Here is a 57671-nt window from a genome sequence, read left to right as displayed (position 1 = left end):
GACAGCGCGTCGATCGCGGTCGCGTTTGGAACGTAAGTATAGTTGCCGTGGGAGTCGACCGTCAGCGAGCCATAGAGGCCCCTCACCGTCCCATCGCTATTCGCATTCAACACGGAATAGGTCAGCGTGTCACCGGTATCGACATCATTGCCGACCAGGTGCCCCGTGAGATTTGAGAAGCTGTTCGCGGCCGCCGTATCCACAAGCTTGCCGATGTTGACATCGGCGAACGTCGGCGTGTCGTTGGCTCCGGTCAAGTCGACTGTATATGTCGCCGTGGTTACGGCGCCGTGCGCGTCCGAAACCTGAACCGTGAAACTATCCGAGTAGGAGCCCGCCGGCAGCGCGTTGATCGAGGCCGCATCGGGAACGTAGGTATAGCTGCCGTCCGCATTGACCGTCAGCGATCCGTAGTCACCCACGACGGTGCCCGTCGCATCGTGATCGGCGTCCAGCACGGCATAGGTCAACGTGTCGCCCGAGTCGGCATCGGTCGCGGCCAGTTGGCCGGTGAGATCAGAGAAGTGATCCGCCAGGGCCGTGTCGGTGAGCTCTCCGAGGCTGCCGTTGGACAACACCGGCGCGTCGTTGGCGCCGGTGACGTTCACCGTGAACGACGCCGTGCCAGTCGCGCCGTGCACGTCCTTGGTCTGGACGGTGAAAATGTCCTGGTAATCGCCTGCCGCCAGAGCGTTGATCGCGGCCGCGTTGGGGGCATACCTGTAAGTGCCGTCATCGGTGACGGTCAGCGTACCGTAGTCGCCCGCCAGTGACGTCACTGCGGTCGTTCCATCGAGCACGGTATATTTCAGCGTCGCTTGCTCGCCGCTGTCGACGTCGGTCCCGGCCAGCGTTCCCATGATGTCCGAGAAACTGTCGTTCGTCGCCGTGTCCACCAGCCCGCCCTTGGTCACCGACGCCAGCGTCGGCGCATCGTTCTTGCCGGTGATCGTGATGGTGACGTCGGCAGTCGTGGTCTGGCCCTGGTGGTCGTCGAGCGTGATGGTCGACACCACCGTCGCGGTCTGGCCCTCGCCGAGGAAATCGAGCTCGCTGTCGACGATCGAATAGCTCCATCCGACCGTGCCGTTGTTCTTCCCGGTCCCGAGGATCGACAACGCCTGCTCGAGCGCCGAGGTCTGACCCGAGGTCAGATTGAATTCCGTGTTGTGGTCGGCAGCCAGCCATGTCGCGGCCTGGTGGGTGATCGTCGCGGTCGGTCGGTCGGTCAGGTCGATGTCAGTGAAGGCGATCGAGCCGGTTGCGGCGGGCACCGGGTCGGAATTGCCGGAGCCGGTGGTGCTTTCGAGCTCGGAGAAACTGGCGCTCAGCGTCGGGGCCGCCGTGTCGAACGCCGGCGCGTCGTCGGTCGCATGCATCGTGATCAGCGTGTGCCCGCCATCGTCGCTGCCCGCGAAATGGGCATCGCGATAGTCACCGACGAGGATCAGGTCGATGGTCTTGCCATCGTTGCCAGTGACCGTGAGCACGCCGCCGCTCGCAGGATCGGCGGCATTGGGCACGTAGACGGCGCTGGTGCCGGGGCCCCACTGGATCGTCGACAATTCGATCGTGTCGTTCACGGACAAGTCCGCGATCGAGCCGTCGAACGTGTCCGCATCGATCTGAAGGCCTGCGCCGTTGCCGGCGAGGTGGATCGTCTGCGCGACCGTACCCTCCAGCGTCAGCAGCGCGCCGACATCGACGGTCACGGAGCCCGTGCCGGTCAGCGAGCCGAACAGCGTCAACTCTCCGTCATGGACCTCGATGGTGCCGGTGTTGATGATAGCGCCGGTAATCGTCGCCGTGCCCCAGCTGTCGATGTGGTTGTGATTGACGAGGCCGGGCCCACTCAGGGAGATCGAGGCGCCGTTGAGGAGATCGATGACACCGTCATTGACGATCGTCGACGCATTGCCGAACACGCTCGTGCCGGCGACCGTCCAGGTGCCGCCGGACTCGTTGTTGAAGGTCGTGCTGGCGACGGAGATATTGCCGTTGATGTGGCCGGTGTTGTTGATCGTGATGCTGCCACCGATCTCGACAATCGCATCGGTCACGGAGGTCACGCTCGAGGCGGGGGCCGGCCCGATGGTGCCCGAATTGTCGATCACCGAACCAGTCGTGTCCTGCTGGACGTGGATCGCAGCATTGCCACCGGTGCCCACGATCGAGCCGGAATTGACGATGTGGATCGAACCGGTCGCGCCCGAAAACTCCAGCGTCGCGCCGACATCGACGATCACCTTGCCTGAACCGGCGATGCCGCCCGCAAGGTCGAGCGTGCCGCTCTGGACCTCGATGATGCCCGTATTGGTGACGCTGCCCGTGACCGTATCGACGCCGGCGCTGTAGAGATTGCCGGCATTGCTCAGGCTGCCACCGTTGATCGAGACGTCGGTCAGATAGAGCTTCGAGGTGCCGTCGACCGTGATCGACCCGGCACTGGTGTTGCTGACGGTGAGATTTGCCAGCTTCAGCGTGCCGTGGTTGACCGCCTCAAGAGCCGCGGTGTTGGCGATATCCTCACCGGAAACGCCGAGCACGCCGCCGTTCGCCTGAATGAGATTATGGTTGGTGATGGCGTGAAGCGTGGCGGGATCGATCGTCAACGTGCCGCTGGTGACGGTGATCGTGCCGGTGTTGGTGATGTCGGCGTTGTTGATCGCGCTCGTGCCGATCGATTCCAGCGTACCGGCAATCGTCACCGCACCGCCGTCGATGGTGGCGCCCTGGAGATCGAGTGTCGAGTTGGACTCGACCGAGACATTACCGCTGCCGGTATTGGTCACCGTCATCCCGATCAGCTTCAGCGTGCCGTTGTTGATGGCTGCAAGCGTGCCCGTGTTGGTGACGGCCTCTCCGCTGATGTCGAGTTCGGCGTGGCTGGCCCGGATCATGCCGCTGTTCGTGATGGTGGTAGCGGAAGTCGTCGCCACCAACGCCAGCAGGCCGTTGAGCGTCGACTCGAGCAGAGTGCCATTCGAGATATTGGCCTCGGTGATGGTCGTGGCGCCGGAGGAAGCAAGCGTACCGACGACGGTGAGCGTGCCGCCGGTCAGGGTCGCACCCGCCAGCGTTAGCTTCTTGGTTGCATCGACCTTGACAATGCCGCCGTTGGCGATCGCGCTGCCGGTCACCGTGGCGTCGTCGAGCGTCAGCGTGATGCCGTTTTCGACCGTGATGGCACCCTTGTTCAGCGCCGCGTTGCCATCGATCTTGCTGTCGCCGGCGACGTTGAGCGTGCCGCCGGACGCACCGTTGAAATTGTTGATGGTGCCGCCTGATATCTCGGTGCCGGCCAGCGTCAGCGTCTGTCCATCATCGATCGTGACGGTATGGCTGGTGTTGGTCAGGATGTCGTTGAGCAGCGTCGCCGCGCCGGCGATCTCCAACGTGCCGTTGTTGGTGATCGCCCCCTTGGACGCAGCTGAGGCCCCCTGGACCGTGGCGCCGTTCTTGAGCTTGACGGTGTTGTCGAGCTCGATGCCTGCATTGTCCGTGATCGTCGAGCCCGACACCGTGATGCCGTCCAGCGTCAGCTTGGCATTGGCGCTAACTGTGGCCGTGCTCAGCGTAGCGCCGCCATCGATCTTGCTGGCGTCGGCGACGTCGATGGTGCCGGGACCGTCGATCGTGCCGCCTGATATCTCAGTGCCGGACAGCGTCAGGGTCTTGCCGCCGTCGACATGAACGGTGTGGCCGGTGTTGGTGAGGACATCGTTGAGCAGTGTCGCCGCGCCGGCAATCTCCAGCCTGCCGGTGTTGGTGATCGGGCCGTCCTGGATCTTGGCGTTGCCAGCCAGTTGCACGGTGCCCTTCAGCACCACGCTGCCGCCGCCGCTGATCGTCGAGCCCGACACCGTCATGCCATCGAGCGTCAGCGCGATGCCGTTCCCGACAGTGACCGTGCTCGTGCTCAGCGTCGCGGCGCCATCGATCGTGCTGGCGCCAGCGACGTCGATGGTGCCGGGGCCGTCGATCGTGCCGCCTGTGATCTCAGTGCCGGACAGCGTCAGGGTCTTGCCGCCGTCGACATGAACGGTGTGGCCGGTGTTGGTGAGGACGTCATTGAGCAATGTCGCCGCGCCGGCGATCTCCAGCGTGCCGGTGTTGGTGATCGGGCCATTCTGGATCTTGGCGTTGCCTTCCAACAGCACGGTGCCCTTCAGCACCACGCTGCCACCGCCGCTGATCGTCGAGCCCGACACCGTCATACCATCGAGCGTCAGCGCGATGCCGTTCTCGACAGTGACCGTGCTCGTGCTCAGCGTCGCGCCGCCATCGATCGTGCTGGCGCCGGTAACGTCGATCGTGCCGAGACCGTTAATCGTGCCGCCGCTGATCGTGGCCCCGTTCACTGTCAGCTTGCCGGTGGCGTCGACCGTGACGTTGCCATTGTTGGTGACGCCGGAGCCCTGGTCGATGGTCAGCCAGCCATTCGCCAGCACCTTGATCGTGCCGCTGGAGGTGTTTGCGACGGTCTCGTGGGCGAACTCCGCCGTGCCCTTGACGTTGACCGCTCCTGAATTGTTCAGCGTGCCGTCCTTGAGGACGCTGGTGCCGTCGAGTTCCAGCGTGCCGGCGATGGTGACCGTGCCGCCGCTGATGGTGGCGGTGTCGACGATCAGCGTCGTGCCGGCATCGGCCTTCAGCGTGCCACCGGCATTGTCAATTCCGGCCAACGTCGTCAGCGTGCCGCCGAACAGCTCGATCGTGCCGGAATTGGTGATCGTGGTGCTCTTGGCGAAATCGCCGCCGCCCTTGAGCGTCAGGTAGCCGGCGTTGGTGAGGACGCTACTGTCCAGGAACTCAGCCTTGCCACCAACCGAGATCGTGCTGGCCGTGAAATTGGTGAGCTTCGAATCGGCCTTGAGGCTGACCTCGCCCGCAATCGTCAACGCACTCTTGTTGATGACTTCCGGTGCCGTGTGGCCGACCGTGGTGTCGTAGTCGTTCATCGTGATCGACTTGGCATAAGCAGCCGCGTCGATCGTCACCGGATAGGACGGCGTCAGCCCGTGCAATTGATCCGTGATGACGATGACGTCGTCATTGATGGTGGGGACCGTGCCGGTTTCCCAGTTCGCCGCGTCCTTCCAGAAGCCGCCGGAGGGAGCGCCGGCATGGTCGGTCGCGATCCACACCACGGCGGGAGCGTCGGTGCCGGTGATCGTGACGGTGATGGTCTGCTGCGAGGTGGCGCCTTGCGCGTCCTTGAGCGTCACGGTGTAGACCAGCGTCAGCACCTCACCCTTGGGGATGAAGTCGGCGAGGTAGACCGGCAGCTCGGCCAGCGACCAGTTGATGGTGCCGGTGCCGTCCCCGGTGCTATCGGCGCCCGCCGCGATCGCGACCGACATCGCGCTCTGGAACGCAGCAAGCGGGCCCGGCGGAACGGTACCATCAGGCAGGGTCGCGCTGGTCAGCTTGACAGCGACCGTGTGGGTGTCGGTGAGGTCGACATCATTGAAGGTCAGCGTGCCCGAAGTCGGCACCTCGCTGGTGAGCGGGCCACCCGGCACGCTGGTGCCGCCTTCGAAGACGATGACCGGAACGCTGGTGGTGATCACCGGCTTGTCGTTGGTGCCGGTGATCGTGATGGTGATGTCGATGGTCGACGCTTCGGCATTGACCGAGAAATTATTGTTGACGCGGACCTTGTAGGTCAGCGTCAGCGTCTCACCCGCCGCGAGAAAGTCGAAGACGTGGTCGGGAATCGTGTAGGTCCAGACCGCCGAGCCGTGGTTGGTGTTGCCGCCATTGGCGACCACGTCGATGTTGATCAGCGTCGCAGCAATGTCCTGCTTCTGGAGCGCGGTGAGCGATCCGGTGACATCGTGCAGCCCGGCGTCCTTGTAGACGTAGTTGGGCGCGTCGGCGACGCTCATGCTCACCGTCGGCCGGTCGCCCAGGTTCTGGTCGTCGAAGGTGATCAGGCCGGAGATCGTGTCGGAATGCGTCGTGTCGCCGGTCGTATCCGCGCGCTCAGTCAGCGCGAACGCCTTCTGCACATTGCCGTTGAGATCAAGACTGCGCGCAAGGGGCGGGCCGGGAATGCGGGTGCTGGTCGCCGGATCATGGCCGGGCCCCGGCGATGTCGGCTCAGTGAGATGCGTGAAGGTCGCGGTCGCGGTGGCACCGGTATCCGTCTTGATGAAGACAATGTTGCCGGTCTGCGTGATCGAGTCGGTGAAGTTCTGGGTCAGCTTGGTGTTGCTGTTGTTGTCCGTGAACTTCAGCGTGAACACGTCCGTGATCAGCTTCTGGATGTCCGGCGACATCAGGGCATTGGAGATCGAGACGTTGCCGCCGCTGATCTGGATCATCTGGCCGGCCTGGTTGACCGTCGCGATCGGCAGCAGCGTGACCTTGTCGAACAGGATGTAGGAGCCCGTCGTGCCGTTCGGCTCGACCAGCACCTGGAAGCTCGCCTGTGGCTGCGGATCGCCGCCGCCGGCGGGAACGACGAAGTTGATCTGGCTCAGCACCGCCGTGCCCCGGATGCCCATGGTGGCGACCGGCGTGTCGACCTTCATGTCGCCGTGCTTGGCGGTCTCGCCGGCGACGAAGGTGATGGTGCCCGCGACCAGACTGAGCAGCGAGGAATTGTTCGACCCGTTGGGGTCGTAGACCATCTCGTTCAGCACCATCCGCGCATTGGAGGACAGGCCGAACACCGTGCCGTCGATGAACGTGATGCCGAGCGTCGAGTCGCCGCCGGTCGAGACCACGTCGCCCTTCTCGACATTGTCGCCGTTGTTCAGGATGACGGAGACGCCGTTCCGGACGGCGGTCGCGCTGCCGGAGAGCTTGGTGACGTGGCCGATGACCTGCGCGGCGGCAATGCCGGAGGCGGCCTGCGCGTATTGCACATGGCCGGTGAGTGCGTTGACGACGTCGCCGGTGAGGTGCGCGCCGTCGGGCGAGGCGATCGCCGCGCGCTTGTCGCCCCTGAAATAATCGTGAACGACGAAATCGTGCCCATCATGGGACAGCACGAGGTCGAGACCGGCACGCTTGAAATCGCCATTGAAGATCAGATTCGGGTCGGGAACGACGAACGCGCCATCAGGCACGTGACCGTGCGCCTTGGCGGTAAAGGAATCGACATGGCCATCGGCGGGCGATCGGGAACCCAAGCCGTCCAAGGAAATCGCGGCGTCAAATTTGCCAGCGTAATTCAATCCAGGCACCAAAAAAGGGAGTTAAAATCTAAGTAAGTATCGCTCGCCTAAACTTGCATATCATTACCAAGTCCTTAGCGAAACCACCTATTGCTTGTGTGATTTGGCGTCACCAAGCGGTCGATGCTCTCAGGCGGCTGGGCGTCCGCAGAGAAGCCAAAGTAATTTTCGAAATACTCATAAGTAAAGTAGCGCTTATTTTCGCTCATTTCCAGTAACCCCATGTATTCTATTGTAGAAATACCACAATAGATACTTCTGTCATCTTTTGTTCGTGGATCCCCGCACCACCCTGCGGCAAATACGGGGCCAAATCTGTGATCCAACTAACAGAAGCCGTGAAATAGCGAGCCGTTAGCCATAAGGCGCAGAATCAGTTCCACGACAACTTGTGCCTGCAATTGGTCCTTCTTCGCGGCAACTGCCGTCCTCCTAGCCGGCGAATCGTAAAATTTTACGCAATTTGAGCAGGCCCGTTTCAGCCTGTTGCCCGGTTTTGGGACCCCAGCCGGGCGCGTTAAGCAGAACAAAACCGGCCGCCTCGCACTATCTCCGCGAAAGCAACAAAGCCCGGCACGTGCAGGTCGAGGGGGACCTGGCGAAGCCGGAAGGGGATGTCAGATGGAGACCGCTGCTCGCTCGCGCGCTTGGCGCGCAATCGTTGTGCTGTGCGGATTGATCCTGCTCGGATCGGCCGCCGAGCTTCGCGCTGGCACGCTACTGTCGCCGGGGGCCGGCGTCCTCGTGCGCAAATCTGCCGAGCCGTTCGGCGTGTTCGCCTTCGCTATCTCCGCCGGCAGCCTGCAACAGAAATGGCTCGCGCTGAGGTCCAGGCTCGACGATGACATGGTGCAGCTCGCGCTGTGCGACGGCGACCGGGACAATTGCGCGTCGCCTGCTGCGCTGAAACTGCTCGCCATCGTCGACCAGGCCCGCAGCCGTGACGGCCGCGCTCTGCTGGGCGAAACCAATCGCGCCATCAACCTCGCCATCCGTGCCGCCGATGACGGTTCTGAGGACGTCTGGAGCTCGCCGCTCGCGACTTTCGCGCGTGGCGCCGGGGATTGCGAGGACTATGCCATTGCCAAGCTCGCCGCCCTTAAGCTGGCGGGCGTCGCCGCCGAAGATCTACGCATCGTCGTCGTGCGCGACATCCGCGCCGGCGAACAGCATGCGGTTGCCGCTGCACGGCTCGACGGGCACTGGCTGATGCTCGACAACCGCCGCATGGCAATGGTCGAGGACGACGCCGCACGGAGCTACCAGCCGTTGTTCGTACTCTACCGGTCGGCCGTGATGAAATATGTCGACGAACCCGTGCGGTTCTCGATGGTCGCCGCCGAGGCGCGTTGATTTTCTTGTAGCCGGGATGGAGCCACCGGGTCCGCGCACAGCGCCGCCCGATGACGGGCTCCGCAAAATCCGCGGCCGCTGCCGCCTGTCGCACGAATCCCGGATTGCGCTGCGCTCCATCCGGGCTACCAGCACAAAGTGCGCTTACCCACAAACCCATTCCACAGTGCGATCCGGGACGCTAGCATGGCCGCGGCTATGCGGGGGCGACTGGAATGCGGTTCATCGTGCTGACTGTGCTTGCGCTGCTGTCCTTGCCGGCGGCTCCAGGCTTCGCGCAATCCAGCCCGTCCGACCGCGGCGTCGCCGACAGGCTGCCGCTGTTCGCCAGGAACAACTGCCAGCAGATCCGCGATCCCGGCAATCAATTGTTCTGCGGTGATGCCGAACTTGCCGCCGCCGCCGAGAAGCTGAGCACGGGAATCGAGGCGCGGCTTGCCCGCCTGCCCGATCGCCTGCCTGGAATCGAGGAGAACGCGATCTGGATTCGCCAGCGCAACCTCGGTTGCGGCATCGTCGGCCAGACCGCGATCCGCACCGACGATTTCGACCGGGTGAAGGCATGTCTTCTCAAGGTGACCGATGAGCGCGCAGCGATCGTGCGCGATCCGGATTTCGACTGTCTCGCGGCCAACACCGCCGCGGGCGCGCTGATCTGTGCGGACCCGTCGCTGGCGCTTGCCGAGACCGAGTTGAACAGCCAGGTTCTCGGCCTGATCGGCAAGCTCGATCCGACCGCGGCCCGCTTTGCCTTCGCCGAATATGGCCGGTGGACGCGGGAGCGCGATCGCAAATGCAATCTGGTCGGCAAGGAGAATGTGCCGCTCGGGGAGCTCGAGTCCGCGGAGGACTGTCTCGCCGGCTATCTGAAACACAAGGCCGACGAGATTGGCGGGGCGAAAGGCGATCCGAAGAAGGTGTTCGGCCGGCAGGTCGCAGCCCGCGCGCCCGACACTGATGCCGTCGATTTCTGCGCCGCGCGAATCCACGCGGCCAATTCCTGCGGCAACTTTCTCCGCATCAACCGCGTCTACGCGCTCGACAGCCAGGTGGGCGAGCAGGAGGCGCAGGTCACGGGCGAAATCGAGATGGCCGTACTGGCGCCCTTCGCCACCTGCAGCAAGATCGCCACGACGTGCACGGGCACCTGCTGGAACGCCACAACGGGTCGTCCGCAGCCTGGCGTCGGCAACAAGGAGCGCTCCGCAGACGCCTTCAACGTCACACGCCGCCTTCGAATCCAGCGCACGTTTGCGTTTGTCAAAGCCGCCGACGGCTGGCGCTGCCGGGAAGACGAGTTGGCCCCGGTGAATTCAGGCACCGCGGGTGGAGGATCGTAGGGCTGTGTCCTCTCCCTCGCCCCGTTCTTACGGGGTCGCGACGAGCTTCGCTCGCGCTGAGAGGGTTGAGGTGAGGGGCTGCTTCAGCGAATCGGGTGACAGTTAGACTCGCGGAGAGCCCCCTCACCCGGAATTTGCTGCGCAAATTCCGGCCTCTCCCCGCATGCGGGGAGAGGCGAAGAAATCAAAACATCAGGTTGTCCTTCACCAGAACCCAGCGGCCGCCCTTGACCTGCTGCACCTGGGTGATGGTGTTGGCGAGGTGGTCGGTCTTGGAGAATTTGGTCGGCGGCGAGTTGAAGATGTCGAGGAACTTGTCGCCCGATTCCAGCGCGTCCAGCATCTTCTGGCCGGTCAGATCCTTGCCCGCCTTGTTGGCGTAGAACGCAAACGTCGTCACCGCATTGTAGCCGATGATCGCCTGGGTGTTGGCATCGGTGTTGAACATCTTCTTGTAGTTGATGAGCCAGTCGTGGACCTTGCCCTTGGCGGTGTCCTCGTAGGGGATCTCGAAGCCGCTCGCCGCATAGAGGCCCTCGACGGCGTCCTTGCCGAGCGCCGGCACTTCCAGCACGTTGGTCGGCGTCGCCCCCAGGAAAGTAACGTCCCAGCCGAGCTTCTTCGCCTCCGTCATCGCGCCGATGGTCTCGCGGATCACGGTGCCGAGCACGACGAGATCGCAACCGTCGGACTTCATCTTGGCGATCTGCGCGCTGAAATCGGAGGCGCCGCGCTTGTAGCTCGTCACCGACGCCGGCTGCAGCTTCATGGCCGTCAATTGCTGGGTGAAGCCGTCGAGCACGTTCTTTCCATACTCGTCATCCTGATGCATGATGCAGGGCTTCTGGAAGTTCTTCCACTCCACCATGTATTTCAGCGCGGCGCGCGTGCTCTCGACATAGGGCAAGAGGTTGTTGAACTTCAGCCGCTCCTGCGGCTTGGCCGGGTCGAATTTGAAGGTGAACTCGGCGGCAGTCAGCGGGAAGAGCTGGAGCACGCCGGCATCGAACAGGATGTCCTGCGCGGCGAGCGTCGGCGCCGATCCCATCGAGCCGATCATTGCAAATATCTTGTCGCGCTCGACCATCTTCTGCGACGCCAGCACACCCTTCTTCGGATCGTAGCCGTTATCCTCGAGGATCATCCTGATTTTGCGGCCATTGATGCCGCCGGCCGCGTTGATTTCCTCGACAGCCATCTTCATGCCGTTCGAGACCGGCACGCCCCAGACCTTGATCGGCCCCGACAGATCCTGATGGGTGCCGATGACGATCTCGGAGGCCGAGATACCTTCATTGGTGACCTTGGTCTGCGCTGCGGCAGGCAAGCAGGTGAGCACCACCGCGCCTGCCGCAAAGCCGAACGTTCTCAACGATCTCGACATTGACGTCTCCTCTCCTTGGGGCCCTTATGATGCGAAGGGTGGGGCCATCACTCCTTCGCTGTTATTCAAACAGGATTGTTCAAGCCACCGCCCGCGTCGGATACATTGCGTCGATCTCGGCGGCATAGCGCTTGTTCACGAAGCCGCGCTTCAGCTTCATGGTCGGCGTCAGCTCCTCGTCCTCCGGAGTGAGTTGCCGTTCGATCAGATAGAATCTCTTGATGGTCTCGACGCGGGCAAAATTGGCATTGACCGCTTCGATCTCGCGCCAGATCAGGTCCTGGATCTCCGCCGCGCGGCACAGGCTGGCATAATTGGTGAAGGGGATGTCGTGGTCCTGCGCGAACTTCTCGACATTCTCCTGGTCGATCATCACGAGGCAGGTGAGGTATGGCCGCTTGTCGCCGATCACCACGGAATCCGAGATGTAGGGCGAGAATTTCAGCTGATTCTCGATCTCGGACGGCGTGATGTTCTTGCCGCCCGAGGTGATGATGATGTCCTTCATCCGGTCGGTGATGCGGACGAAGCCCTCATTGTCGATGGTGCCGACGTCGCCGGTATGCAGCCAGCCGCGATGGTCGATGGTCTCTGCTGTCCTCTCCGGCTGGTTCAGATAGCCCATGAACAGGAAGTCGCCCCGGATCAGGATCTCCCCGTCGGGCGACAGCGCCACTTCACCCCACGACACCGCCTTGCCGACCGAGCCGAGCTTGATCCGCTCCGCCGGCATCATGGTGGCGACCCCGCAATTCTCGGTCTGGCCGTAGAGTTCGTGGATATCGATGCCGAGCGCGAGATACCAGCGGATCAGCTCCGGTGCGATCGGCGCCGCGCCGGTGAAGGCGATGCGGCAACGGTCGAGCCCAATCATGCGCCGGATGTTGCGGAAGGCGAGCCGGTAAGCGATGCCGTTGGCGAGCCGCAACGACAGCGGCGGCGGCTTCCCTTCGATCCTGCAATCGACCATGCGATAACCGATATCGATGGCGCGGCGGTAGACCCATTGCTGCAGCGGCGTCGCGTCCTTTAGGGCGATAGTGATCGCGGAATAGAATTTCTCCCAGATCCGCGGCACCGCGAGGAAGATGGTCGGCTGCACCTCGCGCAGATTGTCCGGCACCGTCTCCGGACTCTCGGCAAAATTCATCACCGAGCCGAGCGCGACCGAGATGTAGTAGCCGCCGATCCGTTCGGCGACGTGGCAGAGCGGCAGGAAGATCAGCCGGTCCTCGTTCTCGCGCGCCGGAATGAAATCGTTGGCGTGCCGCATCTGGTGCGTGACGCTGCGGTTGGCGTGCATGGCGCCCTTCGGCGGGCCCGTGGTGCCGGATGTATAGACGAGGACCGCGAGATCGCTCGCGCTGCGACTGTCGATCATCTCCTGCCATAGCGCCTCACGGCCGGCCATGTGGTTGCGCCCGAGCGCACGGAATTCGTCGAGGGACATCACCATCTCATCGGAGAAGCCGCTGAGGCCCTCCATGTCGAACACGATGATCTTTCGCAGAGACGGACAGCGTGCGCGGCAGGCCAGGATCTTGTCGAGCTGCTCCTCGTCCTCGGCGAAGATCACTTTCGTCCGGGAATCGTTGACGAGATATTCGACCTGGGATGAGGCATCGGTCGGATAGATCCCGGAAGAGACGCCGCCGGCGCACAGAATGCCCATGTCGACATGGACCCATTCCGGCACGGCGTTGGCGATGATCGAAGCAACGTCGCCGGGCCTGAAGTCGATCGCGTGCAGCGCGTAGGCGATCTCCTTCGAGATCTCCAGCCATTCGCGCCAGCTGGTCGGCTGCCAGATCCCGAATTTCTTCTCGCGTATAGCCGGCCTGTCGCCCCGCGTTTCCGCAGCGCGCAAAAAGCTCTTCGCGATCGTGTCAGCGACCGTCAGCATCGCCGGTCGGGCCATTCACGTCTCCTCCTTGTCGCGTTCCCCTCCGCTGCCTGCCTTGCCGGCGGTCTATTGTTCCGGACGGGTCTCCCGATCTAACGCCAATTCTTCCTTCAATGCCAAGTCTTGCTTCAACGCCAAGTCTTCTTCTTTTTCCAGCGCCGCTCGCCTCGTGCGCCCGCTTCCTTGGCGCCGAGGTAGAATTCCTGGATGTCCTTCGAATGCATCAAGCGGTCGCAGCTGTCGTTCATCACGATCCGGCCGATCTCCAGCACATAGCCATAATGCGCCGTCTCCAGCGCCACCTTGGCGTTCTGCTCGACCAGCAGGATCGACATGCCCTGCTCCTCGTTGACGCGACGGATGATCGTGAAGATCTCCTTCACCAGCAGCGGCGACAGCCCGAGCGAGGGCTCGTCGAGCAGCAACAGCGTCGGCCGGTTCATCAGTGCGCGGCCGATTGCGAGCATCTGCTGCTCGCCGCCGGAGAGCTGTCCGGCCGGCTGGTTGATGCGCTCCTTCAGCCGCGGGAAGTAGCCGTAGACGCGCTCCAGATCGTCCGCAACGCCGTCACGATCCTTGCGCGGATAGGCACCCATCATCAGGTTCTCGCGCACGGAGAGGAACGGGAACACCTCGCGTCCCTCCGGCACATGGCTGAGGCCCAGCCGCACGATCCTGTCCGCCTCCATGCGCTGGATCGACTTGCCCATGAACTCGATGGCGCCCTTCTGCGGATCGAGAATGCCCGAGATCGTCTTCAGCACCGTGGTCTTGCCGGCGCCGTTGGCGCCGAGCAGCGTGACGATGCGGCCGCGCGGCACTTCGAGCGAGATGCCGCGGATCGCCATGATCGGCCCGTAATAGCTCTCGATGTTGGAGAGTTTCAGGATGATGTCTGGTGTCGCCACGGCATCCATCGCGTCAGGCGCCCAGATAGGCGGCGACGACATCGGGGTGCTGTTGCACTTCGGCAGGCGAGCCCATCGCCAGCACCCGGCCGTAGTTCAGCGCGATGACGCGGTCGGAGACGCGGTTGACCAGCGACATGTCGTGCTCGACCATGAGCACGGTGACGCCGAGCTCGCTCTTGAGGTCGCGGATCCAGAACGACATGTCGTCGGTCTCCTCCACGTTAAGGCCCGAGGACGGCTCGTCGAGCAGGATCAGCTTCGGCTCCGAGCACAGCGCGCGCGCCAGCTCGATCACCTTGCGCGCGCCGTAAGGCAGACCCGAGATCAGCTTGTCGCGGTAGGGTTCGAGATCGAGGAATTCGATGACCTGCTCCACCCTGCGGCGATGCACCTTCTCGTCGGCCCGTACGCCCGGCAGGAACAACAGTTCCTGCCAAAGCTGCGTGGTCGAATGCCGGTGGCGTCCGACCAGCAGGTTCGACAACACCGTCGCGTTCTCGAACAGCTCGATGTTCTGGAACGTGCGAGCGATGCCGAGCCTTGCGATGTCGTGGGGCGGCTGCTCCGTGATGTCCTGATCCTCGAAGAAGATGCGGCCGGAGGTCGGCCGGTAGATCCGCGAAATCAGGTTGAAAATCGAGCTCTTGCCGGCGCCGTTCGGCCCGATGATCGAGAGGATCTCGCCCCTCTCGACCGCGAACGACACCGCATCGACGGCCTTCAGCCCGCCGAAATGCAGCGACAAGCTCTCGGCGCGAAAATAGCTCATCGGTTGCGCTCCGACTTCACATAGATCTTCTGCCGCTTGAAGGTGGCGCGCTTGTAGAGCGGGAACAGCTGGAAGAAGAGTTTGATCTTGAGCCAGCGGCCGTAAAGCCCGAGCGGCTCGAACAGCACGAACAATACGATGATGATGCCGTAGATCGCGCCTTTCAGGCCGTTGAGCGAGGCAAAGGCCGCGACCTTGGACTGGACATTGGCCGCGGCTTGCGTGCCCGCTCCGAAGGTCGCGGCAATGCCGGCGATGATGCCGGGCATGTCGTCCTTGAGGTAGGTCAGGAACGGATCGATCATCACGATGAAGATCGCCCCCAGCACCGCGCCGTGCAGGCTGAAGGTGCCGCCGATCAGGATTACGATGATGAACTCGATCGAGAGTTGGAGCGTGAACATCTCCGGCGAGATGAAGGAGAGCTTGTGCGCGAACAGCACGCCGGCGAAGCCGGTGATTGCGGCGGAGATCGCAAAGGACTTCACCTTGTACAGCGCGACATTGACCCCCATGCTGCGCGCCGCGGTCTCACTGTCGCGGATCGCGACGAAGGCGCGCCCCGTGGGCGACCGCAGCAGATTGAGCGTACCGACGATGGTCAGCACCAGCACGGCGAGGCAGAGGAAATAGAAGGTGGGGCTGTCGCGCGAGACTGCGATCCCAAACAGCGACACCGCCTTGATCCGCATGCCCTCGTTGCCGTTGGTGACGCTCTCCCAGCGCGCCAGGATCTCCTCGACGATGAAGGCGAAGGAGATGGTGGCGATGACGAGATAGATGCCTTGCAGCCGCAGCGCGGGGAAGCCGACCAGCGCACCGATCAGCCCGGTCAGGAGCCCGGCGGCGAGAAAGTAGACCGGGAACGGCACACCATATTTCTGCAAATAGGCCGCCGTATACGCACCGATCGCGAGAAACGCCGCATGCCCGAGCGAGGCCTGCCCGGTGAAACCGGTCAAAATCAGCAGCGCCACGCCGACGGTCGCATAAATGCAGACGAAGACGAGCTGGCTCATCAGATAGCTGGAGAGCACATAGGGCGCGATCAGCAGCACGGCCAGCAGAAGACCGTATGAGACGTAATAGCCCGAATGCGGAAACAGCCTGATGTCGTCCTCGTAGTCGGTCTTGAACAGGAAGCGCATGCGCTCAGACCTTCTTGCGGACGTGAAGGCCGAACAGGCCTTCGGGCTTGAGCAAGAGCACGGCGAGCAGCACGATGTAGGGCGCGACGTCCTTCCAGCCCTCGGCCAGATAGAAGCCGGCCATGCTCTCAATGACGCCGATCAGGACGCCGCCGACGACGGCGCCGGGGATCGAGCCGAAGCCGCCGAGCACGGCGGCCGGAAACGCTTTCAGGCCCAGCACCAGACCGACATTGGAATGGATGAAGGTGATCGGCGCCAGCAGCACGCCGGCACAGGTCGCAACCGCCGCGCTGATCGCCCAGACGATCGACACCACGCGCTTGACCGGAATGCCCATGTAATAGGCGGCCAGCATGTTCTCGGAACTGGCGCGCATCGCGGTGCCGAGCGTGGTCTTGTTGAAGAACAGCCAGAGCAGCGCGCAGAGGATGACCGTCGCAGCGATCACCGAGAGCTTGTCATGGGCGAGCACCAGCGAACCGATCCGCAGCACGCCCTGGCTGAACGGCGTGTCGATCTTGAAATCGTCGGTGCCCCAGATCATGCCGGAGACCGAGCGCAGGAAATAGCCGAGCCCGATGGTGGCCATGATGATGGAGAATTGCGGATAGCCGAGGATCGGCCGCACCACCACGCGCTCGGCCAACATGCCGAACAGCGCCATTGCCGCCACCGCGCCGGCAAAGCCGACCCAGTAGTTCAGCCCCATCATGCCGATGAAGGTGAAGGCAAAGAAGCCGCCCAGCATCATCAGATCGCCCTGGGCGAAATTGACGACCTCGGTGGCCTTGTAGACAAGCACGAAGCCGAGCGCGATCAGGCCGTAGACGCAGCCGAGCGCAACACCGCTGACCAGCTGCTGAACGAAATCCAGCATCGTCGCGCATCCTCCCGATACAACCGGCGGTTCTTCCTGACCGCCTTGCCGCATCTTGTGTTCAGTCGCTACGCAGTCGTTTCGCTGCGTTCGCGCCATTCGTCCCGTCGCCAATTCAGCCTGAACCGCCAAGCGCTGTCAACAAACGGTGACTTGCCATTGGTCCAATCCGGATGACGGAATTTGCGGCAGCGCGATTCACGGTGCCGAAACATCTTCGGGGCATGGTCGCGAGCGATGCAAAACCGCAAGGTGTGGCCGTGATGAAGCGGGACGATTCGGCGCTCGAAGTCATGGGGTTAACGAAGCGTTTTGACCGTCTGGCGGTCGATAACCTCGATCTCACCATCCATGCCGGCGAATTCTATGCGCTGGTCGGCCCCAACGGCGCCGGCAAGACCACCACTTTGCGCATGGTTGCAGGCCTTTTGCGGCCCGATGCGGGCGCAGTCTCCATCTTCGGCATCGATGCGCTCCAGAACCCCGTCGCCGCCAAGCAGGTGATGGCGTGGGTCTCCGACGAGCCCATGATCTATGACAAGCTCACGCCGCTCGAATATCTCGAATTCGTAGCCGGTCTGTGGGGCATCGCACCATCGGCCTCGGAACCGGTCGCCGCGGGTCTTCTGAACTCGCTCGGGCTCGAGCCGCACCGGCACGAACGCTGCGAGGGTTTTTCCAAGGGCATGCGCCAGAAGGTCGCCCTCGCCGGCGCACTGGTGCACGATCCCCGCCTCATCATCCTCGACGAGCCGCTAACGGGACTGGATGCCGTCTCCGCCCGCCATGTCAAGGGACTCCTGAGCGAGCGCGTCCGTGCCGGCTGCACCGTCATCATGACCACGCATATCCTCGAGGTCGCCGAACGCATGGCCGACCGCATCGGCGTGATCGCAGCCGGGCGCCTGGTTGCCGAGGGCACGCTGACCGAGCTGCGCCAGCAAAACGGGCACGCCGATACTAGCCTGGAAGATCTCTTCATCGCGCTGGTGACGCTGCAGGAAGCCGCATGAGCTCGGCCACCGCGCTGTCCTGGTTCGCCCGCCACGAGCTCCGGCTCGCCTGGCGCGAATGGCTCGCCATGATGACCGGCGGGCGGCGCAAACGAACGCGCGCCGCGGTGATCGGACTGCTGTTCTTCGCGGCGCTGCTGCATGTGCCGGCCTGGGCGGTGATCGGCCGCTTCGCCGACCTGCAACTACCGCTCGACAAATCCTCCCTGATCGTGATTTCGGCAACGATTTTTCTCGCCTGGACGCTGATGCTGTCGCAGGCCATCGAATCGGTGACGCGGGTGTTCTACGCACGCGCCGATCTCGACCTCATCATGTCCTCACCCGCGACGCTGGCCAATCTGTTCTCGGTGCGCATCGCCGCGATCGCGCTCACCGTCACGGTGATGGCGATGCTGTTCTCGACGCCCTTTATCGACGTGCTGGTGTTCGGGGGCGGCGCGCGCTGGCTCGCGGCGTTCGGCGTCGTCGTCGCCATGGGCCTGTCGGCCGCAGCGATCGCGATCGCCGTCACCATCCTGCTGTTCCGCCTGATCGGTCCGGCACGGACACGGTTCGTCGCCCAGATCCTCGCCGCGATCATCGGCGCCGGCTTCGTGATCGCGCTCCAGGTCGCGGCGATCATGTCCTACGGCACGCTGTCGCGCTTCACCATCCTGACCTCGGATAGCCTGGCCGCTTACGCGCCCGATGCCGACAGCATCTGGTGGTGGCCGGCGCGGGCGGCGATGGGGGACGCCGAAGCGCTGCTGCTGCTCCTGGCACTCGGGCTCGTGCTGCTCGGAAGCGTCATGGCGATCTTCTCGGGCCGCTTTGCAGACACGGCGATCGATGCCGCCGCCTATGGCGCGTCCGGCCGTCGCAGCGCGAAGGAGCGCCCGTTCCGCGGCGGATCGCGGCAGCATGCCCTGCGGCGCAAGGAATTTTCGCTGCTCTGGCGCGATCCCTGGCTGATCTCGCAGACGCTGATGCAGCTGCTCTATCTGGTGCCACCGGCGCTGCTGCTCTGGCGCAACTTTGCCGACAGCTCCGCGGCACTCACGCTGATCACCCCCGTCATCGTCATGGCGGCCGGACAACTCGCCGGCGGGCTTGCCTGGCTGACGATCTCGGGCGAGGACGCGCCCGACCTGGTTGCGACCGCGCCATTGACGCCGTCCAGCGTCATCCGCGCCAAGATCGAGGTGGTGCTGATCGCGATCGGCGTCATCTTCTGTCCGCTGATCGCGGCGCTCGCTTTCGCCTCGGCGTTCCAGGCCGCGGTCAGCGCCGGTGCGGTCATCGTCAGCGCGGCCTCCGCCACCGCAATCCAGCTCTGGTTCCGGGTGCAGGCCCGGCGCAGCCAATTCCGCCGACGCCAGACCTCGTCGCGGCTTGCGACATTTGCCGAGGCGTTCTCCTCGATCGGCTGGGCTGCCAGCGCCGCGCTGGTGCTCACGCTGCCCATCGTCGGTCTCGTCAGCGGCCTGATCACCGCGGGCCTCGTCGCCATCACCTGGAAGTTCAGCCCAAGGCGGGAATGAAGGCTGCCTGCCTTGAAAGTAAGGATAAATTGCCTTACCTATCAAGGTCTCAGTATTGAGGGATCCCCATGAGCACGCTCACGGTCACGGCAAAGGGGCAGGTTACGCTACGGAAAGACCTCCTGGAGCACCTCGGTGTACATCCCGGCGACAAGATTTCGATAGAAAAGCTTCCTGGCGGGCGAGTTGAGGTGAGAGCAGTTCGGCCCACCGGAGAGATTTCGGATGCCTTCGGCTTTCTGAAGGGAAAGACGAACGGTCGATCGCTCTCGATCGAGGAGATGAATGCGGTCATTGCTGACGGCTGGGCCGGCAAGCGATGAAAATCACACCCGACACCAACGTCCTGGTACGGGTGCTGGTCGAAGATGATGCTCAACAGAGCAAGGTGGCCGAAGCCCTCCTCGAGAACGCGGACCTCATAGCCATCTCGATCCCCGCATTATGTGAGTTAACTTGGGTCCTCTCACGAGGCTACAAAACCTCTGCTGGAGATATCGCGGCTTCGATCCGGCAGTTGATCAATGCATCCAATGTCGTCGTCAACCGGCCCATAGCTGAGGCTGGATTAGCGCTCCTCGAGGCCGGGGGTGACTTTGCCGATGGCGTCATCGCCCACGAAGGCAACTGGCTTGGGGCCGATACTTTCGTGTCGTTCGACAAAGCGGCCGTGAAACTGATCAAAGCAAGCGGTGGAATGGCGCGGCTCGCCGGCACCACATGACGCGAGGATAATTCGTAGATACACTCATCAGATCGTCGATAAGCGCCGGACGGTTCCTGATGTCTCGATTATTGCTGACGGTCTGTGCGCTTCTCGGTTGGCTGGTAACATCTGCCCTCGCACAGCAATCGCCTCAGCGCAGCGAATGCCTGGCGATGGCGAATGCGGCGCCGCGCGTCATGTCGGTCGCCTTCAGGCAGGCGGCGACCGCAGCCGAGGTCGAGATCACCTATGCCGGCCATTCCACCTATTTCATCGACACGCCCGGCGGCTTGCGCATCGCCACCGACTATAGCGGGGCCTACCAAGTGGGACGGCTGCCCGATGTCGTCACCATGAACCGGGCCCACAGCACGCACTACTCTTTATATCCCGACAAGCGCATTCCTCGTGTGCTGCATGGCTGGGGCGAGGACGGCAAGCCGGCCATCGTGTCGGAGCGCATCGGCGACACCTTCATCCGCAACGTCACCACCGACATCCGCCGCTATTTCGGCGACGATTCCGGCTCCGACATGATCCGCGACGGCAACTCCATCTTCATCTTCGAGGTCGCAGGCCTCTGCATCGGCCATCTCGGCCATCTTCACCACAAGCTCGACGACAGCCACTTTGCCCAAATCGGACGGCTCGACATCGTGATGGTGCCGATCGACGGCACCTACACCATGTCGCTCGACGGCGTCTCGGAGATCACCAAGCGGCTGCGCGCCTCGGTCGTGCTGCCGATGCACCGCTTCGCCACCCCGCTCGACGATTTCATGCAACGCATCGGCCAGCAGTTCGAGATCGACCGGCGCATGGAACGAAGTTTCCGGATGTCTCGGGATGCGTTGCCGTCGAAGCCGACGGTGATCATCCTCGACGGGGTGTGACGCACCAAGCCGGAACGCATGAGCCTCCTCCGACTTGGTTGCTTCGAGATCAGTTACGATCGGAGCAATCATGAGCAGAAGGTTGCTGGTCATAGGCTCATTTGCGGCCATTTACCTGCTGTGGGGTTCCACCTACTTCGCCATCACTTTGGGCCTGAAATCGATTCCGCCATTTCTCCTGATGGCACTACGTTCGTTCTGTGGCGGCATCTTGTTGCTGGCCATGAGTGCCGGTGAGATCGCGAACGTATCCGCGCAGGCATGGATAAGGGCGAGCCTGTGCGGACTCCTGTTCTTTGTCGGTTGCCACGGCGTACTCGCCTTCGCGCAGCAATCGGTTCCTTCGGGCGTCGCGGCCATCGTGCTGGCCACGATCCCGTTCTGGATCCTGCTGATCGATGTCTTATTCCCCCGCGATCAGCGACCGAAGCCCCTTGCCCTGCTCGCTCTTGTGCCGGGCTTCTTCGGCGTCGGACTCGTGGCGTGGCAAAACGTCGAGCAGGCCGGCATCAGCATCCTTCCCGTCGTCTGGCTTCTGGCTGCGGCCTTGTCATGGTCGGCCGGGACTGTCTTGTCCCGGAGCATGTCGAGCCAGGTATCCGCTATCCTGCTTTCGGGCATCCAGCTTTCGATCGGCGGCACCGTGTTGTTCGCGATCAGTTGGCTGACAGGCGAGATCGGAAACTTCAGGCCGAGCGAGGTTTCGCTGACCTCGCTTGCAGCGGCGCTTTGGCTGATCATCGCTGGCAGCGTGATCGGATTCGTTGCCTACAACTGGCTTCTGGAAAACGTCTCGACCTCGTTGGTGTCGACCTACACTTTCGTCAACCCGGTGATCGCTGTGCTGCTCGGCACCGTCGTGCTGAACGAGCCATTTTCGCGCGTGATGCTGCTTGGTGCGGGTCTCGTCATAGTCTCCGTCATCGTCATTTGGCTCGCGGAACGCTCGACGAGCCGACCAACGAACGAAAAGCCTAATCCTGGCATAGGGCATCTGTCGCCCAACAAGACTTGACGGCGGCGACGCGCAATTTTCTCCAAGTCGGCTGCCGCCCGGTCGTGCTGATCTCCTCGCAACAGGAGATCGACATGACCGACTTTGCGAGATTATTGCACGCGGACGGACCGCACCCCGAGCACGCGGCGGCGCTCCAGCTTTACGGCCGCTTCGTCGGCGATTGGGACGCCGAGATCACCGCCCACGGAGCCGATGGAACGAAACACACCGCGCCCGGCGAAATCCATTTCGGCTGGGTGCTGGAGGGCCGCGCCGTGCAGGACGTCTGGATCATTCCGCGCCCGGCCGGCGGCCCGGCCTTGCCGATCGCCGGCAATTGGTACGGCACGACGCTGCGGGTCTACGATCCGACCATCCATGCCTGGCGGATTTCCTGGTTCGATCCCGGTCGCTGCATATTCCGCCAGCAGATCGGCCGTCCACGCGATGCCGACATCGTGCAGGAAGGCACGACCGAAGCCGGCGACCTGACGCGCTGGAGTTTTACGGAAATCACAGAGGATTTCTTCCATTGGCTCGGCGAGGTCAAGCCGGCCACCGCAACCGATTGGCGGCTGGTGGTCGATGTGAGGGCGAAGCGCCGCAACGGTTGACGACGGCGCTGCTGTGCCCGCGATGCCGGGTGCGGTTGCGCAACGCGCGCTGCTGCGTGCGATGACGAGGTGCTAGGCTCCCCGAACAAGAAGCCTTCATAAGGGGAGCGAACACCGATGGCCGCAAGCGGTCTGCCCGCCAACACGAGCGGGCTATTCGTCGAGCCGCGCGAGGACTGGCTTGCGCTGCATCAGGAGGAGATCATCGATCCCTTACGGCCGATCGTCGATCCCCATCACCATCTCTGGAATCGCGGGCACCGCTATCTGATCGAGGAGATGGCGGCCGATATCGCCTCCGGCCACAACGTCATCGCCACGGTCTATGTCGATTGCCGCTCGATGTATCGAGCGCACGGGCCCGAGGCGTTCCGGCCGGTGGGCGAAGTCGAGTTCGCCAATGGCGTCGCCGCGATGAGCGCCAGCGGCGGTTACGGCAAGGCCGCGATTTGCGCCGGCATCGTCAGCCACGTCAATTTGCTGCTCGGCGATGCCGCACAACCGGTGTTGGAGGCCGAGATCGCGGCGGGCAACGGTCGCTTCCGCGGCATCCGGCATTCCTCGGCCTGGGACCCGGATCCTGCTGTCGCCGGCATGTATGCGAACCGGCCACAGGGATTGCTGCAGGACCCGACCTTCCGCAAGGGCTTCGCCTGCCTCGCGCCGCTGAACCTGAGCTTCGATGCCTGGCTGTTCCATCCGCAGATCGGCGAGCTGACCGAGCTCGCCCGCGCATTTCCCGACACCAGGATAGTGCTCGACCATTGCGGCGGCCCAGCCGGAATCGGCCGCTTTGCCGGGCGACGCGAGGAGGTGTTTGCGCAATGGCGGGCGTCGATCCAGGAGATCGCCAAATGCGAGAACGTGGCGGTGAAGCTCGGTGGGCTCGCGATGTGCCTGCTCGGCTACGACTTCCATTTGCGCGAGAGACCGCCGTCATCCGAGGAGCTTGCCGCGGCGTGGCGGCCTTACGTCGAGGCCTGCATCGAGGCGTTTGGACCCGGGCGCGCAATGTTCGAGAGCAATTTCCCACCGGACAAGGGCCAGTGCAGCTACCAGGTGATCTTCAACGCGTTCAAGCGTATCGCCGCACCCTTGAGCGAGACAGAGAAGACGGCGTTATTCTCGCAGACCGCGAGCAATTTCTACCGGCTCGATTTGCCTTTAAAGGGATTGGCGCCATGACGAGAACAGGGGCCGGGATGTTGATCCCGGCCCCTGTTCCGTCGTGACCGCTGGGAAGCGTCCTTGAAACTGATTGAACTCTAACCGGCGCCCATCAGCGAGGCCGGGCGGCGCTCGCCGGTGGAGACAAGCATCTTCTTGAGCTTGTTGACGACGCGGATCAGGAAGCCGATCATCACGGGATTGGTCTTGCGGCAGAACGCGATCTTCTTGACGTGGCCTTCGACATGCCATTTGGCGTGCGCGCCGTTACGGAAGAAAATGACGTCGCCCGGGCCGTAGCGCTTCGGCGGCATGCCGTCGCTTTCGAGCACGATCGATCCTTCCATGATCATGATCGTCTCGTCGATATCGTAGTACCAGTTGAAGCGCCCTTCGGTGCAGGCCCAGATGATGGTCGAAGCGGTGCCGTCGGCGCTGGTGGACAGGATGTGCGAGCGCGACACCGGATTGCCTTCGATGATCCAGGAAGGCTCGATCGGCCGCAGCTCAAGCTCTACATTGCAACTACTGATTTCAATCAATGTGCGCGACATCTGTTCCCCCAGGGGATAAAATATGATCCGCCGGGTCTCGGCCCGGATTGTTCAAAGATGGCGGGAACGCTAGTAGCCGGTTTTTAATTCTTTCTTACGCAGGGCCCGACAATCAGCCGCAAGTTGCAGACGCGAAACGGTTAACGTCCCAATTTCCCTGCAATTTCGCGCACATGAACCCCTCTTTCCCGGGGTGCGACAAAGTGCGCGGAGCTATCTGAAAGGAGCCATACCGATGCCCCTCACCCCGGAGGTTCTCGCAGCTCAAGGCGAGGTCGTCGCCTGGCTCGGCAGCCTTGATGTCTCCTTCGCAACCGACGAGGAGCCCTGGTTCACCGTCGACGGAATCGAAAGCCCCTGGCAGATCGGCAGTGACGGCTCCGGCGGCGCGTTCGTGCTGCTGCCGTCTCAGAACGTGCTCTACGTCTCATCGGAAGGCCGCGCGGGAATCATCGCGGAGAGCTTCGAGGCTTTCGTCCAGCTCGTCGTGGCGCGCCCCTATTGGCTCGACATCCTCAAATTTTCCGCCGGCGGTGACCTCCATGAGATGCGGCGGGCGGCCGACGCGCTGGAGGCGACACTCGAGGACGAGGACGACGTCAACGAGGCCCGCGAGCAAATCCGCGGGGGTCTCGACCTTCCTGAGGCGAATGATCCGGTCGGTGCGCTCTACGACGCGGTGGCGGCCTCCGACGCCATCGTGCGGGCTACCGACGGCAGCCCGTTCACGACGCTGTTCAACCGCTTCAGCATCGACAACAGCCCGATGCTGCGCAACGCGGCGGCATGAATGGAAGTCTTACGCTTGCCCCCGCCTTCGGGATCGTACGCGCTTACTTCGCCCATTCGCCCTTGCGAAACACCGGCACTTTGCTGCCATCGGCGAGAATGCCGTCGATGTCGGTCTCGGCCGAGCCGATCATCCAGTCGATATGGATCAGGCTCTGGTTGCCGCCTTGCGCCGCGATCTGCTGCGGCGTGAGCTGGGCGCCGTTGACGAAGCACTTCGAGTAGCATTGGCCGAGCGCGATGTGCGAGGCCGCGTTCTCGTCGAACAGCGTGTTGTAGAACAATAATCCACTCTGCGAGATCGGAGAGGAATGCGGCACCAGGGCCACCTCGCCGAGACGGCGCGCGCCCTCGTCGGTGTCGAGCACCTTGTTCAGTACCTCCTCGCCGCGCGAAGCCTTGGCGTCGACGATCCTGCCGTCCTCGAAGCGCACCGCGATGTTGTCGATCAGCGTGCCCTGGTACGACAGCGGCTTCGAGCTCACGACATGGCCGTAGACGCGCCGGCAATGCGGCGTGGTGAAGACTTCTTCGGTAGGAATGTTGGCGTTGCAGCTGATGCCGTTCTTGGAGAGCGAGGCGCCGCCCTCCCATTCATGGCCGTCGGCGAGCCCGATGGTGAGGTCGGTGCCCGGTCCCGAGTACTGGAGCGCGCGGAAACGCTGGCCGTTGAGCCAGTTGGTGCGCTCGCGCAGCACCGCGTTGTGGCTCGCCCAATTGGCCGGCGCGTCCTCGCGATCGACGCGGGACGCCGCGAAGATCGCGTCTGCGAGCTTGCCGATCGCGACCTCTTCAGGATCGTTCGGAAAGACCTGCTTCGCCCAGGACGGGCTCGGATAGGCAATGATGTTCCAGTTGGTGTCGAAATTGACAATCTTCTCCAGCGCCGGCTGATAGGCCATGGAATTGGCCTTGCTGGCGCGCGCGACCTTGGATGCATCTTCGCCCGACAGCAGCATCGGATTGTCGCCGACGATGGCGAGACGCGCGGTGTTGTTCGAGAACGCCTTGGCCATGCCCTCGTAGAGCCAGTTGGCGGCGCGATCGAAGCTGTCGTCGTGGCCGTGGCGGTAGCGCGCCAGCGTCATCTCTTCGTCGGAGAGAATGGGCGTCACGATGCCGGCGCCCGCCTTGTAGGCATGCACGGCGATCCGCCGCACCAGCGGCAACGCGATCGCAGGCGCCGTCAAGAGCAGATCCTGGCCGGGCCGCAAGCCCAGGCCCACCTTCACCGCCACCTCGGCCAGCCGGTCGAGCTTCACGGGATCGATGGGAGTGGAGGTGATGCGTTGATCAGTCATGCCGAATCCTCTGCCGAACGTCTCTCGCTCAATCTAAGTCTAGCATCGCTAGACACAAGTGCGCGAGTGCCTTGCGACACCCCAAAGATACGCAGTTTCGCGCATTTTGGTTTTCAACGCGTTGCCGATTTCAGCACCCGGTCGACCATGGCGGGAGCAAGGCCGAGGTAATTTTTCGGTGATGTCAGCCCCTCGATCGTGGCACGATCGATTCTGGCAGAGACACGGGAATCGGACGACAGTGCGTCCGCCAATGTCAGACCTTTCTCATTGGCGAGCCGGCAGGCGTCATAGACCACGTCATGGGCCTCCTGCCGCCCGATCTGCGGCGCGAGCCCCATCATGACGGCTTCAGCCACGATCAGACCGCGGCTGACGGCGAGATTCTCGTTCATCTTGCTTTCGTCCACGATGAGGCCGGCGAGCGCGAACTTCGCCTGGTGCAACGCGCCGGCGGTCAGCACGAAGCTCTCGGGGATCGCCATCCATTCGGCGTGCCAGGGCCCGGTGGCGCGCTCGAAATCCTGCACCATGGCATCCAGCATGAGGCCGGCGTGCTGGCGCACCGCCTTGGATGCCGCAAGCATCAGTTCCGAGGAGATCGGGTTGCGCTTCTGAGGCATGGTCGAGGAAGCTCCACGTCCCTTGACGAAGGGCTCGTAGACCTCGGCGAATTCGGTCGAGGCCATGATCATGACGTCGAGCGCGATCTTGCCGAGCGAGCCGGTGACGAGCGCCAGGAAATTCACCGCCTCGGCAAAACCGTCGCGTGCGACGTGCCAGGTCGAGGCGGGAACGCCGAGCTTCAGTTCGGCGCAGAGCGCTTCCTGCACCTCGAACCCCTTGTCGCCGAGTGAGGCCAGCGTGCCGGCGGCGCCGGCGAACTGGCCGACCAGAACGCGCGGCTTCAATTCACTGAGGCGCTCGGCGTGGCGGTCGAACATCGCGAGCCAGATCGCGGTCTTGTAGCCGAAGGTGACCGGCAGCGCCTGCTGGAGATGGGTGCGGCCCGCCATCGGCGTGTCGCGGTAGCGCTTCGAGAGGTCGGCGAGGATTGTGCGCAGCGCGGCGATGTCCTGTTCGACGATCTCGAGGCCTGCGCGCAGTTGCAGCACCACGGCGGTGTCCATGATGTCCTGCGTGGTCGCGCCCCAATGCACATAGCGGCCGGCATCGCCGCATTGCTTCACCATCTGATGCACGAGCGGCAGGATCGGATAGCCGACGACATCGGTCTCCTGCCGCAACAGGTCGAAATCCAGCGCGACAACATCGGTCCGCGCCGCGATCTGATCGGCCGCATCCTGCGGAATCACCCCGCACTTCGCTTCCGCTTTCGCCAGTGCCACCTCGACCTCGGCATAGCGCGCGACCGTCGCGATATCGGAAAACACCTCCCGCATCTGCGGTGTGCCGAAGGCATCGCGGAACAGCATGGAATCGAGCACGGTGGTCGAGGGATGAAAAGCGGGCATGGGCGTTTCTTTGTTGTTGGTGTTGTGTGAGGGCAGCTTACGCACACGGAACTGTTCGGCAATGGACATTCACCGTTCGTCAAGTTTTCAGACGTCTAAACTGTCGCCTCCGTCATCCTGACGTGCGAGGCTTCGCTACGGCGCCTCAGGGTGACGGTGATAAACTGTGCGCTCAGCAAGATCAGGTCCAGCGAGGAGACTGGGACGATCCGGCCGAACCGGCCACGTTCTAATCCAGGTTGCATTCCTCCCCGTAAACTGCATGCCTGCCATCACGCGATCGTGGTGAACCGGGTAGGCTCCTCGGTGGACTCACAGACATCAGCCGAAATCCGTTTTGCTTTCATCATTGCCCGATGTTGCCTTGAGGTCTGAGTTTTCGACGTGCAGTTTCTGTTCCGGGATCACCTGCTCGATACCGACTTGCGCGAGCTGAGCCGCGAGCAGGTTCCCGTTGCCGTGGAGCCGCAGGTCTTCGATCTCGTTGTCCACCTCATGGAGAATCGCGACCGGGTGGTCAGCAAGGACGAGCTGATCGACAAGATCTGGCACGGGCGCAGCGTCTCCGAATCCACTCTGACCAGCCGGATCAATGCGGCACGCAAGGCGGTCGGCGACACCGGCGCGAGCCAGGCGCTGATCCGTACCATCTCGCGCAAGGGTTTTCGTTTCGTCGGCGACGTCGAGACCAAGCGTGGAGCGGCCGCGCCGGACTCCGATTTCGGAGCGAAGCTTCTGCAGGCCCCGCTGCCTCTACCGGACCGGCCGGCGATCGCGGTGCTGCCCTTCACCAACATGAGCGGCGACCTCGATCAGGATTATTTCTCCGACGGGATCAGCGAGGACATCATCACCGCGCTGTCGAAGCTGCGCTGGTTCTTCGTCATCGCGCGCAACTCCTCCTTCGTCTACAAAGGCCGCGCGGTGCACATGAACGAGGTCGCGCGCGAGCTCGGCGTGCGCTACGTGCTCGAAGGCAGCGTGCGGCGGAGCGGCGATCGCGTGCGCATCTCCGCACAGCTCAACGATGTCTCGACCGGCAGCCATCTCTGGGCCGAACGTTACGACCGCGAACTTGCCGACATCTTCGCGGTGCAGGACGAGATCACCGAGGCGATCGTCGCCGCGATCGAGCCGCAGCTCTATACCGCCGAGAGTTTTCGCGCCCAGCAGAAGCCGCCGGGAAGCCTGGATGCCTGGGACCTCGTGATGCGCGCATTGTCGCATTACTGGCGCATCACCCGCGAGGACAATGCCGCCGCGCAAGGACTGCTCGAAAAGGCCGTCGCGCTCGATCCCGCCTATGGCAAGGCGCTCGGCCTGCTCGCGACCAGCCACATCTTCGGCGCGCATATGGGCTGGTCTGAGATGGCCGCGACCGTGCCGGTCGCCGAGCGCGCCGCGCTCGCGGCGGTGGAGGCCGATCGTGAGGATGCCTGGGCCCATCACGGCCTGGCATACACTTATTTATTCCGCCGCCGCTTCGACGACGCACTGGCGGAATTCGAGCTGGCGCTGAACCTCAATCCGAACTTTGCGATGGCGCACGCCTTCTACGGCGTGACGCTGTGTTACGCGGGACGATGGCAGAACGGCGATGTCGCGGCGCGCCGCGCGCTGCGGCTGAGCCCGCGCGACCCGCTCGCGGCGATCTATTGCGGCGTCGCGGCCTATGCCCGGTTCATCGGCCGCGATTACGAAGGCGCCGCACAGATGGCGCGCGAGTCGATGCGGCAGCGCGCCGATTTCGTCGGCGCGCATCGCGTGCTGACGGCCGCCACCGGAATGTCGGGAGATCCCGCGCGCGCGGCTTCCGCCCTGGAAGGCTTGCGCCGCGCCCAACCCGGCATCTCGCTCGCCTGGATCACGCGCGAGCTGCCGATGCTGCGGGACGAGGATCGCGAGCATTATCTCGAGGGATTGCGGCGCGCGGGGATGACATAGCGAATCTCTCCTCTCCCCGCTTGCGGGGAGAGGAGAGAAGAAGCGCATCACTCCTGCATCATCTCGCCGCTGCCGCCGAATTCGGCCGGGAAATCCTTGAGCTTGGGCAGGCCGTCGCGCATTGGCAGCACGGTCTCGGCGTAATTGACGTGGACGCCGGGCGCGAAGGCGAGCGTGGGGATGGTGGCGGTGAAGACGTCGACCAGGCCGAGCGGCGGATGGTTGGTCATGAGATGGCCGCCGCACTTCTTGCAATATTTGCGCTGGCTGAGCGGCGTCTTCGCAAAGGTCTCGACATTCTGAGCACCTTCGGTGATGCGCACGGCTTCGGGCTTCCAAAGGCTGAAGGCGTTCACCGGACCGCCCGACCACGAGCGGCACGAGCTGCAATGGCAATAGCCCATCGCCTCCGGCGCACCTGTGACCTCGATCGTGACCGCGCCACAGAAGCAGTTTCCGACATGTTTCATTGGGTCGTCTCCGTTGGTGAAGGTTTGAATTTCTCCTACCGCTCCTTTTTGCCGACAATTCGGCAAAGGCGGATGCGGGATCGCGACGAGCTTTGCTCGCACTGATAGCGCAGGGTGAGGGGATTCACCCCGAGAAACATTGGAGGTTGCGTCCGGCAAGCTCCGATACGCGCCTCGGCGCCGCCGCGCGTCCTCCTTTCGGGGGACGCGACGGAAAGACGCGCAAGCTATACCGACTTGCGCCAGGGAATAAGCATCGACACCCGTTGTTTGTACTGCCGGTACTCGTCGCCGAAGAGATCGATGAGGTCGTGCTCCTCCAGCGCGATGCCGACGAAGATGTAGAGCGTGGTCACGGCGGCGAACAGCAGATGGCCCGCAGTCATGACCGGCGCCGCCCAGAACGCGATGATGAAGCCGAGATAGATCGGATGACGGACGAACTTGTAGAGCAGCGGCGTCTTGAATCGCGGCGGCGACGCCTCCTTGCCGACGAGATGATTGGTCACCTGATGCAAGCCGAACAACTCGAAGTGATTGATGATGAAGGTCGAGGTGAACACCAGGACCCAGCCCACCAGCGACAGCGTGACGATCGTCACAGCAAGATCCGGGTTCGCGACGTCCCATACGACCGTGGGCAGCGGACGCCACTGCCAGAACAGGAGGAGCAATGACAGGCTCGCAAACAGCACATAGGTGCTGCGCTCGACCGGCTTGGGGACGTACTGCGTCCACCATGCCTTGAATTGCCGGCGCGCCATCACGCTGTGCTGGACCGCAAACAGGGCCATCAGGAGCAGATTGATGATGACGGCCTCGGCCACGGGCGTGTCGGTCCCGGTGTCGATGGTCTTCGGCACCACCAGCCCCATGACGAAGCCGATGGCGTAGAGAATGGTGACGAAAAACACGAGATACGCCGCAATTCCGTACAGAAATGCGATGAACTTGAAAATGCGTGAGCCCGCAACCGGGCCGATAGGATGAACCTGATGATCAATTTGGGTCATAAACAGCTCCGTTGTGCCAAAACGCCGGCACTTCATTGGTCGCTGCACCATGCCGCACCGGAGGTCTCAAGACTTTCGCGGACGGTTGATTTTCGCCTGAGACGACTTTGATTTTTGCTTGAGACGACAGAAACGTGCGATTTCGCTTTGAAAACAACGTGCTCGACGGCGACCTGCGGGAACTCACCTGCAGCGGCGCCGCCGTGCCGTTGCAGCCGCAGGTGTTCGATCTCCTGCTCTATCTGGTCGCGCAGCGCACCCGTGTGGTCAGCAAGGATGACCTGATCAGCCAGATCTGGAGCGATCGGATCATCTCTGATTCCGCCCTGAACAGCCGTATCAACGCCGCGCGCAAGGCGCTCGGCGACGACGGTGCGAGCCAGCGGCTGATCAAGACCATTCCGCGCAAGGGCTTTCGTTTCGTCGGCGAAGTCCGGGAAGAAGTGGCAGCCGCAACTGCGCCCGCGCAACCCGTCGCTGTCCTGCCGCGCGCCCTGGCGGACCGTCCGGCGGTCGCAGTGCTCGCTTTCGAGAACATGAGCGGCGATCCCGCACAGGACTATTTTGGCGACGGCATCAGCGAGGACATCCTCACCGCGCTGTCGAAGCAGCGCTGGTTCATGGTGATCGCCCGCAACTCGTCCTTCACCTACAAGGGCCGCGCGGTCCACATCCGGCAGATCGCCGAGGAACTCGGCGTCCGCTACGTCGTCGAAGGCAGCGTGCGCAAGTCGGACAACCGGGTACGCATCACCGCGCAGCTCAACGACGCCACGACGGGCAGCCATCTCTGGGCCGAGCGCTACGACCGCGAGCTGGTCGACGTGTTCGCCGTGCAGGACGAAATCACCAACGCGATCGCCGCGGCGATCGAGCCGCAGATTCATGCGGCGGAAAGTTTTCGCGCCCATCGCAAGCCCCCCGCGAGCCTGGATGCCTGGGATCTCCTGATGCGGGCGCTGTCGCATTACTGGCGCGTGACGCGGCGGGATCACGAGACCGCGCGGGCGCTGCTGGAACGCGCGGTCGGAATCGATCCGAACTACGGCCAGGCGCTGTCGGTGCTCGCGGCGAACCACATGTTCGGCGTGCATCTCGGCTGGGCCGAGCTTGCGCTGGTGGCGCCGGTGGCGGAAGCCGCCGCGCTCGCCGCGGTGCGCTGCGATCACGAGGATGCCTGGGCGCACGCCGCGCTCGGCAGCGTCTGCTTCTCGACGCGAAGGCTTGCAGACGCACTGTCCGAGTTCGAGCAGGCGCTCGCGCTCAATCCGAACTTCTCGCTGGCGCAGGGCTATTACGCACTGGCGCTGTCCTATGCCGGACGACCGAAGGATTCATTCGAGGCAGCGCAGAGGGCCATGCGGCTCTCGCCGCGCGATCCATCCCTGGCGATCTATCACGGCATCGCCGGCTATGCCCGCTTCACCGAGCGGCGCTATGGCGAGGCCATCGCGCTCGCGCGCGAGGCGATCCGCCACCGCGGCGACCTCACCGGCGCCTACCGCGTGCTGGCGGTTTCTGCCGGCATGACCGGCGACGGCGTGCTTGCGGAGATGGCGCTGGGCGAGCTCCGCCGCACCCAGCCCAATATCTCGCTGCACTGGATTTCGACGCAATTGCCGTGGGCCAGTGAGGCCGACCGCGAGCACTATCTGGAAGGATTCCGGCGGGCGGGCTTGCGCTAGACGATCCTCATGCCGGGTCTGCGTCGCGCTTCCGGCGCAGATGGACGACGACGTCGAGCCGCGCGATCTCGTGGCCCGGAAGCGCCTCGGGTATCCTGGTGAAGGTCAGGCCGTCGGTGACGTCGACCAGCACATCCTCGCCTTCGAGGTAGAAATGCGGATGCACGGACGTATCGGTGTCGAAGAACGACTTAATGCCGTCGGCCGCGATCCGGCGCAACAGGCCGGCTTCGGTGAACTGGTTCAGCGTGTTGTAGACGGTCGCAAGCGACAGCCGCAGATTGGCGGCGGTGGCTTCTTCATAAAGCCCCTCCGCTGTCACATGACGATGGGGGCAGAGGAACAGCATTTGACCGAGCGCCAGACGGTGGCGCGTCAGCCTGAGGCCGGCATCGCCGAGCAATTGCGCGCAACGTGCCGACGCCTCGTCCGCGAAGGAGATGGCGATATCGTCTGAATCCGCTTCGGGTGGGGTGGAATGGACGTTCATCGCCGATGCACTCGCAGTTGACCGGGCACGCGGGGCTTCACGCGTCCTGCCATCAGATCGCAGAAGCGGCAGCCCGGCTTTGATCCCGATCAAATCCGGAGCGAGCCCGCGTCTGACCTACCGCAAGGCGGCCCGGTTTATTCCCGGCCAGAATAGCCTGACAACAATGAGGCTCACATGTCCAAGCCGGTTCCCGACAAGGCAGAGATCGCGCTCGAATATCCCGACAAGTTCTATGTCGGCACCTTCGGGCATTCATCGCGGTTCGAGGCACGTCTCGACGGCAGCGGCGTTGCGCTGGTGCTGCAGCATCCGGGGACGGCGGAGGAACGCAAATCGGTGCACCTGCACCTCAATTTCGGCCTGCTCGCCGGAATCCTGCGCGAGCTCGCGGGCAGTGTCGCGGCCATCCCCAAGGACGACATCGCGCACCGGGAGCAACTCGCGGATGCGCTTGCCGAGTTGCAACGGGTGCTGCGGCCCTCCTGAGCCGTGCGGCGCGGCGGCGCCGGTTTGGCCGTCAAACGCCATAACAGGACGCGCTGTACATTTTTTGTGCGAACACTGTCGAGACTTTCATCTTGCGGCGCCGAACGAGACTGTGTGAGCCTCGATCCCGGATGGGGACTGGGATGGGCCGGCCATAGCTTTGCGCGCCATGACGTGCGAAGCGTTTGCGGCTGGTCTCGCTTGAGAAAGATACGACATGTCAAAACGAGTGTTGCTTGGTGTCCTCCTGGCTTGCGGTCTCGCGGCCCCGGCGCTGGCGCAAGAGCCGAAAGCGGGTGGAGCGATCAATGCCGTGATTCAGCCCGAGCCGCCCGGCCTGATGCTGGCGATGGTCCAGAACGGCCCGGTGCAGATGGTGTCGGGCAACATTTTCGAAGGCCTGCTTCGCTACAGCCCCAAGCTCGAACCGCAGCCAGAGCTCGCCGAGAGCTGGAGTGTCAGCGAGGACGCAAAAACCTACACGTTCAAGCTCAGGAAGGGCGTGACCTGGCATGACGGCAAGCCCTTCACCGCCGCCGACGTGCTGTTCTCGCTCGAGATGCTGAAACAGACGCATGCGCGCGCCCGCAACAACCTCGCGCAGGTCGACAAGGTCGAGGCTCCCGATGACTACACGGTGGTGTTCACGCTGAAGCAGCCGTTCGGTCCGTTCCTCGGCATCTTCGAGGTCGGCTCGATGCCGATGGTGCCGAAGCATCTCTATGAGGGCACCGACTGGAAGACCAATCCCTACAATAACGCCCCTGTCGGCACCGGCCCCTTCATGTTCAAGGAATGGCAGAAGGGCTCTTTCATCCGCCTGGTCAAGAACCCGAACTATTACGAGAAGGGCAAGCCTTATCTCGACGAGATCTACTGGCAGATCATTCCCGACGCTGCGGCGCGCTCGGTGGCGTATGAGACCGGCAAGGTCGACGTGCTGCCCGGCGGCTCGGTCGAGAATTTCGACGTGCCGCGGCTGTCCAAGCTGAAGGACACCTGCGTCACCGGCGCCGGCTGGGAGTTCTTCTCGCCGCTGGCCTGGCTGTGGCTCAACAACCGCCAGGGTCCGCTCGCCGACAAGCGGGTGCGGCAGGCGGTCATGTTTGCGATCGACCGCGAGTTCGCCAAGGACGTGATCTGGAACGGGCTTGGCAAGGTCGCGACCGGCCCGTCGGCCTCGACCATCAAATACTACACCGGCGACGTGCCGAAATACCCTTACGATCCCGCCAAGGCCAAGGCGCTGCTGAAGGAAGCCGGCTACAAGGGCGAGAAGATCCGCCTTCTGCCGCTCGCCTATGGCGAGACCTGGCAGCGCTGGGGTGAAGCCGTGAAGCAGAACCTCCAGGACGTCGGCATGAACATCGAGACCATCGCCACCGACGTTGCCGGCGGCAACCAGAAGATCGGCGACTGGGACTACGACATCGCTTTCACCTATCTCTACCAATACGGCGACCCCGCACTCGGCGTCGGCCGCAACTACGTCTCGAGCGCCATCGCCAAGGGCCAGGTGTTCAACAACGTCGAGGGTTACTCCAACCCGGAAATCGACAAGCTGTTCGCCGACGGCGCGGTGGCAACGCCCGACTCCAAGCGCAAGGAGATCTACGAGAAGGCGCAGAAGATCCTGGTCGAGGACGTGCCGGTGGCCTGGATGCTCGAGCTGCAATTCCCGACCATCATGCGCTGCAAGGTCAAGAACCTGATCACCACCGGGATCGGGGTCAATGACGGCTTCAAGGACGCATGGCTCGACAAGTGAGGGTGTGGCTTCCTTCACCTCTCCCCGCCTGCGGGGAGAGGTCGACGCGCTCGCAGAGCGCGGCGGGTGAGGGGGTACAGATCCATCGACATTCTCGCACGTCGAGAGAGGCCCCTCACCCCAACCCTCTCCCCGCAAGAGCGGGGCGAGGGAGCGCACTGCCCCGGCGGCTTCAGGTCACGCTCCAAGATATGATCCTCTAGATGCTCTCCTTTGTCGCTCAGCGTATCGCGAAGGGCGTGATCGTCCTGCTCGCGATCGTCCTCCTCAATTTCTTCCTGATCCGGCTCGCGCCCGGCGATCCCGCCGTCGTGATGGCGGGCGAGGCCGGCGCCAGCGACCAGATTTTCGTCCAGCAGCTCAGGGAGAAGTTCGGCCTGGACAAGCCGCTGCCTGAGCAGCTCTTCATCTACGTCAAGGGCATTGCTACCCTCGACCTCGGCTTCTCCTTCCGCCAGCAGGCACCGGTCGCGAAGCTGATCGGCGAGCGGCTGCCCGCGACATTGCTGCTGACGCTGACGGCGTTTGCGATCTCGCTCGTGCTCGGCGTTCTCTTCGGCACCTTCGCCGCGCGCTTTGCCGGAACCTTTCTCGACACCGCGATCACCGTCTTCGCCCTTATATTCTACGCAATGCCGATCTTCTGGGTGGCGCTGATGGGCATCCTGCTGTTTTCGGTCACCATGGATTGGCTGCCGAGCTTCGGCTACGAGACCGTCGGCGCCAACCTCACCGGCTTCGCTCATGCCGTCGATGTGGCAAAGCACCTGATCATGCCGGCGATGACGCTCGGTCTGTTCTTCATGGCGACCTATACCCGCATGACGCGCGCCTCGATGCTGGAGGTGAAGCGTCTCGACTTCGTCAAGACGGCGCGCGCGAAGGGTCTGTCCGACGCCGTGATCCAGCGCCGTCATGTGCTGCGTAATGCGCTGCTCCCCGTCGTGACGCTCGCCGGCGTCCACTCCGGCACCCTGATCGGCGGCGCCGTCATCACCGAGACCGTGTTCGCCTGGCCCGGCATCGGACGCTTGATGTACGACGCCCTGCTGCAGCGCGACTACAATCTGCTGCTCGGCGTCTTCGTGATCTGCTCCGCCATGGTCCTGATCTTCAACCTCATTACCGACCTGGTCTATCGCCTGGTCGACCCGCGCATCGAATTCACCACATGAAACAGTTCTGGAAATCGATGATGAGGAGCCCGAGCGGCGTCATCGGGCTGATCATCCTGCTGCTTGCGATCTCGGTCGCCTTGTTCGGTCCAATGCTGTTCCCGAACTCGCCCTGGCGCATGGTTCAGCGGCCGTTCCTGCCGCCGTTCACGCTCGCGACCGTGCCGCTCGGCACCGACGCGCTCGGCCGCGACGTGTTCGCCGGCATGATCTTTGGCGCACGCGTCTCCCTGCTGGTCGGCATGGTCTCCACCCTGGTGGCGCTGGTCGTCGGCGTTCCCATTGGCGCCATGGCCGGCTATTTCGGCGGCAGGGTCGACGACGCCCTGATGCGCTTTACCGAGTTCTTCCAGACCATTCCGAGCTTTGCGCTCGCGATCGTGCTGGTCGCGATCCTGCAGCCCTCGATCTATTCGATCGTCGCCTCGATTGCGCTGGTAAGCTGGCCGCCGGTCGCGCGCCTCGTCCGCGGCGAGGTGCTGTCGCTGCGCACGCGGGAGTACGTCCAGGCCGCGGTGGTCACGGGCCAGAGCAACACCTGGATCATCCTGCGCGAAATCCTGCCGAACACGTTGTCGCCGGTGATCGTGCTGGCCTCGCTGATGGTGGCGACCGCGATCCTGCTGGAATCCTCGCTGGCGTTCCTCGGCCTCGGCGATCCCAATCTGATCTCCTGGGGTTATATGGTCGGTGCCGGCCGTACCGTGATCCGCCAGGCCTGGTGGATCACCGTGTTTCCCGGCGTCGCGATCCTGATCTCGGTGCTCGGCCTCAATCTGATCGGCGAAGGCCTCAACGACGCGCTCAATCCACGGCTGTCGCGAGAGGGCCGCTGATCATGACCGCACCGCCCGCCATCTCCATCAAGAACTTGCGGATCGCGTTGCCCAAGGGGGCGGAACGGCCGTTCGCGGTCGATGGCGTCTCGCTCGATTTGAGGCCCGGCAAGATCGTCTGCGTCGTCGGCGAATCCGGCTCCGGGAAATCGATGTGCGCGCATGCGCTGATGGGCCTGTTGCCTGACACGGTCACCGTCACCTCCGGCGAGATCCAGTTCGAAGGCCGCGACCTGCTCAAGCTCGACGACGATGGCTGGCGCGATCTGCGCGGCCGCCGGCTTGCGATGATTTTTCAGGAGCCGATGACCGCGCTCAATCCGTTGATGCGGATCGGCGACCAGATGGCGGAGATGTTCGAGGCGCACGGCCTGCTCACGCCGAAGGAGCGGCGCGCCAAGGCGCTGTCGTTGGCGCGCGAGGTCGGCCTGCCCGACCCCGAGCGCATCGTACGCGCCTATCCGCACCAGCTCTCCGGCGGCCAGCGCCAGCGCGCCATGATCGCGATGGCGCTCGCGCTCGAACCGGCGGTGCTGGTCGCGGACGAGCCGACAACCGCGCTCGACGTCACCACGCAAGCACAGATCCTGAAACTGATCCGCAACCTCCAGCGCAATCGCAACATGGCGGTGATGTTCATCACCCATGATTTCGGCGTGGTCGCCGACATCGCCGACCAGGTCGTCGTGTTGCGCCATGGCAAGGTGGTCGAGGAAGGCCCCGCCTCGGCGGTCTTCAACGCGCCGCAGCACGACTACACCAAGGCGCTGCTCGCCGCCGTACCCTCGATGGACCCGCCCGCCCGCAGCCCCCTCGACGACCAGGCCAAGGCGGTCGAGGTGATCGGACTGGACAAGACCTACGTCACCTCGGGCGGCTGGTTTCGCGAGGACCGCCGCGTCGATGCCGCGCGCGAAGTCAACTTCACGATTCTCAAGGGCGAGACGCTCGGCCTGGTCGGCGAATCTGGTTCCGGCAAATCGTCGGTGGCCCGGCTGGTGATGCGGCTGATCGAGGCCGATCGCGGCACCGTGCGGATCGGCGAGACCGATCTCACAAAGCTCGCGGGCAAGGCGCTACGCGCCGAGCGTCATCGCATCCAGATAATCTTCCAGGATCCGTTCGCTTCGCTCAATCCGCGCCGCAAGGTCGGTCATATCATTGCCGACGGCCCGATCGCGGCCGGCACCGATCCGAAAGTCGCGTTCGACCGCGCCCGCGATCTCCTCAAGATGGTCGGCCTCGATGCCGGCGCACTCGAGCGCTATCCGCATGAATTCTCCGGCGGCCAGCGCCAGCGCATCGGCATTGCGCGCGCCCTCGCGCTCGAGCCCGAGATCATCGTCGCCGACGAGGCCGTCTCCGCGCTCGACGTCTCCGTGCAGGCGCAAGTCCTGCGGCTGCTCGAAGACCTCAAGGCCCGCCTCGGCCTCTCGATGCTGTTCATCACCCACGATCTACGCGTTGCCGCCCAGATCTGTGACCGCATCGCCGTCATGCAGCGCGGCGTCATCGTCGAGCTGAAGCCGACCGCGCAGCTGTTCGCAGCGCCCGAACATCCCTATACGCGCGAGCTGCTCGGGGCAGTGCCCGGGCAGAGAGCGCGCGCGCCGACGGCTTAAGTCAGCCGATCGCCGTTTCTACTTCGGTCGGGGATTCGTGTTGTTCCAGGTGGGGACTGAGTTTGTTACGCCGACGGAGGGCTGGTTGGACGTTCCGACCGACGGCGCTGTCACGGTCCCCACGGTCTGCCCGGAACTTCCGATAGTCCCTTGCTGTACCGGCGCTCCGGTGCGTCCGCTCGTGCTGCCTGGTGTACCTGTCGCCGACGTCTGTGCGTTGACAGCGAGTGGCGCTGCGGCCAATCCGAGAGCAATGAGTGCAGCAATCGAGTGTTTCGTTGTTGTCATGGCTGATCCTTTCGGGCGGTCTCTCAATCGCAATGCCGTTTGTCAGGCGCCCGTGCATTGAGTGATCTTACAACTCCGCGCGCGAGGAAATGTGCCGCAATGCGCTCACACCGCAGGGCTCAACTCGTCATCACGATGCTGCGAAGCGGTCACGGCCGAACAGATGCGCCGCGAGATCGACGCATCACTGAAGGTATCCCGCTCCACTCCAGGAACGGAATACTCACGGGCTTTTTATCCCTCGTGACCGCCCGCACGGCTGCAAAGCCGAAGCCGGCACCCCACATCCGCATGAAATGATTTCCATCATGTGATGATGGATTGAGAATCGATTGGAGCCGACATGGGCCAGGTTATTGAGTTTGTCTCGAAATCCGAGCGTGAGCGCATTCGCCTCATCCAGGAAGCGCGCGCGATCTACGACAGCATCTTCCCGCCGGCTGATCCGGTGAGCGAACGATCGAGCGGGGCCTCCGCGCATCGCAGCGACGGAGGCAACCTCGCGTGATCAAGATCATCGCCGTGCTCTGCAACCTCGCCTCTCCAGCGAACTGTCATGAGCAAACCGTCACCACGTCCGACTTCGCCGACGTCTCGATGCAATCGTGCCTGATGGGTGCGCCACAGCTCGCCGAATGGATGAACCAGCATCCGGCCGAGCGTCTCGCCGGATGGCGCTGCGTGATCGGCCAACAGGTCGGCCGGGGAATTTAGGATCGGGCGCGCCTATCGGATGGGCGGGTTGGTGTTGTTCCAGGTCGGGACTGCGTTGGTCACGCCGACCGACGGCCAATTATACGTGCCGATCGACGGCGCCGTGACCGTCCCGACCGACTGTCCGCTCGACCCGTAGGCTCTGGGCTCTGCTGCCAACGATCCGGCGCTCCCATAGCCCGGAGCCACCACGCCGGTGCTGTAAGATCGGCTTGACCGGTGCTTCTTGGCTTCAGCCGCGAACGGCGCGGCAAGCAGCCCGATGGTGACGAGGGCGGCAATGGCGGGTTTGATGCTTGTCATGGCTGATCACTTCATTCTGCGGCCCCCTGGGCATCTGTTCATTCAGCGGCGGATTTCCATGGGCACCCCATTCATAACTTCGTGCGCGGGCGAAGGTGCCGCGGACCGGTCGCCGTTACCGCTCAGATCGATGCCGAATGTCTTGCGAAAACCGATTTGCCCGGCTGGGGTGACGTGCACGATCCGCGTGTCGCGATCCCGTCTCAGCCAGCCGCGCTCCAGGCAGCAACGTTGAATCTCTGCGCCGACGTGACCGGCGACGTGAAAGCGACGCTCGCTCCAGTCCAGGCATGGGCGGCAGAAGATTCGCCTGCTTCCGGATTTCGGCTCCAGCACTGCGCCGAACGCGGAGAGGAAATGCGTTCCGGAGTCCGTTACCTCTCCGCCGTCTTCGGTGAGCACGACGTGCGCTTTGGCGACGAGGGCGTCGGCGATGGCGACGCCGAGATAGCCGGCCAGATGGTCGTAGCAGGTGCGCGCAAAGCGAAGTTGATCGTCGGCGATCGAGCGTGACTGGTGGCGCCCCGGAACCTCGATGGCGGCGACGGCCTTGATGCTCTCCAGCATCCTGGCCACCAAAGGAGACGCGATGCGGTAATAGCGATTGCGACGTTTCTGCGTCACGATGAGCAGCCGCGCCCCGACCAGCTTGCCGAGATGTCCGCTTGCCGTCGACCTCGATATTCGCGCGCGCGCCGCCAGTTCGCTCGCGGTCAGGGCCTGCCCGCCCATCAGCGCCGCCAGCATCGTGGCCCGCGCGGTATCGCCGACCAGTGCCGCCACCTCGACCATGTTTGCCGCTGCGACCATGGAGAAAGCGTATCGCGACCGTCCCGGCACGACAACGGTGATGGTTTGGCCGCGGCCGAACCATTGGATGCCGAGCGCGCTCTACCGTGGCTCCGACACGATCCGGAGACGCCGCATGAAACGCATCCGCGTGGAGCCGATATCGACCTATCTGGAGCGCCGCCGCAGAGGCCCGATCTATCCGGTCGTCGTCGTCGAAGGCCTCGTCTATCTATCGGGCCTGCCGCCATTCGACCCCGAAACGGGCGAGGTCAGAGCGCTACCGTTCGAGCGGCAGGCCGAGATCGTGCTCGACCAGATGAAATGCTGCCTTGAAGCCGCGGGGTCGTCGCTGGCGGAGGTCATCAAGTGCAATGTCTATTGCACGCCCGATCCCGCGCATTTCGCCACGTTCAACGAGGTCTATGCCCGTTACTTCCAGGACTGTTCACCGGCGCGCATCTTCCTGCACGTTCCGTCGTGGCCTGGGCCATTTGACATCGAGGTCGATTGCGTCGCGCTGGCCAGACGACATGGATGAGGTCAGGGGTGGATTGCCTCGCCTTCGGATGGACCCGAATCAGCGCTAGTGCATTCACCTCATCGACTTCGCGTATTGAGGCGACATGACCGGTCCCGAACTGAAGCAACTCCGCAACGATCTCTCGGACGTCCTGGAGCGCAAGCTCACCGCGGCCGACATGGCCCGGCTTTGCGGATTGCCGGAGAAGGGCGGCGCCGACACCATCCGACGCTGGGAAGTGAGCGGCCCGACACCGTCGGCGACCAAGGTGCTGCGCGTGCTCGCGATGGCGAGCGAGCGCTATCCGATCCTGGAGAAGTTCGACGTCTTCGATCGTCATGACGTGCGCGAGGAAGACCGGCCCGCAAAGCGCGCTGCATTCCGCGAACAGATGCGCGATGAGGCGCGGCGCCGTCTTGGTTAACGAGATGCGCACGCAAGTTACCGGGACAGCGCCGAGTTAAGCCTTCCTTCACCACTTCTTAAGCCGACATTAAGCACGAAAATCATTTACAGCCCAATAAGTTAGCTTGGCTGCCGCTGTGCCACGGATGTGACAGCATTTTCGTCAAAAGCGAGCTATCTGCAGAACCAACGACGGCGCGGAAAGCGCGCCTGCCGGGGACCTAAGTGTTGGAGTTTGGACGATGAAGAAGATTCTGTTTGCAACCGTTGCGCTGCTCGTGGTGGGCGCTGCCGCACCGGCGGTTGGTGCCGATCTCGGTAACCGCAATTACTATAAGGCGCCCGCGCCCGCTTATGCCGCGCCGATCTACAACTGGACCGGCTTCTATATCGGCGGCCATGTTGGCGGCGCGTTCTCCAGCGACAACAATTTCAGCGGCCTCTCCACAGGTAACAACGGCAACGGCCGTTTCCTCGGCGGCCTGCAGGCCGGTGCGGACTGGCAGTTCAACCCGAACTTCGTTGTCGGCGTCGAAGGCCAATACTCCTGGCTCTCCGGCAGCGTCGGAGCGGTGTTCCCGGGCGGCGTCGCCTACACCAACGACCAGCGTGGTCTCGGCTCGATCACCGGCCGCGTCGGCTACACCTGGGGCCCGGGCCTGCTCTATGTGAAGGGCGGCTATGCCTACTCCGACAACAACGAGAAGGTCACTGTCGGCGGCGTGCCGGCGGCCTTCGTCATCACGGGCGATCATCGCAACGGCTACACCGTCGGCGCCGGCCTCGAATACATGTTCGCCCCGAACTGGTCGGCCAAGGCCGAGTACCAGTACTACAATTTCGGCGACGCGCACTTCACCGGTGGTCCGCTGGCGGGCACCGGCAACTTCACCACCGACGACCACACCATCAAGGCGGGCGTCAACTACCGCTTCAACTGGGCCAACTCGGCGGTCGCGCGCTACTGAACGGTTATCAAAACCTTATCATGATGAAGGGCCGGCATCGTTGCCGGCCCTTCTTTTTTCGCTGTGCGGAACTCGCACAACCGATTGACCAACTTGCGATTTTTTAACCTGGCCCGAGGATACTCCGCGGCGAAAACATAAAGATCACGCGTGGGGGAATTTCGATGGCGATCCGTCTGGGCCTTGGCCGTTTGCTTGGTCGTATCCGGCCTCGTTTCAAAATGCCGACATGGGGCGTGCGCGGCAGCCTGTTCACGGCCTTCGCGGTGATCGCGGGCATGGGCCTCGTGATTGCAGCCGGCGCCGGCTTCGTCTTCAACCATCTCGGCAGCACCATGATGGACCTGAGCGGCCGCGACATCCCGCGCCTCTCCGCCAGCCTTCAGCTCGCATCGCAAAGCGCAACGCTCGCGGCACAGGGGCCGGGCCTCCTGGCGTCGCCGTCCGACGAGGCGCTGAACGAACGCACCAAGAAGGTGCAGGAGATCCAGCAGCTCGCCATGGCCAAGCTCGGCGAGATCATCGAGCTCGGCGCCGACAAGCAGATCGCAACCGCGCTGCGCGAGACCGCCAAGAGCATCGACGAGGCGACCCAGAGCCTGGTATCGGCCGCGCGCGAGCGGCTCGATGCCGGCGCGGTGCATGACAAGCAGTATGAAGCGCTCCGCAAGGCGCAGCTCACCTTCGTCGGTGCGGCCGGTCCTGCCATGCTGGATGCGCAAACGCGCCTGAACGCGATCCTCGGCGCGGCGGAAGTTTCCGCCGACGATGCCACCGAAGCCGCCCGCACCGTCTCCCAGGTCGCGACCATCTCCGCCAACGGCAATCTGATGGCCGCCGACATGATGGCGGCGCTGTCGGCCAACAACAGCGATACGCTGGAGGCGATCGAGAAGGAGTTCAAGGCGACGCGCGACCGCGTCAAGTCGAATCTCGAGGACCTGCCGAACATGGCCTCGATGCAAGCGGTGCGCGACACCGTGCAAAAGCTGTTCGCCTTCGGCGAAGGCAAGTCCGGCGTATTCAAGATCCGCCAGAAGGAGCTCGACGCCATCGACTACGGCCAGACCATTCTGGACGAGACCCGCAAGCTCAATGTCGGCCTCGGCATCAGCGTGCAGCAGCTGGTCGAGGGCGTGCAGAAGGAGACCAACGCGTCGACCTTCCAGGCGCGGCATGAGATCTCGCTCGCGACCACCGCGATGCTGGCACTCGGCGCTCTGACGCTGGTCGGCTCGGCGCTGTTCGTCTGGCTCTATGTCGGCCGCAACATCCTGCGCCGCATTCGCGAGCTCCAACGCGCCATGCAGTTGCTCTCGGCCGGCGACCTCGACACCGAGATCGTCCGCTCCCGGCAGAACGACGAGATCGGCGCGATGAAGGAAACGCTGACGGTGTTCCGCGACAGCATGATCGAAGCTCGCGCGCTTGCGAGCGAGCAAGACAGGGATCGCGTCGCCAAGGCCGAGCGTGCGGCGCAGATGGAGGCGAAGATTGCAGGATTCGAGGGCACGGTCCGCTCCGCACTCGACAATCTCGCGCAGTCGGCAAATTCGATGCAGACGACCGCGCAGAGCATGTCGAACACGGCAGACCAGTCCAATGCGCTGGTGAACGCGGTTGCCTCCGCAGCCGAAGAGACCTCGGTCAACGTGCAGACCGTATCATCAGGCACCGAGCAGCTATCGTCCTCGATCGAGGAGATCAGCAAGCAGGTCGTCACCTCGGCCGCGATCGCCAGGAAGGCGGTCGACGAAGCCGGCGCGACCGACGCCACGGTACAGAGCCTCGCCGACAGCGCGAGCCGCATCAGCGTGGTGGTCGATCTGATCCAGACCATTGCCTCGCAGACCAATCTGCTGGCGCTCAACGCCACCATCGAGGCGGCGCGCGCGGGCGAAGCCGGCCGCGGCTTCGCGGTGGTCGCCTCCGAGGTGAAGAGCCTCGCGAGCCAGACCGCGAAAGCGACGGAGGAGATCCGCAGCCAGATCGCCAGCATGCAGTCGGTGACGACTTCGGCGGTCGGCGCCATCCAGGGCATCGGCCGGATCATCGGCGAGATCAACGACGTCACCACGACGATCGCCGCCGCGGTCGAGGAACAGGGCGCGGCGACCCGCGAGATCGCCCGCAACATCCAGCATGCCGCCGGCGGCACCAGCGAGGTTTCCAGCAACATCGTCGGCGTCTCCACGGCTTCGGCGGAGGCCGGCGCAGCGGCGAACGAAGTGCTCGGCGCCTCCGACGCGCTCCGCCGCGAAGCCGACATGCTGCGCGGAGAGATCGACGCATTCCTCAACAACATGCGAGCGGCGTAGGCGCCGTTCCGTAACCCGGAATGACCGCCATGCGGGCCGCGCCAGCGTCCTTTTTCGGCTGGCGCGCCGTGACGAGCGGGTTTAAGCCGGTAGCATGAACGCAAAGACCGACACCGTGCAATCCTCCGCCGACGCCCTGCGCTATCCCTGGGAACAGCATCCCGGCCCCGAACAGGTCGTCGAGGTGAAGCCCGGCGTGTTGTGGGCGCGGCTGAAGCTGCCGTTCCGCCTCAACCATGTGAACATCTACCTGCTCGCCGACGGCGATGGCTATGCCATGATCGATGCCGGCTTCGGCAATGAGGAGACGATCGAAGCCTGGACGAAGCTGTTCGACGGGCCGCTGCAGGGCGTCAACATCACGCGCCTGATCGTGACCCATTCCCATCCCGATCATGTCGGTCTGGCCGGGTGGATCGTCGAGCGGTTCAACTGCCCGCTGGTGATGTCGCAGGTCGAATATCTGCAATCGGTCTATCACCAGAACCGCGGCACCGAGGAGCGGCAGGAGGCGCAGCGGCTATTCTTCCGCCGTCACGGCATGGACGAGTCGCTCACCGAAAAACTGCTCGGCCGCGGCCAGGACTATCTCAAGCGCGTCTCGGTGTTGCCGCCGTCCTATCGCCGCATCTCGCATGGAGACGACGTCGTGATCGGCACGCGCCGCTTCAAGGTGATCACCGGCGGCGGTCACGCGCTCGACCAGGTGATGCTGTATTGCGCCGACGACAAGCTGTTCCTCTCGGCCGACCAGGTGCTGAGCAAGATCTCGCCGAACGTCAGCGTGTGGGCGGTCGAACCCGACCAGAACTCACTCGGCGAATATCTGGCCTCACTCGCCAGCCTCACCACGACGCTGCCCTATGACGTGCTGGTGCTGCCCGGCCACGGCGTGCCGTTCTACGGGCTGAAGACCCGCATCAAGCAGCTCGCCGATCACCACGAGGAGCGCTGCCGCCTGATCGCGGAAGCCTGCCGCGAGGTGCCGCAGACCTCGCGCGCCCTGGTGCCCGTGGTGTTCAACAAGCACGTGCTGGACGAACACCAGATGGGTTTCGCCGCCGGCGAACTGGTCGCCCACGTCAACTACATGATCGTGGAAGGCCGGCTGACGGCGGAGATGAAAGACGGCGTGTTGCAGTTCAGGACGACCTGAGGGCTGCGCTCAATTCACCGGATGGTGCAGAGCAACATCGCATCTCGCGCGAACTTGATCCGGATCAAGTTTCAAATCGCACGATAGGGCATTTTGCCCAAATGCCCCGCAGGTCCAAATGTGGGATAGCGCATAGACATTGGAGCTGGAAAAGCTCTAAGGATATGCGGGTCTTTGGTCGGTTCCGCTGCAGGTTTGACGATGGATTACGCCCAGTTCTTCACTTCCGCCCTTGATCGTCTCCACACCGAGCGGCGCTACCGCGTGTTCGCCGATCTCGAGCGCATCGCCGGCCGGTTCCCGCATGCGCTCTGGCACTCGCCCAAGGGCAAGCGCGACGTCGTGATCTGGTGCTCCAACGATTATCTCGGCATGGGCCAGCACCCGAAGGTGGTGGGCGCGATGGTTGAGACCGCGACCCGCGTCGGCACCGGCGCCGGCGGCACCCGCAACATCGCCGGCACGCATCATCCGCTGGTGCAGCTCGAGGCCGAGCTCGCCGATCTCCACGGCAAGGAAGCCTCGCTGCTCTTCACGTCCGGCTACGTCTCGAACCAGACCGGCATCGCGACCATCGCAAAGCTCATTCCGAACTGCCTGATCCTGTCCGACGAGCTCAACCACAATTCGATGATCGAGGGCATCCGCCAGTCCGGCTGCGAACGGGTCGTGTTCCGCCACAACGACCTCGCCGATCTCGAAGCGCTGTTGCAGGCTGCGGGCCCGAGCCGACCCAAGCTGATCGCCTGCGAAAGCCTTTATTCGATGGACGGCGACATCGCTCCGCTCGCCAAGATCTGCGACCTTGCCGAGAAGTACGGCGCGATGACCTATGTCGACGAGGTCCATGCGGTGGGCATGTACGGCCCGCGCGGCGGCGGCATCGCCGAGCGCGACGGCGTGATGCATCGCATCGACATTCTCGAAGGCACGCTCGCCAAGGCGTTCGGCTGCCTCGGCGGCTACATCGCCGCCAACGGTCAGATCATCGACGCCGTGCGCTCCTATGCGCCCGGCTTCATCTTCACCACCGCGCTGCCGCCGGCGATCTGCTCGGCCGCGACCGCCGCGATCAAGCATCTGAAGACTTCGAGCTGGGAGCGCGAGCGTCACCAGGATCGCGCCGCCCGGGTCAAGGCAATCCTCAACGCCGCCGGCCTGCCGGTGATGTCGAGCGACACCCACATCGTCCCGCTGTTCATCGGCGATGCCGAGAAGTGCAAGCAGGCTTCCGACCTCTTGCTCGAACAGCACGGCATCTACATCCAGCCGATCAACTATCCGACGGTCGCCAAGGGCTCCGAACGCCTGCGCATCACGCCCTCGCCCTATCACGACGACGGCCTGATCGATCAGCTCGCCGAAGCCCTGCTGCAGGTGTGGGACCGCCTGGGTCTGCCGCTTCGCGAGAAGTCGCTGGCGGCGGAGTAGGCTTCTTCGCCTCTCCCCGCAAGCGGGGCGAGGGAGAGCGGGCAGCTCGCCCCGTCGCTTAACGACAACCCCAGTTCCCGCACCCGCGCGGCATTTCGCTGTCGCCTGCGACCGTCCAACGCGCTAGATTTACGGGGAAAATGAGATCGGGCGCGGCCAGCGCGCGTCCTGGGAGAAGCACGCTCGCCATGCTGCACGATTGGGGCGTGATCGCCGCCGCCTTCGGCTATATCGGCTTTCTGTTCCTGGTGGCGAGCCATGGCGACCGCCGCTCGCCGGCCGGGCGCGGCCGCGCCTCGGGGCTGATCTATCCGCTGTCGCTGGCGATCTATTGCACCTCCTGGACCTTCTTCGGCTCGGTCGGCTTCGCCACCCGCACCTCCACCGACTTCCTCGCGATCTATGTCGGGCCGATCCTGATGATCGGGTTAGGGGCCGGCGTGCTCCGCCGCGTGATCCAGCTCGCGAAGGCCCACAACATCACCTCGATCGCCGATTTCATCGGCGCGCGCTACGGCAAGAGCCAGGCGGTGGCGGCAACCGTGGCGCTGATCGCCATCATCGGCTCGGTGCCCTACATCGCGCTCCAGCTCAAGGCGGTCGCCTCCTCGCTCGAAACCATCCTGAGCGAAGACCAGGCCTTCTCCCACATCCCGATCGTCGGCGACGTGGCGCTGATGGTGACGCTGGCGATGGCGGCCTTCGCGGTGCTGTTCGGCACGCGGCAGACGGATGCCACCGAACACCAGCACGGCCTGATGCTGGCGGTCGCGACCGAATCCATCATCAAACTCGTCGCCTTCCTTGCCGCGGGCATCTTCGTCACGTTCTGGATGTTCTCGCCGCACGAGCTGATCGAGCGCGCGATGAAGACGCCGGAGGCGGTGCGCGTCATCAACTATTCGCCGTCGATCGGCAACTTCCTGACCATGACGCTGCTGTCGCTGTGCGCGATCATGCTGCTGCCGCGCCAGTTCCACGTCAGCGTCGTCGAGAATTCCTCGGACGCCGAGGTCGGCCGCGCGCGCTGGCTGTTCCCGCTCTATCTCGTCGCCATCAATCTGTTCGTGATCCCGATCGCGTTCGCAGGCCTCGTCAGCTTCCCGTTCGGCGCCGCCGATCCGGACATGTACGTGCTGGCACTGCCGATGGAGGGTGGCGCGGATCTGCTCAGCGTCGCCGTCTTCGTCGGTGGCCTGTCGGCGGCGACCGCGATGGTGATCGTCGAATGCGTCGCGCTCTCCATCATGGTCTCGAACGATCTCGTGGTGCCCCTGGTGCTGCAACGACGGCCCGAGGGGCGCACCGGCGGCGCCGATTTCAGCGACTTCCTGCTGCGCTCGCGCCGGCTCGCGATCTTCGCCATCATGGTGATGGCCTATTTCTACTATCGCGCGCTCGGCAACACCCAGCTCGCGGCGATCGGCCTGCTGTCTTTTGCGGCCATCGCCCAGCTTGCACCAAGCTTCTTCGGCGGACTGCTGTGGCGGCGCGCGACCGCGCGCGGCGCGATCGGCGGCATGCTGGTCGGCTTCGCAGTGTGGCTCTACACGCTGTTCATCCCGAGCTTCATGGATACTTCGACGGCGGGCATCCTGCTGCTCCAGCACGGACCGTTCGGGATCGAGGCATTGCGGCCGCAGGCGCTGTTCGGCGCCGATTTGCCGCCGCTGATGCACGGCGTGGTCTGGTCGCTGTCGCTCAACATCCTCACCTACGTGCTGCTGTCGCTGGCGCGCCGGCCGTCGTCGATCGAGCTGGTGCAGGCCGATCTGTTCGTCCCCAACACGCTCGCGCCGATCTCCCCGAACTTCCGGCGCTGGCGCACCACCGTCACGGTGCAGGACATCCAGACCACGGTGGCGCAATATCTCGGGCCCGACCGGGCGCGGCATTCGTTCGAGGCATTCTCCGCGCGGCGCAATGTGCGGCTGGAGTTCGGGGCGCCCGCCGATTTCGAGCTGCTGCAGCACGCCGAGCACCTGATCGCCTCCTCGATCGGTGCGGCCTCCTCGCGTCTGGTGATGTCGCTGCTGCTGCGCAAGCGGACGGTGTCGGCGAAGGCTGCGCTCAAGCTGCTCGACGATTCCCATGCGGCGCTGCATTTCAACCGCGAGATCCTCCAGACCGCGCTGAACCATGTGCGCCAGGGCATCGCGGTGTTCGATGCCGATCTGCAACTGATCTGCTCGAACCGGCAGTTTGGCGATCTCCTCAATGTTCCCCCGCATTTCATCCAGTTCGGCACGCCTTTGCGTGAAATCCTGGAATTCATGGGCGTGAGCGAGCCGGCCGATCCGATCGAGCGCGAGGCCATGCTGGAGCGCCGGCTGGTGGCTTACACCACCGACGGCGAGCCGTATCTCGAGCGCCTGCCCGACCGCCACATGGTGATCGAGATCTTGACCAACCGCATGCCCGGCGGCGGCTTCGTCATCACCTTCACCGACGTCACGCCCACGTTCGAGGCGGCGGAAGCGCTCGAGCGCGCCAATGCGACGCTGGAAAAGCGGGTGCGCGACCGCACCGAGGAGCTGACCCGGCTGAATTCCGAGCTGGCTCTGGCCAAGAGCGCTGCCGAAGACGCCAGCATCTCCAAGACGCGCTTTCTCGCCGCCGCCAGCCACGACATTCTCCAGCCGCTGAACGCGGCGCGGCTCTATGTCACGAGCCTGGTCGAGCGCCAGCACAGCGGCGAGGAGACGCGGCTGGTCGAGAACATCGACGAATCGCTCCAGGCGATCGAGGAGATCCTCGGCGCGCTGCTCGACATCTCCAGGCTCGACGCCGGCGCGATGACGACCTCAATCTCGAGCTTCAAGATGGCCGATCTGATGCGCTCGCTGGAGATCGAGTTCGCGCCGATCGCACGCGCCAAGAATCTGGCGCTCGTGTTCGTGCCGTGCTCGCTGCCCGTCGAGTCGGATCGTCTCCTGCTGCGGCGGCTGCTGCAGAACCTGATCTCCAACGCGATCAAATATACCCCGCGCGGGCGCGTGCTGGTCGGCTGCCGCCGCCGCGGCGCCTCGCTCAAGATCTGCGTTTACGACACCGGTGTCGGCATTCCGACGGTCAAGCGCAGCGAGATCTTCAAGGAATTCCACCGCCTCGAGCAGGGCGCGCGGATCGCCCGCGGCCTCGGCCTTGGCCTGTCGATCGTCGAGCGGTTGGCACGCGTGCTCAAGCACGACATCGCCATCGATTCCAATGTGGGCGGCGGCTCGGTGTTTTCCGTGACGGTGCCGACGGCCAAGGCGATCACCCACACCGCGGCCGTGACCAGCGCGACGCCGCTCGCACGCACCTCGATCTCGGGGACCCTGATCGTCTGCATCGAAAACGACGCCGCGATCCTCGACGGCATGCGCACGCTGCTGAAGGCGTGGGACGCCGAGGTGATCGCGGTCGCCGATCCCGAGGGCGCGATCGCCGCGATCGAAGCCGCCGGCCGTCGCGTGACCGGCCTGCTGGTCGACTACCATCTCGACCGCGGCAACGGCATCGCCGCGATCCGCGACATCCGCCGCCGCTTCGGTGACGGCATCCCCGCGATCCTGATCACCGCCGACCGCAGCCCCGCCGTGCAAATGGCTGCGCGCGACGAAAAGGTCGCGGTGCTCAACAAGCCGGTCAAGCCGGCTTCGCTGCGCGCCCTGCTCGGCCAGTGGCGCACGCAGCAGATGGTTGCGGCGGAGTGAACTCCGCACTCAAGGTGCAAGCCTCGTAAACACGTAGTCGCGACTCTTCACACGGGCTTCGTGGCAGGCGAAGCAGGTGCGATGCTGAGCCTCGTCGACCGGCTTGCCGTTGACGAAGCGACCAAAACCCCAGCCCCCGGTCGAGGCATATTTTCTGGAATCCTTGACCATCACCTGGACGGTGGTGGGCTCACCGGGAATCGTCGCGGACGCAAATTCCGGCGATTGCTTGCGCTTCCAGGCCCGCTTGACCAAAATCGTGCCGTCCGGGAACGGAAGCTTGTTGTCCTGATAAGCATCGATCGCGGTCCTGTTGCCGACGACGGCACGCAGCTCGTCCAGGGGAGCCGCCTCCTCGGCCGGCGCGATCAGCTCCCACTGCTTGTAGCCTTCCGGGACAGTGACGCCGAAGATCGGCGAGGCATCGGCCTGCCCCTGCGCGAAAGCGATCGTGACCAGATACGGCACGCAGGTCAGGACAACGACGAGGACGAGCACGGCCAACACGATCATCGTCGTTGAGGATGGAAATTTTGACTTTTCGGGTTTCATTTTCGCTGACGCTTCATTGAACTGCGATCGCATGTCAGGCCTCGGCCCGGCCTTTCCGGCCCCTTGCCGGACCGAGGTGCGGCCAAAATCATCAAGCACCGCCGTCGGCATCGATGACGGCCTTGGCAAACGCTTGTGGCGCTTCCTGCGGCAGATTGTGGCCGACGCCGCCAGTGATCAGGCGAAATTCGTAGCGGCCCGAGAACTTCTTGGCATAGGCGCTTGGATCGGGATGCGGCGCGCCGTTGGCGTCGCCTTCCATGGTGATGGTTGGGACGCCGATCACCGGAGCTGCCGCAAGTTTCTTTTCGAGCGCCTCGTATTTCGCTTCGCCCTGGGCGAGCCCGAGCCGCCAGCGGTAATTGTGGATCGTGATCGCGACGTGATCCTTGTTGTCCAGCGCCGCCGCGCTGCGGTCGAAAGTGGCGTCGTCGAACTTCCACTGCGGCGAGGCCAGCTTCCAGATCAGTTTTGCGAAATCATGCGTGTACTTCTCGTATCCGGCGCGGCCGCGCTCGGTCGCGAAATAGAACTGGTACCACCATTGCAGCTCGGCCGACGGCGGCAGCGGCGCGTTGCCCGCGGCCTGGCTGGAGATCAGATAGCCGCTGACCGACACCAGCGCGCGGCAGCGCTCCGGCCACAGCGCGGCGATGATGTCGGCGGTGCGCGCGCCCCAATCGAAGCCGGCGACCACCGCTTTCTTGATGTCGAGCTTGTCCATCAGCGCGATGATATCGGCGGCCATTGCTGCCGGCTCGCCGTTGCGCGGCGTCTCGGCGGAGAGGAAGTGCGTCGTGCCGTAACCACGGAGATAGGGAATGATGACGCGATAGCCGGCCTTTGCCAGGATCGGCGCGACGTCGACGAAGGCGTGAATGTCGTAGGGCCAGCCGTGCAGCAGGATCGCGACGGGACCGTCCGCAGGACCGGCCTGCGCGTAGCCGACGTTGAGGACGCCGGCATCAATCTGCTTGATCGCGCCGAACGACGCATTCGTTGCGACGGAGCGCGGCGCTTCCGATTCGGCGCGGGCGAGGCCGATCACGCCAAGGCCGGCGGCGACGGTTCCCGCGGCGATACCGAAAAACTGGCGGCGGTGCTGATCGATGATCTGTTTCATGTTGTTGCTACCTTGTTGATGGTTTGAGGTGGTGCCGTCAGATCAGCGCGAGAGTGACGTCGATGTTGCCGCGGACGGCCTTGGAATAGGGACAGTTCTGATGCGCCTCATCGACGATCCCGCGCGCGATCTCGCGATCGAGCCCAGGCAGGCTGACATCGAGGCGTGCCCTGAGCGAATAGGCGCCCTCGTCGAGCACGAGGTCGATCTCCGCATCGATCGCGCATTTCCTGGGGAGCTCGATCTTCCGCTTGCGGGCTGCGATCTCCATCGCGCCTTCGAAGCAGGCCGACCAGCCGGCCGCGAACAATTGCTCGGGATTGGTGCCGATGCCGGTGCCGCCCGGCGGCGACAGCTTGACATCCAGGCGCCCGTCGGAACTGCGCGATATCCCGTCCTGTCGCCCGCCGCTGGTGCGGGTCCGGGCTGTGTAAAGCAACTTTGCCGCTTGGGTCATGAAGGTCTCCTTGCCGTCGCACAACTGACTAGCAGCGGCTGCCGCGACACACCCGTTGGGAGTTGTGAGAAGTTGTGAGGTCTCGGCGCGCGGGCCTCACGGGGGCCTGCATTCGCGGTCTGATCGCGGGGGGACGGCCTTGCCGGATTGCGATCATCTGGCTATCCGGTGCGCTCGAAAGGATCAGGATTCCGCCATGACCGAGCCGGCCGTTGCCGCAACGGGAACCCTCTCGTTTGGGCCATTCACTGTGACGCCGCATGAAAGACTCGTGACGCGCGACGGCGTCGCGCTGCCGCTCGGTGCAAAGGCCTTCGACACGCTGCTCGCGCTGATGTCGCGGCCGAACCAGGTCGTCAGCAAGTATGATCTGATGGCGCTGGTGTGGCCCGGCATGACGGTTGAGGACGCCAATCTGCGCTTTCACGTGGCGGCGCTTCGTAAGGTCCTTGGCGACGGCAAGGACGGTGCTCGCTACATCACCACGCTCTCCGGCCGCGGCTATTGCTTCGTGGCGCCGATCTCGCAGGCGAGTATCCCGGCAGAGCGGCGCACCGCATCGCGAACGGAATTGCCGCCCGTCAAACTGCCGAACCGGCTGCAACGGATGGTCGGGCGCGACGATGCGGTCGCCGCCGTCTCCGACAGGCTCATCGGCTCGCGCTTCGTCACGATCGCCGGCCCGGGCGGCGTCGGCAAGACCGCCATTGCGGTTGCGATTGCTCACGATCTGCTCGCGACATTTTCCGACGCCGCACATTTCGTCGATCTTGCCGCGCTGAGCGATCCCGATCTCGTGATCACCTCGATCCTGCTGATGCTGGGCTTGCCGGCGCAAACCGACGACCCCCTGCCTGCGCTGCTCGCGCATCTCCGGGACAAGCGGATGCTGCTGATCCTCGACAATTGCGAACACGTCATCGCAGCCGCAGCCCCGCTGGCCGCCGAGATCTTCCACGCCGCACCGAATATCTACGTGCTGGCGACGAGCCGCGAAGCCCTGCGGGTCGAGGGCGAGCAGGTCTATCGGCTGGCGCCGCTTGCCGTTCCGCCCGACAATCCCGGGCTGACGGCGGCCGCAGCGCAGACTTATCCCGCGCTTCAACTCTTCCTTGAACGTGCCACGGCCGGCGGCGCGCAGATCGCGCTCGATGATGCCAATGCAGCGATCGTCGCCGGGATCTGCCGCAAGCTCGACGGCATGGCGCTGGCAATCGAACTCGCCGCCGGCCGGGTGGAAGCCTACGGCCTGGAGCAGACCGCGGCCCTGCTCGACGAGCGCCTCAATCTGCTCTGGCAGGGCCAGCGCACGGCGCCGCCGCGACAGAAGACATTGCAGGCGACGCTGGCCTGGAGCTACGGTCTCTTGTCCGACATCGAGCGCCTGGTGCTGCGCCGGCTCGCGGTTTTCGCCGGTCACTTCACTATCGACGCCGCACTCGAGATCGTGCCGGACGAACGCGTCGACCGCTCCCGCCTGTTCGACGCCATCGACGGCCTGGTGGCCAAATCGATGGTCGCGGCGCGGCCGATTGGCGCCATGATGCGTTACCGTCTGCTCGACACGACGCGCGCCTATCTGCTCGAGATCGAACCTGATGACGCGGCGCTCGCCGCCCGCCACGCGACCTATTACCGGCAATGGCTGGAGCAGGCCGGCACGACATGGGCCACGGTGCCGAGCGCCGACGAGCGCGCGATCCACTTCTCCGCGCTTCACAACGTGCGCGCGGCGCTGGACTGGTGTTTTGGCACGGACGGCGATGCCAGCATCGGCATTGCACTTGCCGCAGCTGCGGCGCCAATTTTTCTCGCGATGTCGTTGCTGGTCGAGTGCCGGCGCTGGTCTGAACGGGCGCTGCTTGCGATCGATCCTTCCTCGCGCGGCGGCGCCGAGGAAATGCACATCCAGGCCGCGCTCGGACTGACTTTGATGTTCACGCGCGGCGGCAGCGAAGCGGCGCGTGCCGCGTTGAGCCGAAGCCTTGCGATCGCCGAGGCGCGCGGCGACGCACCGAACCAGCTCCAGCTGCTCGGGCGCATGCATATCTTCCACGAGCGGATGGGACAGTTCGACGCCGCGCTCGGCTATGCGCAGCAAAGCCTCACGGTCGCCGGGACGCTCGGCGATGCCGCCTCGCTCGCTCTCGCCCACTCGCTCCTCGGTGTCTCCTTGCATCTTGCCGGCGAGCATCGCGACGCGCTGACGATGCTGGAGACCGCCTGGCATGGGCCGGGCACGGAGCGAATCAGCACCGTCTATGGTTTCGATCACCGCAACCGGGCCGGCATCTCGCTCGCGCGCGAGTTCTGGTTGCAGGGCCGCCCCGCGGATGCGCTGCAAGTGGCCCGGCAGACGGTCGTCGAGGCCGCGCAGATGGACCATCCGATCACGCTCTGCATTGCGTTGATCTGGGCGGTCTCGATCGATCTCTGGAACGGAGACCTCAATGCCGCGGAAGAGAACATCGACCGCTTCATCGCCCATGCCGAATGGCGCTCCATGGGCCCCTATCTTGCGGTCGGCCGCGGCGTCAAAGGCGAACTGGCGATCCGGCGCGGCGATGCCGCGGATGGCGTCGAGACGATCGGGGCGTGTCTGCGTGAGCTCCACGATGCCGGTTACGAGCTGCTCACCACGACGTTCAACATCGCGCTTGTTCAGGGCTTGATGGCGCTTGGGCAGATCGAGCGGAGTGCGGGGCTGATTGACGACGCGATCCGCATCGTCGAGCAAAGCGGCGATCATCTGTACATGCCCGAGCTGCTGCGCATGAAGGGAAGGGTTCTCCTGGCCGGGCCCCAGCCCGACGCTGATCAGGCAGAAGCCCACTTCGTCCAATCACTGGAATTGAGTCGTCACAAAGGCGCCAAGGCCTGGGAGCTGCGGGCCGCGATCGATCTCGCCGGTCTCCTTGCCGAACGCGGCCGGCGCGAGGAAGCGAAGCGGTGGCTTCAATTGGCGTATGAAGGCTTCGCCCAGGGTTCGGAGACAGCCGATATCAGGGCCGCCGACATGTTGTTGCAAACATTATGACGCGGACTCTCGTGTCCCGGGCGCCTTGCAATGCCCTTGCGGTGCTGCGGGATGGCCCCGGCTCTGCAGCGCACCATCAAAAGGACGCTGCGCTGCGTCCGGGGCACGAGAGCGGAGTGTGGCGACACTCTCTCCACATCGTCATTGCGAGCGTAGCGACTTGTCCGCCGAAGCTTAGCGAAGGCGGAAGCAATCGAGAATCCCTCCGCGGCGGCAGACTGGATTGCTTCGCTGCGCTCGCAATGACGGGGTATGAGGCGGCAGCGCCAGTTTTCCAGCTCGCATTTTGAATTGCAGACGCAGCTTCGCATACTCGCGGCGCGTTTCGCCCGAGCTTTGCTTCGGCACTTCACCCTCAAAGCCAAGAGGGCGCAGGGAAGGCCGGGTGCCGGCTGGCACCCGCGGTCCGCTGCGCGAAAATGTAGCGCAAGGAAACCGCACAGCAGCATACAGGTGTAGCCAATCACTCGGCCTTCCCTGCGCGATGGTCGGACGGCTTATGCCGTGCTC

47 protein-coding genes (1 of these 47 running past the window's edge) are annotated in these 57671 nt (G+C 64.0%); 28 read left to right on the top strand and 19 right to left on the bottom strand.

Going from position 1 to position 57671, the window contains the following annotated elements; translation table 11 throughout:
- Positions 1-7187 carry the 5' portion of a beta strand repeat-containing protein gene (locus tag AC0L20_RS17555; protein ID WP_473290114.1) on the bottom strand. Its footprint begins 709 nt before the window's first position, so 7187 of the gene's 7896 nt are visible here — the first part of the coding sequence; the start codon lies at positions 7185-7187; the stop codon falls past the left edge of the window.
- A gap of 621 nt (positions 7188-7808) precedes the next feature.
- Here AC0L20_RS17555 and AC0L20_RS17550 point away from each other — a divergent pair.
- On the top strand, positions 7809-8540 hold the full coding sequence (locus tag AC0L20_RS17550) for a transglutaminase-like cysteine peptidase (protein ID WP_473290110.1): 732 nt from the start codon (positions 7809-7811) through the stop codon (positions 8538-8540).
- 215 nt (positions 8541-8755) lie between these two features.
- Positions 8756-9880, top strand: coding sequence for a lysozyme inhibitor LprI family protein (locus AC0L20_RS17545; RefSeq protein ID WP_473290108.1), 1125 nt, complete (start codon positions 8756-8758; stop codon positions 9878-9880).
- 184 nt (positions 9881-10064) lie between these two features.
- Here the strand turns inward: AC0L20_RS17545 and AC0L20_RS17540 are convergent, their stop codons facing one another.
- The 6 genes from AC0L20_RS17540 to AC0L20_RS17515 all read right to left on the bottom strand — a co-directional run bounded on the left by AC0L20_RS17540 (position 10065) and on the right by AC0L20_RS17515 (position 16875).
- Positions 10065-11264, bottom strand: coding sequence for an ABC transporter substrate-binding protein (locus tag AC0L20_RS17540; protein WP_027570084.1), 1200 nt, complete (start codon positions 11262-11264; stop codon positions 10065-10067).
- Positions 11265-11343: 79 nt separating this feature from the next.
- Positions 11344-13182, bottom strand: coding sequence for an AMP-dependent synthetase/ligase (locus tag AC0L20_RS17535; RefSeq protein ID WP_473290105.1), 1839 nt, complete (start codon positions 13180-13182; stop codon positions 11344-11346).
- 113 nt (positions 13183-13295) lie between these two features.
- Positions 13296-14084, bottom strand: a complete 789-nt coding sequence (locus AC0L20_RS17530) for an ABC transporter ATP-binding protein (RefSeq protein WP_473290468.1) — start codon at positions 14082-14084, stop codon at positions 13296-13298.
- A gap of 4 nt (positions 14085-14088) precedes the next feature.
- Positions 14089-14847, bottom strand: a complete 759-nt coding sequence (locus AC0L20_RS17525; protein ID WP_473290103.1) for an ABC transporter ATP-binding protein — start codon at positions 14845-14847, stop codon at positions 14089-14091.
- Entirely contained in the window at positions 14844-15995 is a 1152-nt protein-coding gene (locus tag AC0L20_RS17520) for a branched-chain amino acid ABC transporter permease (RefSeq protein WP_473290101.1), read from the bottom strand. Before AC0L20_RS17520 ends, AC0L20_RS17525 begins: the two co-directional genes overlap by 4 nt.
- A gap of 4 nt (positions 15996-15999) precedes the next feature.
- Positions 16000-16875, bottom strand: coding sequence for a branched-chain amino acid ABC transporter permease (locus AC0L20_RS17515; RefSeq protein ID WP_007605146.1), 876 nt, complete (start codon positions 16873-16875; stop codon positions 16000-16002).
- A 263-nt stretch (positions 16876-17138) separates the two neighbouring features.
- Here AC0L20_RS17515 and AC0L20_RS17510 point away from each other — a divergent pair, with 263 nt between their 5' ends.
- From AC0L20_RS17510 to AC0L20_RS17475, 8 genes are all read left to right on the top strand, one after another.
- Positions 17139-17888, top strand: coding sequence for an ABC transporter ATP-binding protein (locus AC0L20_RS17510; RefSeq protein ID WP_473290099.1), 750 nt, complete (start codon positions 17139-17141; stop codon positions 17886-17888).
- The gene (locus tag AC0L20_RS17505) at positions 17885-19411 is read left to right on the top strand and encodes a permease (protein ID WP_473290097.1); all 1527 of its coding nucleotides are present in this window, start codon (positions 17885-17887) and stop codon (positions 19409-19411) included. The genes AC0L20_RS17510 and AC0L20_RS17505 overlap by 4 nt, the downstream gene beginning before the upstream one ends.
- A 68-nt stretch (positions 19412-19479) precedes the next feature.
- On the top strand, positions 19480-19734 hold the full coding sequence (locus AC0L20_RS17500; RefSeq protein WP_354159644.1) for an AbrB/MazE/SpoVT family DNA-binding domain-containing protein: 255 nt from the start codon (positions 19480-19482) through the stop codon (positions 19732-19734).
- The gene (locus tag AC0L20_RS17495; protein WP_473290094.1) at positions 19731-20135 is read left to right on the top strand and encodes a type II toxin-antitoxin system VapC family toxin; all 405 of its coding nucleotides are present in this window, start codon (positions 19731-19733) and stop codon (positions 20133-20135) included. The genes AC0L20_RS17500 and AC0L20_RS17495 overlap by 4 nt, the downstream gene beginning before the upstream one ends.
- A gap of 59 nt (positions 20136-20194) precedes the next feature.
- Positions 20195-21010: an MBL fold metallo-hydrolase gene (locus tag AC0L20_RS17490; RefSeq protein WP_473290092.1), complete on the top strand. Its 816-nt coding sequence runs from the start codon at positions 20195-20197 to the stop codon at positions 21008-21010.
- A 70-nt stretch (positions 21011-21080) separates the two neighbouring features.
- Positions 21081-22025: an EamA family transporter gene (locus AC0L20_RS17485; protein ID WP_473290090.1), complete on the top strand. Its 945-nt coding sequence runs from the start codon at positions 21081-21083 to the stop codon at positions 22023-22025.
- A gap of 74 nt (positions 22026-22099) precedes the next feature.
- On the top strand, positions 22100-22621 hold the full coding sequence (locus AC0L20_RS17480; RefSeq protein ID WP_473290087.1) for a hypothetical protein: 522 nt from the start codon (positions 22100-22102) through the stop codon (positions 22619-22621).
- Between the two features lie 117 nt (positions 22622-22738).
- A complete protein-coding gene (locus tag AC0L20_RS17475; RefSeq protein WP_473290085.1) occupies positions 22739-23806 on the top strand; it encodes an amidohydrolase family protein in 1068 nt (355 codons plus the stop codon).
- Positions 23807-23886: 80 nt separating this feature from the next.
- On the opposite strand, the gene AC0L20_RS17470 is transcribed toward AC0L20_RS17475, so the two are convergent.
- Complete coding sequence (locus tag AC0L20_RS17470; protein ID WP_473290083.1) at positions 23887-24342, bottom strand: cupin domain-containing protein; 456 nt, start codon at positions 24340-24342, stop codon at positions 23887-23889.
- 235 nt (positions 24343-24577) lie between these two features.
- On the opposite strand from AC0L20_RS17470, the gene AC0L20_RS17465 reads away from it, so the two are divergent.
- Positions 24578-25132 (top strand): hypothetical protein, encoded by a 555-nt coding sequence (locus tag AC0L20_RS17465; RefSeq protein WP_473290081.1) that lies wholly within the window; start codon positions 24578-24580, stop codon positions 25130-25132.
- A 43-nt stretch (positions 25133-25175) separates the two neighbouring features.
- Here AC0L20_RS17465 and AC0L20_RS17460 read toward each other — a convergent pair whose 3' ends face one another.
- Both AC0L20_RS17460 and pcaB read right to left on the bottom strand, forming a co-directional pair.
- Entirely contained in the window at positions 25176-26432 is a 1257-nt protein-coding gene (locus AC0L20_RS17460; RefSeq protein ID WP_027570071.1) for an aminopeptidase, read from the bottom strand.
- 113 nt (positions 26433-26545) lie between these two features.
- A complete protein-coding gene (pcaB, locus tag AC0L20_RS17455; protein ID WP_473290078.1) occupies positions 26546-27907 on the bottom strand; it encodes a 3-carboxy-cis,cis-muconate cycloisomerase in 1362 nt (453 codons plus the stop codon).
- 384 nt (positions 27908-28291) lie between these two features.
- Between pcaB and AC0L20_RS17450 the strand changes: the two genes are divergently transcribed.
- A complete protein-coding gene (locus AC0L20_RS17450; RefSeq protein ID WP_473290076.1) occupies positions 28292-29851 on the top strand; it encodes a winged helix-turn-helix domain-containing tetratricopeptide repeat protein in 1560 nt (519 codons plus the stop codon).
- Positions 29852-29898: 47 nt separating this feature from the next.
- Here the strand turns inward: AC0L20_RS17450 and AC0L20_RS17445 are convergent, their stop codons facing one another.
- The gene (locus AC0L20_RS17445) at positions 29899-30321 is read right to left on the bottom strand and encodes a GFA family protein (RefSeq protein WP_027515305.1); all 423 of its coding nucleotides are present in this window, start codon (positions 30319-30321) and stop codon (positions 29899-29901) included.
- A 227-nt stretch (positions 30322-30548) separates the two neighbouring features.
- Positions 30549-31334, bottom strand: coding sequence for a methanethiol S-methyltransferase (gene mddA / locus AC0L20_RS17440; RefSeq protein WP_027570067.1), 786 nt, complete (start codon positions 31332-31334; stop codon positions 30549-30551).
- Positions 31335-31468: 134 nt separating this feature from the next.
- Here mddA and AC0L20_RS17435 point away from each other — a divergent pair, with 134 nt between their 5' ends.
- The gene (locus AC0L20_RS17435) at positions 31469-33019 is read left to right on the top strand and encodes a winged helix-turn-helix domain-containing protein (protein WP_473290071.1); all 1551 of its coding nucleotides are present in this window, start codon (positions 31469-31471) and stop codon (positions 33017-33019) included.
- 7 nt (positions 33020-33026) lie between these two features.
- Here the strand turns inward: AC0L20_RS17435 and irr are convergent, their stop codons facing one another.
- Positions 33027-33509 (bottom strand): Fur family transcriptional regulator Irr, encoded by a 483-nt coding sequence (irr, locus tag AC0L20_RS17430; RefSeq protein ID WP_473290069.1) that lies wholly within the window; start codon positions 33507-33509, stop codon positions 33027-33029.
- A gap of 177 nt (positions 33510-33686) precedes the next feature.
- On the opposite strand from irr, the gene AC0L20_RS17425 reads away from it, so the two are divergent.
- From AC0L20_RS17425 to AC0L20_RS17405, 5 genes are all read left to right on the top strand, one after another.
- A complete protein-coding gene (locus tag AC0L20_RS17425) occupies positions 33687-33998 on the top strand; it encodes a hypothetical protein (protein ID WP_027570064.1) in 312 nt (103 codons plus the stop codon).
- 217 nt (positions 33999-34215) lie between these two features.
- Positions 34216-35766: an ABC transporter substrate-binding protein gene (locus tag AC0L20_RS17420; RefSeq protein ID WP_473290067.1), complete on the top strand. Its 1551-nt coding sequence runs from the start codon at positions 34216-34218 to the stop codon at positions 35764-35766.
- Between the two features lie 203 nt (positions 35767-35969).
- Positions 35970-36941, top strand: coding sequence for an ABC transporter permease (locus AC0L20_RS17415; RefSeq protein ID WP_473290063.1), 972 nt, complete (start codon positions 35970-35972; stop codon positions 36939-36941).
- Positions 36938-37777: an ABC transporter permease gene (locus tag AC0L20_RS17410; RefSeq protein WP_473290059.1), complete on the top strand. Its 840-nt coding sequence runs from the start codon at positions 36938-36940 to the stop codon at positions 37775-37777. Before AC0L20_RS17415 ends, AC0L20_RS17410 begins: the two co-directional genes overlap by 4 nt.
- Before the next feature lie 2 nt (positions 37778-37779).
- On the top strand, positions 37780-39399 hold the full coding sequence (locus tag AC0L20_RS17405; RefSeq protein WP_473290055.1) for an ABC transporter ATP-binding protein: 1620 nt from the start codon (positions 37780-37782) through the stop codon (positions 39397-39399).
- Between the two features lie 18 nt (positions 39400-39417).
- Here AC0L20_RS17405 and AC0L20_RS17400 read toward each other — a convergent pair whose 3' ends face one another.
- Positions 39418-39687: a hypothetical protein gene (locus AC0L20_RS17400; RefSeq protein ID WP_473290052.1), complete on the bottom strand. Its 270-nt coding sequence runs from the start codon at positions 39685-39687 to the stop codon at positions 39418-39420.
- A gap of 343 nt (positions 39688-40030) precedes the next feature.
- Between AC0L20_RS17400 and AC0L20_RS17395 the strand changes: the two genes are divergently transcribed.
- Positions 40031-40195 carry a hypothetical protein gene (locus AC0L20_RS17395; protein WP_456766452.1) on the top strand — a complete coding sequence of 55 codons (165 nt, stop codon included), beginning with the start codon at positions 40031-40033 and terminating at the stop codon, positions 40193-40195.
- Entirely contained in the window at positions 40192-40401 is a 210-nt protein-coding gene (locus AC0L20_RS17390; RefSeq protein WP_027570060.1) for a hypothetical protein, read from the top strand. Before AC0L20_RS17395 ends, AC0L20_RS17390 begins: the two co-directional genes overlap by 4 nt.
- A 12-nt stretch (positions 40402-40413) precedes the next feature.
- On the opposite strand, the gene AC0L20_RS17385 is transcribed toward AC0L20_RS17390, so the two are convergent.
- Both AC0L20_RS17385 and AC0L20_RS17380 read right to left on the bottom strand, forming a co-directional pair.
- Positions 40414-40704 carry a hypothetical protein gene (locus AC0L20_RS17385; RefSeq protein ID WP_473290049.1) on the bottom strand — a complete coding sequence of 97 codons (291 nt, stop codon included), beginning with the start codon at positions 40702-40704 and terminating at the stop codon, positions 40414-40416.
- A gap of 42 nt (positions 40705-40746) precedes the next feature.
- The gene (locus AC0L20_RS17380) at positions 40747-41514 is read right to left on the bottom strand and encodes an ArsR/SmtB family transcription factor (RefSeq protein WP_473290047.1); all 768 of its coding nucleotides are present in this window, start codon (positions 41512-41514) and stop codon (positions 40747-40749) included.
- Positions 41515-41629: 115 nt separating this feature from the next.
- On the opposite strand from AC0L20_RS17380, the gene AC0L20_RS17375 reads away from it, so the two are divergent.
- The 7 genes from AC0L20_RS17375 (at position 41630) to AC0L20_RS17345 (ending at position 51992) form a co-directional block, all read left to right on the top strand.
- Positions 41630-42034, top strand: a complete 405-nt coding sequence (locus tag AC0L20_RS17375) for a RidA family protein (protein ID WP_473290045.1) — start codon at positions 41630-41632, stop codon at positions 42032-42034.
- An 85-nt stretch (positions 42035-42119) separates the two neighbouring features.
- Positions 42120-42440, top strand: coding sequence for a hypothetical protein (locus AC0L20_RS17370; protein ID WP_007599476.1), 321 nt, complete (start codon positions 42120-42122; stop codon positions 42438-42440).
- 223 nt (positions 42441-42663) lie between these two features.
- Entirely contained in the window at positions 42664-43389 is a 726-nt protein-coding gene (locus AC0L20_RS17365; RefSeq protein ID WP_027570056.1) for an outer membrane protein, read from the top strand.
- A 164-nt stretch (positions 43390-43553) separates the two neighbouring features.
- On the top strand, positions 43554-45707 hold the full coding sequence (locus AC0L20_RS17360; protein WP_473290042.1) for a methyl-accepting chemotaxis protein: 2154 nt from the start codon (positions 43554-43556) through the stop codon (positions 45705-45707).
- Between the two features lie 94 nt (positions 45708-45801).
- On the top strand, positions 45802-46863 hold the full coding sequence (locus AC0L20_RS17355) for an MBL fold metallo-hydrolase (protein WP_473290039.1): 1062 nt from the start codon (positions 45802-45804) through the stop codon (positions 46861-46863).
- Positions 46864-47064: 201 nt separating this feature from the next.
- Positions 47065-48294: a 5-aminolevulinate synthase gene (gene hemA, locus AC0L20_RS17350; RefSeq protein WP_473290036.1), complete on the top strand. Its 1230-nt coding sequence runs from the start codon at positions 47065-47067 to the stop codon at positions 48292-48294.
- A gap of 188 nt (positions 48295-48482) precedes the next feature.
- On the top strand, positions 48483-51992 hold the full coding sequence (locus AC0L20_RS17345) for a PAS domain-containing hybrid sensor histidine kinase/response regulator (RefSeq protein ID WP_473290033.1): 3510 nt from the start codon (positions 48483-48485) through the stop codon (positions 51990-51992).
- A 9-nt stretch (positions 51993-52001) separates the two neighbouring features.
- Here the strand turns inward: AC0L20_RS17345 and AC0L20_RS17340 are convergent, their stop codons facing one another.
- From AC0L20_RS17340 to AC0L20_RS17330, 3 genes are all read right to left on the bottom strand, one after another.
- Positions 52002-52505, bottom strand: a complete 504-nt coding sequence (locus tag AC0L20_RS17340) for a cytochrome P460 family protein (RefSeq protein WP_473290465.1) — start codon at positions 52503-52505, stop codon at positions 52002-52004.
- A 130-nt stretch (positions 52506-52635) separates the two neighbouring features.
- Positions 52636-53667, bottom strand: coding sequence for an alpha/beta fold hydrolase (locus AC0L20_RS17335; protein WP_473290030.1), 1032 nt, complete (start codon positions 53665-53667; stop codon positions 52636-52638).
- Positions 53668-53704: 37 nt separating this feature from the next.
- Complete coding sequence (locus AC0L20_RS17330; RefSeq protein WP_456766460.1) at positions 53705-54124, bottom strand: organic hydroperoxide resistance protein; 420 nt, start codon at positions 54122-54124, stop codon at positions 53705-53707.
- Between the two features lie 196 nt (positions 54125-54320).
- Between AC0L20_RS17330 and AC0L20_RS17325 the strand changes: the two genes are divergently transcribed.
- Positions 54321-57161, top strand: a complete 2841-nt coding sequence (locus tag AC0L20_RS17325) for an ATP-binding protein (RefSeq protein ID WP_473290022.1) — start codon at positions 54321-54323, stop codon at positions 57159-57161.
- Positions 57162-57671 lie beyond the last annotated feature (510 nt).

This window comes from Bradyrhizobium sp. Kon58, from assembly GCF_055807455.1.
This window is presented reverse-complemented; position numbering and strand designations above follow the sequence as displayed.

Excerpts from the sequence above, each read along its gene's own strand:
- AC0L20_RS17550 (WP_473290110.1), top strand. The coding sequence starts at position 7,809 with ATGGAGACCGCTGCTCGCTCGCGCGCTTGGCGCGCAATCGTTGTGCTG.
- AC0L20_RS17545 (WP_473290108.1), top strand. The coding sequence starts at position 8,756 with ATGCGGTTCATCGTGCTGACTGTGCTTGCGCTGCTGTCCTTGCCGGCG.
- AC0L20_RS17540 (WP_027570084.1), bottom strand. The coding sequence starts at position 11,264 with ATGTCGAGATCGTTGAGAACGTTCGGCTTTGCGGCAGGCGCGGTGGTG.
- AC0L20_RS17535 (WP_473290105.1), bottom strand. The coding sequence starts at position 13,182 with ATGGCCCGACCGGCGATGCTGACGGTCGCTGACACGATCGCGAAGAGC.
- AC0L20_RS17530 (WP_473290468.1), bottom strand. The coding sequence starts at position 14,084 with ATGGATGCCGTGGCGACACCAGACATCATCCTGAAACTCTCCAACATC.
- AC0L20_RS17525 (WP_473290103.1), bottom strand. The coding sequence starts at position 14,847 with ATGAGCTATTTTCGCGCCGAGAGCTTGTCGCTGCATTTCGGCGGGCTG.
- AC0L20_RS17520 (WP_473290101.1), bottom strand. The coding sequence starts at position 15,995 with ATGCGCTTCCTGTTCAAGACCGACTACGAGGACGACATCAGGCTGTTT.
- AC0L20_RS17515 (WP_007605146.1), bottom strand. The coding sequence starts at position 16,875 with ATGCTGGATTTCGTTCAGCAGCTGGTCAGCGGTGTTGCGCTCGGCTGC.
- AC0L20_RS17510 (WP_473290099.1), top strand. The coding sequence starts at position 17,139 with ATGAAGCGGGACGATTCGGCGCTCGAAGTCATGGGGTTAACGAAGCGT.
- AC0L20_RS17505 (WP_473290097.1), top strand. The coding sequence starts at position 17,885 with ATGAGCTCGGCCACCGCGCTGTCCTGGTTCGCCCGCCACGAGCTCCGG.
- AC0L20_RS17500 (WP_354159644.1), top strand. The coding sequence starts at position 19,480 with ATGAGCACGCTCACGGTCACGGCAAAGGGGCAGGTTACGCTACGGAAA.
- AC0L20_RS17495 (WP_473290094.1), top strand. The coding sequence starts at position 19,731 with ATGAAAATCACACCCGACACCAACGTCCTGGTACGGGTGCTGGTCGAA.
- AC0L20_RS17490 (WP_473290092.1), top strand. The coding sequence starts at position 20,195 with ATGTCTCGATTATTGCTGACGGTCTGTGCGCTTCTCGGTTGGCTGGTA.
- AC0L20_RS17485 (WP_473290090.1), top strand. The coding sequence starts at position 21,081 with ATGAGCAGAAGGTTGCTGGTCATAGGCTCATTTGCGGCCATTTACCTG.
- AC0L20_RS17480 (WP_473290087.1), top strand. The coding sequence starts at position 22,100 with ATGACCGACTTTGCGAGATTATTGCACGCGGACGGACCGCACCCCGAG.
- AC0L20_RS17475 (WP_473290085.1), top strand. The coding sequence starts at position 22,739 with ATGGCCGCAAGCGGTCTGCCCGCCAACACGAGCGGGCTATTCGTCGAG.
- AC0L20_RS17470 (WP_473290083.1), bottom strand. The coding sequence starts at position 24,342 with ATGTCGCGCACATTGATTGAAATCAGTAGTTGCAATGTAGAGCTTGAG.
- AC0L20_RS17465 (WP_473290081.1), top strand. The coding sequence starts at position 24,578 with ATGCCCCTCACCCCGGAGGTTCTCGCAGCTCAAGGCGAGGTCGTCGCC.
- AC0L20_RS17460 (WP_027570071.1), bottom strand. The coding sequence starts at position 26,432 with ATGACTGATCAACGCATCACCTCCACTCCCATCGATCCCGTGAAGCTC.
- pcaB (WP_473290078.1), bottom strand. The coding sequence starts at position 27,907 with ATGCCCGCTTTTCATCCCTCGACCACCGTGCTCGATTCCATGCTGTTC.
- AC0L20_RS17445 (WP_027515305.1), bottom strand. The coding sequence starts at position 30,321 with ATGAAACATGTCGGAAACTGCTTCTGTGGCGCGGTCACGATCGAGGTC.
- mddA (WP_027570067.1), bottom strand. The coding sequence starts at position 31,334 with ATGACCCAAATTGATCATCAGGTTCATCCTATCGGCCCGGTTGCGGGC.
- irr (WP_473290069.1), bottom strand. The coding sequence starts at position 33,509 with ATGAACGTCCATTCCACCCCACCCGAAGCGGATTCAGACGATATCGCC.
- AC0L20_RS17425 (WP_027570064.1), top strand. The coding sequence starts at position 33,687 with ATGTCCAAGCCGGTTCCCGACAAGGCAGAGATCGCGCTCGAATATCCC.
- AC0L20_RS17420 (WP_473290067.1), top strand. The coding sequence starts at position 34,216 with ATGTCAAAACGAGTGTTGCTTGGTGTCCTCCTGGCTTGCGGTCTCGCG.
- AC0L20_RS17415 (WP_473290063.1), top strand. The coding sequence starts at position 35,970 with ATGCTCTCCTTTGTCGCTCAGCGTATCGCGAAGGGCGTGATCGTCCTG.
- AC0L20_RS17410 (WP_473290059.1), top strand. The coding sequence starts at position 36,938 with ATGAAACAGTTCTGGAAATCGATGATGAGGAGCCCGAGCGGCGTCATC.
- AC0L20_RS17405 (WP_473290055.1), top strand. The coding sequence starts at position 37,780 with ATGACCGCACCGCCCGCCATCTCCATCAAGAACTTGCGGATCGCGTTG.
- AC0L20_RS17400 (WP_473290052.1), bottom strand. The coding sequence starts at position 39,687 with ATGACAACAACGAAACACTCGATTGCTGCACTCATTGCTCTCGGATTG.
- AC0L20_RS17395 (WP_456766452.1), top strand. The coding sequence starts at position 40,031 with ATGGGCCAGGTTATTGAGTTTGTCTCGAAATCCGAGCGTGAGCGCATT.
- AC0L20_RS17385 (WP_473290049.1), bottom strand. The coding sequence starts at position 40,704 with ATGACAAGCATCAAACCCGCCATTGCCGCCCTCGTCACCATCGGGCTG.
- AC0L20_RS17380 (WP_473290047.1), bottom strand. The coding sequence starts at position 41,514 with ATGGTCGCAGCGGCAAACATGGTCGAGGTGGCGGCACTGGTCGGCGAT.
- AC0L20_RS17375 (WP_473290045.1), top strand. The coding sequence starts at position 41,630 with ATGAAACGCATCCGCGTGGAGCCGATATCGACCTATCTGGAGCGCCGC.
- AC0L20_RS17370 (WP_007599476.1), top strand. The coding sequence starts at position 42,120 with ATGACCGGTCCCGAACTGAAGCAACTCCGCAACGATCTCTCGGACGTC.
- AC0L20_RS17365 (WP_027570056.1), top strand. The coding sequence starts at position 42,664 with ATGAAGAAGATTCTGTTTGCAACCGTTGCGCTGCTCGTGGTGGGCGCT.
- AC0L20_RS17360 (WP_473290042.1), top strand. The coding sequence starts at position 43,554 with ATGGCGATCCGTCTGGGCCTTGGCCGTTTGCTTGGTCGTATCCGGCCT.
- AC0L20_RS17355 (WP_473290039.1), top strand. The coding sequence starts at position 45,802 with ATGAACGCAAAGACCGACACCGTGCAATCCTCCGCCGACGCCCTGCGC.
- hemA (WP_473290036.1), top strand. The coding sequence starts at position 47,065 with ATGGATTACGCCCAGTTCTTCACTTCCGCCCTTGATCGTCTCCACACC.
- AC0L20_RS17345 (WP_473290033.1), top strand. The coding sequence starts at position 48,483 with ATGCTGCACGATTGGGGCGTGATCGCCGCCGCCTTCGGCTATATCGGC.
- AC0L20_RS17340 (WP_473290465.1), bottom strand. The coding sequence starts at position 52,505 with ATGATCGTGTTGGCCGTGCTCGTCCTCGTCGTTGTCCTGACCTGCGTG.
- AC0L20_RS17335 (WP_473290030.1), bottom strand. The coding sequence starts at position 53,667 with ATGAAACAGATCATCGATCAGCACCGCCGCCAGTTTTTCGGTATCGCC.
- AC0L20_RS17330 (WP_456766460.1), bottom strand. The coding sequence starts at position 54,124 with ATGACCCAAGCGGCAAAGTTGCTTTACACAGCCCGGACCCGCACCAGC.
- AC0L20_RS17325 (WP_473290022.1), top strand. The coding sequence starts at position 54,321 with ATGACCGAGCCGGCCGTTGCCGCAACGGGAACCCTCTCGTTTGGGCCA.